Source organism: Streptomyces tendae (assembly GCF_014650435.1).
In the GTDB taxonomy this organism is placed as follows: Bacteria; Actinomycetota; Actinomycetes; order Streptomycetales; family Streptomycetaceae; genus Streptomyces; species Streptomyces tendae.
This window is the reverse complement of the sequence record NZ_BMUY01000020.1, coordinates 1-56,109: the sequence shown is the minus strand read 5'-3', so window position 1 is coordinate 56,109 and position 56,109 is coordinate 1. Positions and strand designations below refer to the sequence as shown.

The following is a 56,109-nucleotide window of genomic DNA, read 5'->3' as shown; positions in this document are numbered from 1 at the left end:
GGCGACGGTGACCGTGCCGTCCTCGTGGGCCGAGATGTCCCGGTCCAGGGTGAACCAGCCCGGCACGACGTGCGCCGCTCCCATGGAGTGGAGCACCGGGCGGAGCGCGTAGTCGATCGCCAGGACGTGGGCGGTGGAGCCCCCGGTGGCGAGCGGCAGCACCGTCTTGCCGGTGAGGGCGTACTGCGGGAGGAGGTCGAGAAGTGCCTTGAGGACACCGGAGTACGACGCCTTGTAGACCGGCGTGGCGACCACGACACCGTCGGCACGCGCGAACAGTTCGGCGGCCCCCGTGATCGCGGGGTGCCCGAAGTCCGCGCCGAGCAGGGCCTCGGCGGGGACGGTGCGGACGTCGAGCGGTATCACCTCGTGGCCCCGCGCCGTCAGACGGTCGTCGAGGTGGCGCAGCAGCCGGTTGGTGCGGGAGGAGGCGGAGGGACTGCCGGAGACGGACAGGACGGTGGCCATGGGTCCTCTTTTCGGTGCTTCGAGCGGAGCGGCGAGCGCGGCGGCAGGACCGGCGCGGCCCCCCTGCGGGAGTACGCCGACCGGGGCGAGGGAGGGCAGTTGAGGGCGGCGGGCCCCACCGGACCGCGGGTGCGGCCCGGTTCAGGCGGTGCGGGGGTTACGCGCAGGGCGGCGCCGGGCCGGCGCGGCCGGGACGCGGCAGGGCGGGGCGGGGCGGGCGGCGGACCGGCGGGATCAGGCCGCGGCGCGACAGGAGGCGCTGGAGACGCGCGCGAGGTCGACGTGGCGTCGCCGCGGGAGATCCGGTCGCGTGGTCATGTCGACGATCGTGGCAGCGCCGGTCGAGGACGGTCAAGGAGAACCGGAACCGGTCTCACGTCCCGGCCCCGGAATTCACACGGGCGTGACAATGCGGACCATCGGGATCCCGGCCCGCCCACCCCTACACATAAGGGCGAAATAAGAGCAGAATGCCCTTATGCGGCGCTACCGCACACCGCACCAGAAGCGGTCGGCCCTGCAAGTCAAAGGAGACGACTCATGGCCAACGTCTCGCACTCCCGAGGTGACATCACCAGCCACCCGGACGCCCCGGAAATGCAGGCGCGCTACGCGCGCGTGCTCGGTGGTCGCGACGTGGCACTCGTGGACGGGCCGGTGTTCCTGCTCGGCCTCTACTGTGCCGTGTCCCCGTGGATACTCCACTTCACCACCAGCCAGCCCTCACTCGTGGCCCACAACCTGATCGTGGGCATCGCCATCGGTCTGCTGGCCCTCGGATTCACCCGCGCCCCGGAGCGCATGTACGGCCTCAGCTGGGCCATGTGCGCGATCGGAGTCTGGATGATCATCTCGCCCTGGATCGTCGGCACGAGCCCGGACGCCGGTGTCATCTGGAACAACATCGTCATCGGCGCCCTGGCCCTTGTTCTGGGCATGGTCTGCGCCGGTACGGCGGCGCGGAGCGCACCACGCAGGCCCTAGACACACCGGAAGGAAACGGCACGGGCCGGCCTCGCACCCGCGGGCCGGCCCGTCGCCCGTGCCGCCGCCCGATCGGCGGACTGCACCCGCCCGCAGCGGGCAGACGCACTACAGCGGAGGTCCTGCAAAAGGGGTGGAGATGGAGATCGACGGCATTATCAGCGCCATCGTCATCGGTGTGGTGATCGGCGTGCTGGGCCGGCTGGTCGTTCCGGGCCGGCAGCGCATCGGCGTCCTGTGGACGATCCTCGTCGGCATCGTGGCCGCGCTCGTCGGATCGTGGATCGCGTCGGCGTTCGACGTGGCCGACACCGACGGGGTCGACTGGGTCGAGTGGCTCATCCAGATCGGCCTGGCCGCGGTCGGCGTGGCCGCGCTGGACCGGTCCCGGTCACGTCCGGGCCGTTGAGGGCCTGACCGTCACCGGCTGCGGAGCCACGCCTCGTACCAGGTGACGGTCGCGTCCACGGTGTCCGCGAGCGGCGTCGGAGTCACCTCGAAGAACCGCTCGAAGGCCCCGGAGTCCATGATCTGCGGCTCCGTGTGCTGGTAGAACATCTCCTCGTACTCGGCCATCATCTGCTCGTCGAAGGGGCCGAAGGGGCGGGGCCGCTCCAGCACGACGACGTTCAGCGGCCTGCCCACCCGCTTCTCGATCATCGCGTGGATCTCGCGCGTGCTGACGGCCGGCGCGGTCGGCAGGTGCCACACGCGGCCGTCGCCCTCGGGACGCTCGCCGAGGGTCGCGAGACCGGCCGCCACGTCCTCGATGCCCGTGTAGCTGTGCGGCAGGTCGATGTCGCCCATCGCCACGACGTCACCACCGGTGAGCGCGCCGGGGAAGGCCGCTGCACCCAGGGACGAGTTGAGGACGCCCGGTCCGACGAAGTCGGCACTGCGGCCGAGGACCACACGGGCCCGGCCGGACCGGTGGGCGGCGAGGTAGCGCTCGTCCAGCTCGGCGCGCATCCGCCCCTTGCGGCTGGTCGCGTTCCAGGGGCTGTCCTCGGTCATCACCGCTCCCCCGGTCTCGCCGTACGGGTAGAGCGTGTCGAGCACCACCAGCCGGGCGCCGCTCGCCTCGACGGCGGCCAGGACGGCCTCCTGGACCCGGGGCATCACGTCGACCTGGAGGTGATAGGCGACGTTGACGCAGTGGTACACGACGGCGGCGTCCCGTATGGCGGCGCGCGCGCCGTCGGCCGTGCTCACGTCGGCGGCGACGCGCTCGACGCCCTCGATCGCGGGACCGGCGGCACCGCGGTCCACCAGGCGGACGGGGTGTCCCCGACGCACCAGCTCACGGGCGAGCGCGGTGCCGGCGGGGCCGGATCCCAGGACGACGTGCGGGGTGGGCTGCTGCGGAGTGGCGGTGGACATGGTGCTCCTCTTGACTCGGGTCGCTATCAGCGCTCGCTTTCGTTAGAGACTATAACTCTCGCGATTACCGCTAGCAAGATGGTTCGAGCCGGGGAGCCTAGGGTGGGCGGAAAGGATCACGTCACGAGGAGGGCGGTGCGCCATGGTCGTCAAGGACAACGAACTGCCACACCTGCGCCGTTGTGTGGAGTTGGCGGCCGCGGCGCTGGAGGCCGGCGACGAGCCGTTCGGATCGGTGCTGGTGGGCGGGGACGGCAGGGTGCTGGCCGAGGACCACAACCGGGTGGCCTCCGGCGACCGGACCCGCCACCCGGAGTTCGAGCTCGCGCGCTGGTCCGCCGCCCGGCTGACCCCCGAGGAACGGGCCGCGGCCACGGTGTACACGTCGGGCGAGCACTGCCCCATGTGCTCCGCCGCCCACGCGTGGGTGGGCCTGGGGCGCATCGTGTACGTCGCCTCGTCGGAGCAACTGGGCTCCTGGCTGGCGGAGTTGGGCGTCCCGGCAGCGCCGGTGCGGCCGCTCCCGGTGCAGGAGGTGGCGCCCGGCGTGACCGTGGAGGGCCCGGTGCCGCAACTCACGGAGGAGATCCACGCGTTGCACCGGCGTTTCCACACGGGACGCGGCTGAGCCGGGGCGCCGGCCGGGGTGGCGGGCGGGTGCCCCGGCCGCGGTCAGCCCTCGGAGCCGGGACGGAAGCGCCGGTAGAGGGCCGCTCCGCCCAGCACGAGTGCGGCGCCACCGGCGAGCGCGGACACCGTGTGGTCCGCGCCTGTGTGGGCGAGAGACACCTCTTCCCGGGGAGCGGCGGTGTGCGGGGACGGTTCGGGCCCGGCGCGCTCCTCCTCGGGGGCGGACGGCTCCGGCTCCGCCGGGGGCCGTGCGGGCTCGGGGTGGTCGCCGGAGTCGTTGGTCGACTCGTTGCCGACGGCCGGGTTGCCGATGCCGACCACGTTGACGCTGTTGCCGCTGACGTTCACCGGCAGGTGCACCGGCAACTGCACCCCGTTGCCGGAGAGCACGCCGGGCGAATCCTTTCCGCTGCCCTCGGCGACCGCACCGCCGGACGTCTCCCCGGACGAGCCGCCGGACGCAGCGCCCGAGGCGCCCGAGTCCTGCTTCGACGCCCCTGTGTGCGAGGCCCCCGTGTGGGGCGCCCCCGCCCCACCGGTGTTGGCGCAGCTGTTGCCCGCGGCCGGGTTGAGGAGCCCCGCCACGTTCACGGCGTTGCCGCACACGTCGACCGGCACGTCCACCGGGAGCTGGACGGTGTTGCCGGAGATCAGCCCGGGCGAACCGGCCGCCGATCCGTCGCCGCCGGCACCGTCGGACGCGAACGCCGCGCACGCCGGCATCGTCACGGCCAGCGCGCCCGAGGCGGCGACGGCGAGCACACCGTTTCGGGTAACCCTTCTCATGAGTTCCCTGCCTTCCAGACATGGTCGCGGGCACTCGCCCGCACCGGTTAAAACGCGGGCGCACCATCCGAGTTATGGCTTATCGGCCTTTCACCCCATCGAGTGGACGGTTCATCGAACAAGCGGTGCGCCGTCCGGTGCGCCGTCCGGTGCGCCGTCGCCCGGAGGCGCCGGTCGGGAAGCCCGCTTATGGTGAGCGAGGGCGCCGACCCCCGGTCCGCGACGGTGCGCCCGGGAGGCATCGATGCAGGCCAAGCTGGAGACTCGGCCCTCGGTCCGGCGCCGCGCGGTCGGCGGAGCACTCGGACTGGCCCTGCTGGGAGCGGGACTGCCCGCGGCGAACGCCGCGACCACCACCGCCACGACCGCCACCACGCGGGACGCCGGACCCGGCATGTCCCGGTTCTACGACCAGAAGGTCAAGTGGTCGGCGTGCGAGGGCACGGACATGCCGAAGGACCTGCAGTGCGGCAAGGTCACCGTCCCCCTCGACTACGCGCGGCCCGAGGGGCGAACCCTCGACGTGGCCCTGGCCCGGTACCGGGCGACCGGTGACTCGCGGGGCTCGGTCCTGCTGAACTTCGGCGGCCCCGGAGGTTCCGGCGTCAATGAACTCGCCGTGGGCGGCAAGGAGTTCATGCACCTCACCAACGGCTACGACGTGGTGACCTTCGACCCCCGCGGCGTCGGCCGCTCCTCCCCGGTGTCCTGCGGACCGGCCACCCTGAAGATCATGGAGGCGACGGACGGGGACGGGGGGCTGACCGACCCGGACGACGTCCTGAAGCGGCTGCGGGACGCGGCGGCCGAGTGCGCCAAGTACTCAGGACCCGTGCTGCCCCACATAGGCACGGTCGACGCCGCCCGCGACATGGAGGTGATGCGCCGGGCACTCGGCGACGACCGGCTCAACTACCTGGGCTTCTCCTACGGGACCCGGCTCGGGGCGGTGTACGCGGCCCGGTTCCCCGACAAGGTCGGCCGGATGGTCCTGGACGGGGTGGACACGCTGACGGAACCGCTGACCGAGCAGGGGCTGGCCGGGGCACGGGGGCAGCAGACCGCGCTGGAGAACTTCCTCGACTGGTGCGTAGAGGACATCGCCTGCCCGCTCGGCCGGGACGCCCGCGACGCCCGTGACCAGGTCGAGCGCCTGGTCGCCTCGCTCCACTCCGACCCGGTGCCGTCGGCCTTCGGCGAGCCCTTCACCGGGCAGGACATGGTCGGCGCGATCGGTCAGGCGCTGTACAGCCGGGAGCTGTGGCCCTCGCTGGAGCGGGCGCTCGCGCAGTTGCTCGAGGACGGCGACACCCGCGGCCTGGAGGGCTTCTCGTCGGGCGGCGTCACCTTCCCGGTGCGCGGGGACAAGGGTGCGGGCGACAAGGGTGCGGGCCTCACCGACGAGGAGGACGTCCCCATGGACAACCTCCCGGCCGCCCTGATGGCGATCAACTGCGCGGACGACCCGGACCGCCCCTCCGCGGCCCAGGTCACCGCGTCCCTCGGCCGGCTGCGCGCACGCTACGAGGAGGCGTCGCCGGTCTTCGGCCGGTACCGGCTCACCCAGGTGCTGATGTGCTACGGCCGCCCCAAGGGCACGGACTACATCCGGGACGACGTGAAGGACCTGGACACGGCGAGGATGCTGCTGGTCGGCACCCGCGGCGACCCGGCCACGCCGTACCGCTGGACGACCGAGACGGCCGACCGGCTCGGCCCCTCCGCCGTGGTCCTGGACAACCGCGGCGAAGGGCACACCGGCTACGCGTCCTCCGAGTGCGTGCACCGCAAGGTCGACGACTTCCTGCTGTACGGCTCCCTGCCGCCCGACGGCAGCTCCTGCGGCCCCGAGTCCGCCGGCACCGGGTCCGACTGAGCAGCGTTCTGCTCCGAATGCCCGACATGCCCGGTTGGCCTATCGTGCTGACATGGAGCACGATCTGAGTCCCGCCACCCTCGCCGAACTGCGGCGCCCCCGCCCGTACCCGGCCGTGTCCGTCCTGACGCCGACGCACCGCCGCGAGCCGGACAACGCCCAGGACCGCGTCCGGCTGCGCAACGCGGTCGCCGCGGCCAAGAAGCAGCTGGAGGACGATCCGGCGGTCAGCCGCGACCGCCGCACGGAGGTGTCCCGCGAGCTCGACCGGGCGCTGGCCGAGATCGACCTGACGTACGCCGAGGACGGTCTGGCGATCTTCGCCGCTCCCGGGGAGCACCAGGTCTGGACCCTGAGCCGTTCCGTACCCGAGCGCGTGGTCCTCTCGGACACCTTCCTGACCCGCAACCTCGTCGCCGCCCAGGCCGCCGAGCGGCCGTTCTGGGTGCTGTCGGTCGCCGCCGACCGCGTCAAGCTGTGGAGCGGCGGCGCGGACCGGGTCGTGGAGGAACACCTCGGCGGCTTCCCGCTGGACCGGCCCGCGGAGGACTTCGACCCCGAGCGCCAGGAACGGATCGGTGACGCGCCGAGCACCTTCCGGGACGAGGGCACCCGCAGGTTCCTGCGCGACGCCGACACCGCGATGGGCAGGGTGCTGCGCGCGCACCCGCGACCGCTGTACATCACCGGCCCCGAGCCCGCGCTGTCCCTGTTCGAGGAGGCGGGCGCCCTCGCCGCGGACGCGGTGCTGGTCCCGCACGGCGGGCTCGCGCACGGCAGCGCCGAGGCGGTGTGGCAGGCGGTGCGGCCCGTGCTCGAGAACGAGGCACGCGGGTCGGTCGAGGCGGTGGCCAGGGAGCTGGACGCGGCCCGCGGCCGCAAGGACTTCGCGGCCGGGGTGGACGAGCTGTGGGAGAGCGCCCACACGGGCCGCGTCCGGCTGCTGGCCGTCGAGGAGAACTTCAAGGTGACGATGCGCGACGACGGCGAGCACCTGCTCCCGGCGGCCGACGGCGACCTCGACGCCCGCGAGGACATCGTGGACGAGATCGTCGAGCAGTGCCTGGAGACCGGCGCCGACGTCCGCTTCGTGCCGGACGGCGCGCTCCGGGACGCGGACGGCATCGCGGGGGTGCTCCGGTACTGACGCCCGCCGCCGCACCCGGAGACAGCGCTTCAGTCCCGTGACCCTTGACGCGCGTGAAAGCCTGTTCGCCGTACACGTACCCGCCGCACGCGGGTGCGCGGCGGACGGCGAAGGAGCGGGCGCAGCGTGAGTGAACTTCTGGGTGTGGCGGTCCTGGGTGCGGGACACATGGGCGCCGACCACATACGACGCCTCGACCGTGTGGTGAGCGGCGCCCGGGTCGCCGCGGTGGCGGATCCCGACGCCGAGCGGGCCAAGGAGGCCGTGGGCGGGATCGGCGGGGTCACGGTGCACACGGACGTCGAGGCCGCCCTGGACGCGCCGGGTGTCGAGGCCGTCCTGATCGCCTCGCCCGGCGAGGCGCACGAGGGGGCCCTGCTGGCCGCCTTCGCGCGGGGACTCCCGGTGCTGTGCGAGAAGCCCATGGTGCCGGACGCCGCGGGTGCGCTGCGGGTGGTGGAGGCGGAGGCACGACTCGGCCGGAGGCTGGCGCAGATCGGGTTCATGCGGCGGTACGACGCCGAGTACCAGCGGCTGAAGTCACTGCTGGACGGCGGACGCCTCGGCCGGCCCCTGATGCTGCACTGTGTGCACCGCAATGTCTCCTCTCCGCCGCACTTCACCTCGGCGATGCTGGTCAACAGCTCCGTCTCGCACGAGATCGACGCGGCCCGCTGGCTGCTCGGCCAGGAGCTGAGCGCGGTGACCGTGCTGCGGCCGCGGCCGTCGGCCGGTGCGCCCGAGGGCCTGCTGGATCCGCAGTTCGTGCTCTTCGAGACCGAGGGCGGCGCCGTGGTGGACGTGGAGGTCTTCGTCAACTGCGGCTTCGGCTACGAGGTGCGCTGCGAGGCCGTCTGCGAGGCGGGCAGCGCCCGGATCGGCGCGGCGCACACCATGGTGGTGACGGCCGCGGGCGACGCGCGGGAGGAGGTCCCGCAGGACTACCTCGTACGGTTCGCGGACGCCTACGACCGCGAGGTGCAGAGCTGGGTGGACGCCACCCGCAGGGGCGGCGTCACCGGGCCGGGCACCTGGGACGGGTACGCGGCCGCCGCGGTCGCCGAGGCCGGGGTACGGGCGCTGGAGACGGGCGCACGCACGCCCGTCGAACTGGCGCCCCGTCCGTCCCTCCACGACCCGGCGTAGAACAGGATTCCGACGAACACCAGAGCGACGACGCCCCGGCTCCCGATCCCAGCCAAGTCCCGTAGCCCGCCTACGACTTGCCACGATCCCCAGGTGCATCGAAAGCGTACCCGAGTCGCTCCGGGAAGACTGTGGCATATGCCAGAAGCACCACCGTATCGTGTGTTGCCGAATCCCTTACGGGGCATCGCGGGCTGTGCAACAGTCGTAACGGTCCTTCCGTCAGCCTCGGTTCCGTCTTGGTCGTACCGTCAGCACATCGGAGTGCGTCATGCCGTCCCATCTCTCCGCGGACCACCCGGCCGCCCAGCCACCGGGACCCGGCTCGGTCGAGGCGCTCATATCGCAGACCCGGCGGCTGCGTGGCGACGTGGACGCGGTACGGCGCGACAGCCAGGACGACGCGACGGACCCCCGGGGACGCTGGCAGCGCGCCCTGTACGACCTGGCGCTGCACCAACTCACCGACCTCGACGCGCACTTGGCGCAGCTACGGGACGGCCCCGCTCCCGCGCCCCGCGCCGGTTCGCTGCTCAGCCGGGTCGGCAGCGCGGAGTGGAACCTGCTGACGGACGAGGCGGAGTGGTCCGGGGAACTGTTCCGCATCCTGGGCCGTGACCCCACCTCCGTCCCGCTCAGCCTCGACGAACTCCCGTCCCTGGTACTCACCGAGGACCGCTCGAAGCTGACCGCGATGGTCACGGACTGCCTCGTCGACGCCCGGCCCATCGACGGCGAGTTCCGCGTGGTGCGCCCGGACGGAACCGTACGGACCGTGCACATGATGGGCGAGCCCGTCCTCGACGCCGACGGCAGTACCGCCTCGATGTGGGCGGTACTGCGGGACGTCAGCGAACTGCGGCGCAGTCAACGGGCGGTGAGCGAGACCAGGGACTCCCTGCGGCACCCCCCGCCGCCGCCCTGGCACGGTCTGCTGCGGTTCCCCGAGGAGGGGCGGCCCGGTCTGGATTTGGCCGCCGCACACCTGCCTTCGCCGTCCGTGACGGGACTGCGGCCGGGGCACGGCGGGTGGTACGACGCGTGTCCGCTCGGCACCGACGGCGAAACCCTGCTCACCGTCGGCGACTTCGGCCGCCCGGAGTGCGAGGGGCAGGGCCCGACGGTGCTGATCGGCGCCGTGCGCGGTCTGGCGCTGGCCGGCACCCGGCCCGAGCGGCTCCGGGAGAGACTCGCCGAACTGCTCCGGGACACCGCCCTGCCGCCGGTGCGCGGCGCCGTCCACTGCGGCTACCGGCCGGACACCCGTGCCCTGACGTGGGCGCACGACGCCTGCCCCGCTCCGCTGCTCTTCCGCGGCGGAACGGGGCACGAGTTGTCCGGGCAGGCCGAGACGACCCTGGAGGCGGGCGACCTGCTGCTCCTGCACACCGGGGCACTCGAACCGGCGGCCGTGGAGCACCTCCTCTCGCTGGCCCCCCGACTGACCGGGGCGCACTCCGCACAGGACGGCGTACGGATCGTCACGGGGGAACTCGGTGAGTTTCCGGGCCGTGCGGACGGCTGCCTGCTGCTCGCCCGGGTGACGCGGTGAGACCTGCGGGAGTCCGGCGCGCGACCCGGCTACGCGGGCGCGACGCCGCCGCCCGGCTCCTTCCCCCTGGGTGACTTGCCCTTGGGCAGGGCGAGCTTGATCTCCTCCCGCAGCTCCTGGATCTTCGGGTACCCGGCGTACTCGGCGGTGAGCCGGTACATCTGGCGCAGCCGGTCCCAGGTCCGCTGGGAGGAGTTGGAGCCCATCGACACCAGGGCCAGGCGCGCGTACCGGTCCGCCTGTTCGGGGTCGTCGGCGATGAAGCAGGCGGAGGCCATCGACAGGTAGTCGAAGATCTTCGACCGCTGCCGCCCGTCGATCCTGAGGGCCAGGGCCTTGTCCGCGTAGTGCTGGGCGTGCGCGGCGGCCCCCGGTTCGAACTCGGCGAGCGTCCGGTAGGCCAGGGCCTGCATGCCGTACAGGTCCTCCTCCTTGAACGTCTGCATCCAATCCGGGGGCGGCACGTCCGCCTTGTCGGAGACGAAGAGGTCCTCGGCCCGTCCCAGGGTGCGGCGCATCGCCTGGCCCTTGCCCATGGATGCCTGTGCCCAGGCCTCGATGGTGTAGAGCATGGCCTTGGTGCGCGGCAGCACCTGCTCGCCGGAGCCGGACTGGGCGAGCTTCATGAGGTCCAGGGCCTCGTCGGGCTTGCCCAGGTGCACCATCTGGCGGGCCGCCCGGGACAGGGCCTCGCCGGCCCGGGGCCGGTCACCGCCCTCGCGTGCGGCGTGTGCGGCGATGACGAAGTATTTCTGGGCCGTGGGTTCCAGGCCGACGTCGTGCGACATCCAGCCCGCGAGGACGGCGAGGTTGGCGGCGACGCCCCACAGACGCCGCTGGAGATGGGGTGGGTGGCGGTAGGCGAGCATGCCGCCCACCTCGTTGAGCTGGCCCACCACGGCCTTGCGCTGGAGCCCGCCGCCGCGGGCGGCGTCCCAGGCGCGGAACACCTCGACCGAGCGCTCCAGTTCCTCCACTTCCTGCGACCCGATGGGGGCGGCCTCGTAGCGGTCGAACCCGGCGGGGTCGGCGTGCAGGGGTGAGTGGGGGTCGGGGGCGTCGGCCACCAGGGCCGGGTCGGTGTGCAGCCAGTCGTGCATGGCGCTGCTGAGTGCGGAGCCCGCGGCGAGCGCGGCGCCCGCGCCCACCAAGCCGCGTCGGTTGAGCATGAGGTCCATTCCCGTGAATTCGGTGAGGACCGCCGCAGTCCGCTCGGGCGCCCACGGCACGCCGTCGGGATGCTCTTCGCTCCCGCCGTGTGGCCGTTTCCCCGCACGCCCGTGCCGGACCAGACCGAGGTCCTCGATGGTCACGACACGGCCGAGACGCTCGGTGAACAGAGCTGCCAGCACCCGCGGCACCGGATCGCGCGGGATCTCTCCCATGTCGATCCACCGCCGCACCCGCGAGGTGTCGGTCGCCAGCTGCGGGTGGCCCATGGCCGCCGCCTGCCGGTTGACCAGCCTCGCGAGTTCGCCCTTGGACCAGCCGGCCAGGCCGAACAGGTCCGACAGACGGGTGTTGGGTTCTCCGCTCACGTCAAGCCCCCAGGTTCTCGGCTGAGTTGACAGTAGCCCCGTGCGGGTTGCCGGGCGACTATTCGCCACCGTTCGCCAGGGTGCGCCAGATGGTGTGCCACGGGCGGCCGGGTGTCAGGTAGGAATGCGCCACCCCGACCCGGTCGCCGTGGGGGTACTCCCCAGGGTGGCCCCGGGCGGCCGGTCGGGCGGCGCGACGACTATCGGAAGAGGTACCACTCCGGCAGCGAACGGGCTGGACCGGGACGGCACTTCTTCAGGCAGGCACAGCAGGCACACGAAGGGATCTGTCTCGCCCATGTACGCAGCATCGTCCTCCGTGTCCGCCCCGCAGCGCTCGCTGCACCCCCGCCCGACGGCGGGTGGCGGCCCCTACCTCGCCCCCGCGCGTCCGGCGGCCCCGGTGCTCGGGGCCGGCAGGGCGCGGCTCGGCACGGGGCCCGGCACCCAGCAGCCGCTCAGCGGAAGAATCGACCTGTCCGGCCCCCAGGGGGCCCAACTGCGCACGGCGATCGCCGCCGTGCACCGGATCTGCCCCGAATTCTCCCCCGTGCAGGTGCTGCGGCGCAGCGGGCGGTCCGTGCTCCTGGTCGGCACGACCGGGCGCAGCACGGCGGTGGCCAAGTGCTTAGTGGACCACTCCCCCGCGTGGGCGGAACGCAGCAGGCACGAGATAGGGGCATACCGCTCGTTCGTCCGGCAGCGCCCCCCGGTGCGGGTGCCGAGACTGATCGCGGCGGACCCGGACAACGGCACGCTGGTCATCGAGCGGATGCCCGGACGGGTGGCGGCGCTGCAGCGGCACCCGCTGGAGGCACCGCCGCGGGCCGACATCAGGGCGGCCATCGGTGCGGTCTGCCGGCTCAACGCGTGGCGGCCGCCGGCCGGCACCTTCGACGCCCCCCTGGACTACGCGGCCCGCATCTCCCGCTACCACGAGCTGGGGCTGCTCACCGACCGGGACCTGGGCGACCTGCAGAAGCTGCTGCACGGCATCGCCCACGCGGGCGGCCGCCAGGGTATGGGCCAGTTCTGTCACGGTGACGCGCTGCTGTCCAACGTCCTCATGTCCCCGGCCGGTCCGGTGCTGGTGGACTGGGAGCACGCGGGCTGGTACCTGCCGGGCTACGACCTGGCGACGCTGTGGGCGGTCCTCGGGGACGCCCCGGTGGCCCGCCGCCAGATCAGCCAGATCGCCCAGTCCACGGGCACGGCGGCACGCGACGCGTTCCTGGTGAACCTGATGCTCGTGCTGACCAGGGAGATCCGTACGTACGAGACGGCCGTGCAGCGTTCGATGCACGACACGGTCGGGGCACCGTCGGCCCCGTCGGCTCCGGCCCACCCTGGTGCCGCGCCGACCGGCGAGGAGCAGCGGCTGCTGCTGCGCCGGCTGCACGACGACTGCCAGATGGCCCGGCGGGCCGTTCGGGCGGCGGTCGGCACGCGCTGAAGCCGGGGCCGGGACCAGGACGACAGTCCGCGGTGTGTCACCCCAGACGGGGGGCGCACCGCGGTTTTCGCGCATGGCGGCGATTTCCCACGTCTCTGCGCCACGCGGGTGTGTGCAGGGGCCATTGGTGTACGCCACTGACGCCGCGCAGGCCGGTGGGCCGCCGCCACGAAACTCGCCGAACCCCGTGCTGACGTGGGAAATCGCCGTCATGACGGCATGATTGACGGATCGTCGGACCGCCGGGTACCACTGACCCACGCCCGGCCCCGCACCCCGCCACGCCCCGTCATGCCCGACCGTCCCAGGAGGCCGTTTTGCGAGGATCCCCCGTCCTGCCCGCCCTGGCCACCGCGGCTCTGCTGCTGCCGCTGCTCGGCGCGGCACCGTCCGCCGCCGTGCCCCCGGACGCGCCACCCGCCCCGGACCGTCTCCAGCGGGCCTTCGCCACCGCGGCGGCCGAGTACCACGTGCCGCAGAGCGTCCTGCTCGGCGTCTCCTACCTCCAGTCCCGCTGGGACGCGCACGGCGGCGCGCCGAGCGTGACCGGCGGCTACGGTCCCCTGCATCTCACCGACGCCCGTACGGCCCTGGCCGGGGCGTCGCACCACGGCGAGGGCGCCGAGGACCCCCGCGGCGACGACGCGCGCGCCGCGCTGCACCCGACGGGAGGCGCCGCCGCGCCGCCCACCGCCCTGCCGGCCCGGCTGACCACCCTGCCGAGGGCCGCCGCGCTGACCGGGCTGAGCCCCGAGGCGCTGCGCACGGACCCGGCCGCGAACGTGTCCGGCGGTGCCGCGCTGCTCGCCGCCGCCCAGCGGGAGCTGGGTGAGCCGCTCAGTGCCGACCCGGCGGACTGGTACGCGGCCGTGGCCCGTTTCTCGGGCGCGGAGGACTCCGCGACGGCGGCGGCGTACGCGGACGACGTGTACGAGGTCATCCGTACGGGTGAGCGGCGCACCACGGACGCCGGTCAGCGGGTCTCCCTGGCCGCTCGCCCCGACGTGGCACCGCAGGTCTCTCAGCTGGACGACGCGGGCCTGCGTGCCGCGTCCGCCGCCGGGACCGAGTGCCCGCCGTCGGTGTCGTGCGAGTGGGTTCCCGCGCCGTACGAGGAGTTCGGCGACGGCGACTACGGCAACCACGACCTGGGCAGCCGCCCGGCCTCCCAGCGCATCCGCTACATCGTCGTGCACGACACCGAGGGCACCTGGAACGGGGTCCTCAACATGGTGCAGGACCCCACCTATGTGTCCTGGAACTACACGTTGCGCTCCACCGACGGCCACATCGCCCAGCATGTGAAGGCCAAGGACGTGGCCTGGCACGCGGGCAACTGGTACGTCAACGCGGGGTCGATCGGCCTGGAGCACGAGGGCTTCCTGGCGGAGCCGGACGCCTGGTACACGGAGGCGATGTACCGGTCGTCGGCGCGGCTGGTGAAGTACCTCGCGAAGAAGTACGACATCCCGCTGGACCGGCAGCACGTCCTCGGCCACGACAACGTCCCCGGCACCACCACGGCGACGATCCCGGGCATGCACACCGACCCGGGCCCGTACTGGGACTGGCGGCACTACTTCCAGCTGCTCGGCCGCCCCTTCGAGCCGACCGCCGGGAAGAAGTCCGCCCTGGTGACGATCCGCCCCGACTACGACGCCAACCGTCCCGCGTACACCGGCTGCGAGAAGGCGGGCGAGCCCTGCGCGACGCACGGCTCCAGCGAGGTGCGGCTGTACTCCGACCACGACGTGAACGCGCCGCTGATCAAGGACATCGGCCTCGGCACCACCCCGACGACCGGGGTGAACGACCTGTCCTCCCGGGTCTCCACGGGCCAGCAGTACGCGGTGGCCGACCGGTGGGGCGACTGGACCGCCATCTGGTACCTCGGGCAGAAGGCGTGGTTCCACAACCCGTCGAAGAGCCCGGCCGCGGTGCCCGCCTCCGGACGGGTGCTCAGCCCGAGGAAGGGCCTCGCGAGCGTCCCGGTGTACGGGCGCGCGTACCCGGAGAAGGCCGCCTACCCGGCGGACGTGCCCGCCCAGGCGGTGTCGCCGCTGCCGTACACCCTGCCCGCGGGGCAGAAGTACGTGGTCGGTGAGAAGGTGCCCGGCGAGTACTACTACGCGGTCACCTTCGACGAGGCATCGCACCGGGTGGTGACCGGCAAGGACCAGTACTACGAGATCCAGTACGGCCACCGGGTCGCGTACGTGCGGGCCGCCGACGTGACGGTCTCGGCCGCGCGGTAGGCCGGGCCGGGGAGCCGGGTCTCAGCCCTGCTGGAAAAGCTCCGCCGGGAGCGGCTTCAGCAGGGCGTACAGGTCGTCCGTGATGGGGCGGTCCCAGGCGGCGATGGTCACCAGGACGCCGTCGCTGCGGTCGAACTGCACGCAGGAGATCCGGCCCTCGGAGAGCTTGAGGCGGCGCACGATGAGCAGGTTGTCGCCCTGCATCACGGGGACGTCCTCGGCGCCGACGACCGTGATCTCCTCGTCGTTCTCCAGCGCGAGCAGCAGCTGGGCCACCTCGAAGGGGATCTCCCCCTCGGGTACCTCGCGGGCCGGGGAGCCCTCCGGGAGGTTGCCGATGATCATCGCGGGGCCGCGGCCGCCGAACAGGTCGTAGCGCAGGAAGACGCCCTGGCAGCTGCCGTCGGGCGCGGGCAGCAGGCCGGCGCCGAGGTTGCCGGGCCAGTCGCCCGGGTCCATGGCCAGTACGTCGAAGTCGGGCCCGGCGGGCGTGGCGCTGCGGCGGCGGAGGAACGACATGCCGCAATGGTACGTGGCCGGGGGCCGCGGGCGACGTGCGGCCGGGCCACCCGGCCGGGCTACCCGGCTCGCCGGTGGCGGTCCTGGTGGCGGGCCACCCTGGCCCGGTTGCCGCAGGAGGGCTTGCACCACTCCTGACGCGGGTGCTCCTTGAGGAAGTAGCGCACGCAGCGCGGCGCGTGGCAGGCCCGCAGCCGCTGCCGGTCGGGGCCCGCGAGGAAGCCGATCACGGCCTGCGCGAGGGTGGCGGCGAGGTCGGCCGGGGCGCCCTGCGCGGGCGCGGCGCGCACGACGGGATCGGCGGCGTCGGCCCAGGCCAGGACGGGGACCGTGGGGGCGAGGGCAGCGGCCTCGTTCAGCCGGCGCAGGGCGTGGGGCACGGGCAGCAGCCGGGTGGCGTCGGCGGGGCTCGGCTCGCCGGGGCGGACGGCGCGGGCGAAGAGGGCGCGGGCGGCGGCCCGTACCTCGCGTACGGCGTCCAGGGTGGGTGCGTCGGCCGCGAATGCCTCGGCGTCGGGCACGACGTCGGGGTGCGCCGCGACCCAGGCGGTGAGCCCGGCGGGGTCGGCCAGGTCGTCGGCGATCCCGCCGTGCCCGTCGTGCCGGACGGTCAGCGCGAGGGCGAGCGCGATCCGGGTGTCCCTGCTGGGCGAGTCCTGCATGCGGCCGATGATAGGCACGCCGGGACCGGCGGGGTGTCACTCCTGCGGTGGAGCGGGCGGCACCACCGCGATCGGGGCCGCCGCGTGCAGCAGCACGGCGTGGGTGACCGAGCCCATCATGCGGGCGGGCGCGAGCAGGCGCCGGCGGTGCCGGCCGACGACGACCAGGTCGGCGTCCTTGGAGGACGCGACCAGGTTCCCGGCGGCGTCACCGGGCAGGGCGTGGGTGTCGACCCGGACGTCGGGGTGGCGTCCGCGGTAGGGGGCGAGCAGGCCGTCGGCCAGGACCCGGGTCTCGCTCTCGACGGACACCTCGTCGATCACCAGGGGCATCATCTGCCCCGCGGCGGCCCAGGTCTGCACCGGCCACGGGTAGGCGGCGATCACCTGGAGACGGGCACCGCGCAGCTCGGCCTCGGTGAAGGCGAAGGACAGCGTGGCCTCGTCGGGACTGTCCACGTGCAGGCCCACCACCACCCGCGGACCGGGTTCGTCCGGCGCCTCGCCGTGGACCTCGCGTCCTGGGCGGGGCACCACGACCACGGGGCATTCGGCGTCGCGGGCGGCGGCCATGCCGTTGGAGCCGAGCAGCAGGCCGGCGAAGCCGCCCCGGCCCCGGGAGCCGAGTACCAGCAGCTGGGCGTCGGCGCCCAGCTCCGGCAGCAGGGCGCCCGGTACGCCTTCCATGCCCACGTACTCCGTGGGCACCGCGAAGGCCCGCCCCTGGAGGTGCGCGCGGGCCTGGTCGAGCGCCGGGTCCTCGGCGGTGTCCGGCGGGCCCGCCACCAGGACGTCGGTCTGGGCCCAGGCGGCGTACTGGCGCACGTGCACCACCCGCAGGGGTGCCTCGCGCCGGTGGGCGGTGTCGAGCGCCCAGTCCAGGGCGCGCAGGCCGTCGTCGGAACCGTCGACCGCCGCGATGACCGGCAGGGTGCTCATGGGTCCTCACCTCCGGAGTACGGACTTCCCCCCGGCAGCGGACCGAACACCCGGGTTCGGCCGGTCGGCGCACGCGGCGGTGGCTACGTGAGGTCGAACTCCCCTTCCCGCGCTCCCGACACGAACGCGCCCCATTCCGCCGGGGTGAAGATCAGCGAGTGGCTCTGCGGGCTGCCGCTGTTCCGCATGGCGATGAACCCCTCGACGAAGGCGATCTGGACATCCCCCAGGCCCCGGCTGCTGGACTGCCACTGCGCGTTGCTGAGATCCAGCTCGGGCTTGTCCCAGCCCATGAGCGGGCGCTGGTGGGTGGTGCTCTCGGCCACGTCCGTGCTCCTCCCGGTGTCGTCGTCCGCGGCCAGCCTAGCGATCTGGTCGGACCGCCGACAGGCCGTCGCGGTGTCAGGAACCGGCGAAGCGGTCCCGCAGCTCCCTCTTGAGGATCTTCCCGCTGGCGTTGCGCGGCAGGGCGTCCACGAACCGCACCCGCTTGGGTGCCTTGAACGCGGTGAGCTTCTCGCGGGCGTGCGCGATCAGCTCGTCCTCGGTGACCTCGCCCCGCCGGACGACGACGGCGGTGACGGCCTCGATCCACCGCTCGTCGGGCAGGCCGATCACGGCCGCCTCGGCGACGGCGTCGTGCGTGTAGAGGGCGTCCTCGACCTGGCGGGAGGCCACCAGGACGCCACCGGAGTTGATGACGTCCTTCACCCGGTCGACGATCGTGAAGTAGCCGTCGGCGTCCCGTACGGCGAGGTCGCCGGAGTGGAACCAGCCGTCGCGGAAGGCGGCCTCGGTCTCCTCAGGCTTGTCCCAGTAGCCCTCGCACAACTGCGGGGAGCGGTAGACGACTTCGCCGGGGGCGCCGTCGGGCACGTCCTTGCCGTCCTCGTCGACCACGCGCGCGTCGACGAACAGGACGGGGCGGCCGCAGGAGTCCATGCGGCCCTCGTGCTCGTCCGGGCCGAGGACGGTGGCGAGGGGGCCGATCTCGCTCTGCCCGAAGCAGTTGTAGAAGGCGAGGTGCGGGAGGCGGGCGCGCAGCCGCTCCAGGACGGGCACCGGCATGATCGACGCGCCGTAGTAGGCCTTGCGCAGGCCGTCGAGGTCGCGGGTGGCGAAGTCGGCACGGTTCGCGAGGCCGATCCACACGGTGGGCGGTGCGAAGAGGCTGTCCACGCGGCCCGCTTCGATCAGGTCGAAGAGGCGGTCGCCGTCCGGTGCGTCCAGGATGATGTTGGTCGCGCCGACCGCGAGGCAGGGCAGCAGGAAGACGTGGGTCTGCGCCGAGTGGTAGAGCGGGAGCGCGTGCACGGGGCGGTCGCCGGCCCGGAGGTCCAGGGCGGTGATGGCGCTCAGGTACTCGTGCACCAGCGCCCGGTGGGTCATCATCGCGCCCTTGGGCAGCGCGGTGGTGCCGGAGGTGTAGAGCAACTGCACCAGGTCCTCGGCACCCGGTTCGGGACCGTCGTGGGCGGGCGCCGACGCGAGGCGGGCGAGGAGCGAGCCGTCCGCGTCGCGCAGCGGCAGGGTGCGGGTCCCGCCGGGGAGCCGGGCGGCGAGGTCGGGGTCGGTGAGGACCAGCGCGCTGCCTGACTGGCCGACGAGGTAGGCGAGGTCGTCGCCGGTGAGGTTCTGGTTGACCGGGACGTGCACCAGGCCTGCGCGGGCACAGGCCAGGAACGCGATCAGGTAGGCGTCGGAGTTGTGGCCGTAGGCGCCCACCCGGTCGCCGGGGGCCAGCCCCTCGGCGAGCAGGACGCTCGCCGCCCGGGAGACCGCGGTGTCCAGTTCCTCGTACGTCCAGGAGCGGTCGCGGTACTCCACCGCGACGCGTGCCGGGGTGCGTCGGGCGCTGCGCCGCAGCACCCCGTCGACCGTGCTGCCGTGTCCGGGCGTCATGCCCCGATCCTCGGCCGGTCGCGGGGACGGGTCAAGCGGTGCGCCCGGCCCTTCGGCTCCTCGCATCCGCTCCGTACGCCCCATTGACACGACCCGTCACTGACAGGAAAGTTTCACTCCGCACGGCGATCCGGGAAAGATACTTTCAGCTTCGGCGGCGGGAGACTCTTCGATGGCCGGTCGGTCGACGAACGGATGGACACGGCGTCAACTGGGCGCCGGCGCCCTGGCCCTGGGGGGTGCGCTGGCCGTCGCCCCGTTCGCGGCCGGGCCGGCCGCGGCCGTCTCCGACGGGGCCCTGCGCCGCCCGACCCTGCGGCACGGCTCCGCCGAACGCGCCGGACTGCTCCCGGGTCATCTGCGTCGGCTCGTCACCGACGCCGAGGCGTTCCTGGGCCCGTCCCCCGAGCACCCCTGGTACGCGGGCGCCGTGCTGCTCGCCGGCCGGGGCGGCACGGTGGCGCTGCACGAACCGATCGGCATGGCGGTGCGCTACCGGGCCTATGACGAGGCGAGTGACACCGGCGTGGAGTTCCCGGCGGGCGAGCAGATCCCGATGGCCGCGGACACGGTGTTCGACCTCGCGTCGATCTCCAAGCTGTTCACCTCGATCCTCGCCGTGCAGCAGCTGGAGCGGGGCGCGCTGGCGCTCGAGGCGCCGGTCGCCTCGTACCTGCCGGACTTCGGCCGGGCGGGCAAGCAGGACGTGACGGTCCGCCACCTGCTCACGCACACCTCGGGCTTCAGGGCCTGGATCCCGCTGTACAGCGCGCCCACCTACGAGGAGAAGGTGCAGCTCGTCTACGACGAGGCTCCGGTGAACGCCCCCGGCACGGCGTACCTGTACTCGGACCTGAACATGATCTCGCTCCAGCTGGTGCTGGAGCAGGTCACGGGCCGCACCCTGGACGTGCTGCTGCGGGAGGAGATCACCGCGCCGCTCGGTCTCGGCCGCACCCGCTACAACCCGCCCGCCTCCTGGCGGCCGGGGATCGCCGCCACCGAGGACGCCCGCAAGCCCTGGTCCGGTCTGGACCGCGGGCTGGTGTGGGGCGAGGTGCACGACGAGAACGCCTTCAGTCTCGGCGGCGTCGCCGGTCACGCGGGGGTGTTCTCCTCGGCGTGGGACCTCGCGGTCCTCGGCCGTACGCTGCTCAACGGCGGCTCCTACGGCCGGGCGCGCATCCTGCGGCCGGAGTCCGTGGAGCTGATGTTCACCGACTTCAACACGGACTTCCCCGGCGACGAGCACGGCCTGGGCTTCGAGCTGTACCAGCACTGGTACATGGGCGCGATGGCGACTCCGCGCACGGCCGGGCACACCGGCTTCACGGGCACGTCCCTGGTGCTGGACCCGACCACCGACTCGTTCCTCGTCGTCCTCGGCAACTCCGTCCACCCGGTGCGCAGTTGGCGCTCCGGGTCGGCTCCGCGGGTGGCGGCGGGCACCAACCTGGCGCGGGCGATGCCGGTCCGCCCGGCCGAGGGGCGGACGGCGTGGTTCTCGGGGACGGCGAGTTCCGCCACGGCCACGCTCACGCTGCCGGCCCTGGACACGTCCGCCGGCCGGGCCCGGCTGCGCTGTGCGCTGTGGTGGGACACCGAGCCCGGGTCGGACGCCCTGGTCCTGGAGGCGTCCACCGACGGCGGCGCCGGGTGGCGGCCGGTCCCGTTCACCACCACGCGTCCCGGCGAGGCGCCCGGGGAGCATCCGGACGGCTCGGCCACCGGCTGGTCGGGGCGCGTCTGGCACCGGCTGAGCGCCGGCCTCCCGGCGGCGCGGGGGCTCACCCTGCGCTGGCGGTACACGACCGACCGGCTGTACGTGGGCCGCGGGGCGTACGTCGACGGCCTGCGCGTGGAGGCGGCCGGCGACGTCCTGTTCCGCGACGCACGCCCGGCGGACGCGGCACGCGTCGAGACAGTGGGCTGGACGGCGTCGGCAGACTGACCGGGCCGCTGCGTCAGGCCCCGGTGCCGTCCAGCACCGCCATCGCCGCGTTGTGCCCCGGCACCCCGCTCACCCCTCCCCCGCGCACGGCGCCCGCGCCGCACAGCAGGACGTTCGGCTGCCCGGTCTCCACGCCCCAGTGGCCGGTGCCGTCCTGGGCGTGGGGCCAGGACAGCTCGCGGTGGAAGATGTTCCCGCCGGGCAGGCGCAGGTCGCGTTCCAGGTCGAGCGGCGACCTGGCCTCGATGCAGGGCCGCCCGTCGGCGTCGGTCGCCAGGCAGTCGGCGAGGGGCTCGGCGAGGTGGGCGTCGAGCTGGGCGAGGGTCGACTTCAGGAGCTCCTCGCGTACGGCGTCGTTGTCGCGGGCGAAGAGGCGCGCGGGCGTGTGCAGGCCGAACAGGGTGAGGGTGTGCATGCCCCTGGCGGCCAGGCCGGGGGCGAGGATCGTGGGGTCGGTCAGTGAATGGCAGTAGATCTCGGAGGGTGGCGCGTCGGGCAGTTCCCCGGCGGCCGCCCGGGCGTACGCGGCGGCCAGTTGGCCGTACCCCTCGGCGATGTGGAAGGTTCCGGCGAAGGCCTCGCGCGGGTCGGCGTCGGGGTCGCGCAGCCGTGGGAGCCGGTTCAGCAGCATGTTCACCTTGAGCTGGGCGCCCTCGGCGGGCGGGGGCGGCGCCTGGCCCGTGAGCGCGGCCAGTTCCCGCGGGGAGGCGTTGACCAGGACGTGGCGGGCGGCGGCGACGCCCTCGCCGTCGGCCGTGCGGTAGGTGACCTCGGCCGTGCGGCCGTCGGCGTCGATCCGCACCGCCTCGTGACCGGTGGCGAGCACGGCACCGGCGCCGCGCGCCGCGTCGGCCAGTGCGTCGGTGAGGGCGCCCATGCCGCCGACCGGCACGTCCCAGGCGCCGGTCCCACCGCCGATCACGTGGTAGAGGAAGCAGCGGTTCTGGATCAGGGAGGGATCGTGGGCGTCGGCGAAGGTGCCGATCAGGGCGTCGGTGAGCGCCACGCCCCGGACCAGGTCGTCGGCGAAGTGCTCCTCGATCGCGACGCCGACCGGCTCCTCGAACAGGGCCCGCCAGGCCGCCTCGTCGTCGACCCGGCGGCGCAGCTCCTCTCGCGTGGGCAGCGGTTCGGTGAGGGTCGGGAAGACCCGCTGGGCCACCTGGCCGGTCATGGCGTAGAAGCGCTGCCAGGCGGCGTACTCCCGCTCCGAGCCGGTGAGCCGGGCGAAGGACTCGCGGGTGCGGCGCTCTCCCCCGCCGACGAGGAGCCCGGTGGGCCGCCCGCCGCGCTCGACGGGCGTGTACGAGGAGACGGTGCGCGCACGCACCCGGAAGTCCAGGCCGAGGTCCCGCACGATCTTCCTGGGCAGCAGGCTGACCAGGTACGAGTAGCGCGACAGCCGTGCGTCGACCCCGGCGAACGGCCGGGTGGACACGGCCGCTCCGCCGGTGTGGTCCAGCCGTTCGAGGACCAGCACGGAGCGGCCGGCCCGGGCCAGGTAAGCGGCGGCGACCAGGCCGTTGTGGCCGCCGCCGACGACGACGGCGTCAAAAGTGCGGGGCGTGCTGGGCGGGGTCGTCATGGCTCTTGGTAGCACGGCCCGATCGGGGGCGGCCAGCCCGCCGTCGCGCACCGTCCGCGGTCAGTGTGGCGCCCCGCGCAGTGCCGCGACCCTGCGGTACAGGTCCGCGGCCTCGGTGGCGCGGCCGAGCCGTTCCAGGCAGTGGGCCTCGTCGTCGCGGGCGACGAGGGTGTCGGGGTGGTCGGCGCCCAGGACCCGTTCGCGGGCGGCGGCGACCACGCGGTACTCGGTGAGGGAGGGGGACCAGCGTCCGAGCCAGCCCAGGGCGACGGCGACCTCGCGATGGCTGACCAGGGTGTCCGGGTGGTCCGGGCCCAGGACACGGTCGCGGACCGCGCACACCTCGCGGGCTTCGGCCAGGGCCTCCTCCCAGCGGCCCAGCCTGCCGAGGTTGACGCCCAGGCCGTGCCGGGCGCGCAGGGTCTCGGGATGCTCGGGTCCCTGGGCGCGGGCGCGGTCGCCGATCAGGTCCTCGTACACGGTCAGCGCTTCGGCGCAGCGGCCGAGGCGGCCGAGGGCGACGCCGGTCTCGTAGCGGGCGGCGAGCGTGTCGGGGTGACGGGGGCCGAGCGCTCTCGCCCGGGCACCGGCGACGTCCCGGTAGGTCGCCAGGGCCTCCTCCCAGCGGTCCAGCCGCCCGAGTTCGTAGGCCACCTCGTAGCGGGTGACGAGGGTGTCGGGGTGGTCGGGTCCGAGTACGCGGGCCCGGGCCGCGGCCACCTCGCGGGCCGTCCGGTGGGCGTCCTCGGTACGGCCGAGCCGCCCGAGGTTGAAGGCCAGGTTGTGGCGGCAGCGCAGGGTCTCGGGGTGGTCGGCGCCCATGGTGCGCTCGCGGGCGGTCAGGACCGACGTGTACACCTGGTGGGCGTCGGTGTGGCGGCCCAGCCGGCCCAGGGTGTAGGCCATCTCCTGACGGACGGCGAGGGTGTCGGGGTGATCGGCCCCCAGCATCCTGATCCTGGCCTCGGCGACACCCTTGTACGCGCGCAGCGCCTCGGCGGGGCGACCGGTGCGGCCGAGGGTGAAGGCGGCCTCGTAGCGGCTGGCGAGCGTGTCGGGGTGGTCGGGACCCAGCAGGTGCTCGCGTGCGGCGGCGACCGCGCGGTGCACCTCGCCGGCCTCCTCCCAGCGGCCGAGCCGGCCCAGGCCCAGCCCCGTTCGGTGGCGTGCGGCCAGCCCGACGACGGCCTCGGGCGCCGGGTCCGGCCGCTCGTCCGGCGGGGACCCGGCGGTGGGGGCGTCGGCGGGCCGGTCACCGGCGGGCCGTGGGATCCACGCGCCGGACAGGCCCGCCCCGGGGTCCGGGGGTGTGACGCGCAGGCCGGTGCCGGTCGCCTTGTGACCGGTGGTCATGCCCCGGGTCCAGGACGGCATCCCGGCGCGTCCCCCGACCGGCCGGGGCGTGCGCGACCGGGCTGACGACGGCACCGGCAGCGGCAGCGGATGCGGTGCCGATGTCGCCGCCGTGCGTCCCGCGGTGATCCGGCGGCCCAGTTCGCGGGCGTCGTCCGGGCGCTGCTCGGGCCGTTTGGCCAGCAGGTCCAGGATGATCCGGTCCAGGTAGCCGGGCAGTTCGGGGCGGCGGGTGCGGGGCGGTGCGGGCTCGGTGTCGCGGTGGCCGACGAGGATCGCCCAGGCGTCGTCGAGGTCGAACGGCGGGACGCCGGTGGCGATCTCGTAGAGCACACAGCCCAGGGAGTACAGGTCGCTGCGCAGGTCGACCTCGTCCCCGCCGATCTGCTCGGGCGACATGTAGTGCGGGGTGCCCATGGCGATGCCGGTGCCGGTCAGCCGGGCGGTGAAGCCCGCGTCGTGACCGAGCCGGGCGATGCCGAAGTCGCAGATCTTCACGGTGCCGTCGGCGGTCCGTACGATGTTCGCCGGCTTGAGGTCGCGGTGGACGATGCCCTGCTCATGGGTGTAGGCGAGCGCCGAGGCGACCTGTTCGGCGATGTCGAGGACATCGGCGACCGGCAGCGGGTGGCCCTTGTTGTCCTCCAGGAACCGGCTCAAATCGTGCCCCTCCAGCAGCTCCATGACCAGGAAGAGCACCCCGTCCCAGTCACCGAAGTCGTGGACGACGGTCACCCCGCGGTGCTGGAGCGCGGCGGCTACCCGGGCCTCGCGCCGGAATCTCTCCCGCAGGACGCGGGTGAAGGAGTGGTCGTGCGGTGTGCCCAGTGGCTTGAGGCACTTGACGGCTATGCGACGGCCCAGTGACTCGTCCCGCGCCCGCCACACCTCGCCCATGCCACCGCGCCCGATCCGCTCGAGCAGCCGGTACCGGCCCTGGATCAGCGTGTCGTCCCCCATGACTTCGCCCCGCCCCCGTGGTTCAGTCCGCCCCGCCCTCCCCTGGCCGGTCCAGTATGGCCGCTTGTCGTCCGATTTTGTATGGCGCCGGGCGCGCGGCCGGGCCGAGCCGTGCCATGGCGCGCAGGATGTGTTTGGGCGGCAGCTGCCAGCGCAGACGTGCCGGTACCCGGCGCAGCAGGACGCCCGTGGCGCGCAACCGGCGCGTGACGGTGGCGGGGGCGGGCGCCGGTCTGCCGTAGAGCTCGTGCGCGTACGGCGGCAGCGAGTCGTACGCGAGACGGGCGACCCACCGCCACAGCAGCTCGCGGGCCGGGATCAGGAGGGGGTGGACGGGCGGGCGGAGCAGGAAGTCGTCCACCTCGTGCGCCTCGGGGCCCGCTTCCAGTTCGGGCCGCACCCGCGTGAAATAGGCGTCCAGCTCGGCCCGGTTCACCGGGACGGAGTCGGGGTCGAGGCCGACGAGACGGGCGCTGTGCCGGTGTTCGGCGAGATAGCGGTCGGCGTGGGCGTCGGTGAGCGGGAACCCGGAACGGCGCAGGACGTGCAGGTAGGAGCCGATCTCTGCGCAGTGCACCCACAGCAGAAGGGCGGGCTCGTCGACGCCGTAGCGCTCTCCCGTCCGCGGGTCCGTGGCGCCCAGCATGCGGTGGATCTTCCGTACCCGGGCGCCGGCCCGCTCGGCGGCCTCGGTGGTGCCGTAGGTCGTGGTGCCGACGAAACCCGCGGTGCGCATCAGCCGGCCCCAGGCGTCGCGCCGGAAGTCGCTGTTCTGCATCACGCCGCGCACGGCGCGCGGGTGCAGGGCCTGCAGGTAGAGGGCGCGGACGCCGGCCACCCACATCATCGGATCGCCATGGGCCTGCCAGGTCACGGAGCTCGGACCGAAGAGCCCCGGATCGCCGTCCGTCGCCGCCATACGGGCAGGCTAGCGCGTCGCGCCGCGGGCTCCCAGGGCCTCAGCGCAGGGTGGCGAGGAACTCTCCGCAGGCGCGGGCGCAGTCGCGGCAGGCCTTGGCGCTCTCCTCGGCGCCCGGGTGGTCGTCGAAGACGTGCGCGCTCTCCAGGCACACCTGGCGGCACCACTCCAGCTGGGCGCGGATGGCGGCCTCGTCCACCTGGTTCTGCTCGGACAGCACCCGGCAGGTCGCGTCGCAGACCTCCGCGCACATGATGCCCCTGCGCCGTACGAGTTCCTGGTTCTCGGTCCCGTCCGGGTCCACGAGGCTCGCCCGCAGGGCGCAGGCCCGGGCGCACTCGGTGCACGCCTGTGCGCACGCGAAGCGGTCCTCGAGGAAGCGGAACAGTTCCTGCTGGGAAGTCGTCGTCGATGTCACACCGCGCGGGTTGCCGCCGGTCGCGGTGCCAAACCGCCGGGCCCGGTGTTTCCAAGGGTTCCGGACCGTCGCAAGGAGGGCGGGTGTGCGCACCGGGCGAGGGTGCCGTGGTGAACAGGTTGGTCGCGCGGGCCGGGGGGTACCCGCGCTCCATGACCAACGCATCGATGGACCTGGCCGCGGGCGGTTCCGGCGCACTCGCCGTCTGGCTGATCGTCGCGGCCGTGGTGGTGGTGGCCGTGCTGATCGGCGCGTTCGCCTTCGGCAGTCGGCAAAAGCGCCGGGAGCCGCCGCCCCCGCGTCCCGAGGAACAGCCCCGTATGCCCGACGGCGGTCCCGTCCACGAGGAGCGGGAGCGCAGGGAGCCCGACGAGATGCCGCGCAGCGACGAACGCACCCTGCCGCACGAGATGGGGCACCAGGGCAGCCGTACCGCCTCCGACCAGGAGCGGCCCCGCTGGGACGAGGGCAGCAGCGGCTCGTTCGGCAGCGGCGGCCCGGGCGGACGGCGCTGACGGACGCCGACCCGCGCAAGGACCGGGGTGGCAACCCGAAGGGTGACCGTGCCTGATCGGGGCGTAGTTTCCGGCTCCGGCGGTGGGGAACCCATGCGCCGTGCTGTTGCAGAGGAGAAGGGCCCGCGCCGGTGCGCGGGCCCGTCACGCGGGCGAACACACCGTCAACTGGGCCGACGGGCGGCTTCCCCTCTCCGAGGGCGGGCGGCTGCTGCGCAAGGCATTCCCCGAGCACTGGTCGTTCCTGCTGGGCGAGATCGCCCTGTACAGCTTCGTCGTGCTGCTGCTGACGGGGGTCTGGCTGACGCTGTTCTTCAAACCCTCGATGACGGAGGTCGTCTACGACGGCTCGTACGAACCCCTGCTGGGGGTGAGCATGTCGGAGGCCTACCGCTCGACGGTGGACATCAGTTTCGACGTCCGCGGCGGGCTGCTGATCCGGCAGGTCCACCACTGGGCGGCGCTGGTGTTCCTGTCCGCCATCGGGGTGCATCTGCTGCGGATTTTCTTCACCGGGGCGTTCCGCCGACCGCGTGAGGTCAACTGGCTCATCGGTGTCACGCTCTTCGTGCTGGCGCTCGCCGAGGGCTTCGCCGGGTATTCGCTCCCGGACGACCTGCTGTCCGGGACGGGGCTGCGCATCGCCCAGGGGATCATGCTGTCCATCCCGGTGGTGGGGACGTACGTCAGCATGTTCGTGTTCGGCGGTGAGTATCCCGGCGAGGACATCGTCCCGCGGCTGTACTCGGTGCACATCCTGCTGCTCCCCGCGCTGCTGGTCGCGCTGGTCACGCTCCATCTGATCCTGGTGTTCTACCTGAAGCACACCCAGTGGGCGGGCCGCGGACGCACCAACCGCAACGCGGTGGGCAAGCCGATGTTCCCGCAGTTCATGACGAACTCCACCGGTCTGTTCTTCATGGTCTTCGGCCTCCTGACCGTGCTGGCGGCGGTGGCCGAGATCAACCCGATCTGGACGTACGGCCCCTACCGCCCCGACATCGTCTCCACGGGCTCGCAGCCGGACTGGTACGTCGGGTTCCTGGAGGGCTCGCTGCGGCTGATGCCGCCGTTCGAGACGGCGGTGGCGGGCCACACCGTCATGTGGAACGTGCTGGTGCCGGCGGTGCTGCTGCCGGGCGCCCTGTTCGCCGTGCTGTACGCCTACCCGTTCTTCGAGCGGTGGGTGACGGGCGACCACGAGGAACACCACCTGTGCGACCGCCCCCGGGACAAGCCGGTACGCACCGGTCTCGGCGTCGCCGCGATCGTCTTCTACGGCGTGCTGCTGCTGGCCGGCGGCAACGACATCCTCGCCCACACCTTCCACGTCTCGCTGAACCTGCTCACGTGGATCTTCCGCGTGGCCCTGGTGCTGGCGCCGCCGCTGGCCTTCGTCGCGACCAAGCGCGTCTGCCTGGCACTGCAGGAGCACGACCGCGAACGGCTGGCCGAGGGCGAGGAGACGGGCGAGGTGCACCAGACCCTCGCGGGCGGCTACGCGGAGAGCCACGGGCCCCTCGACCCCGAGGAGCGTTACGTGCTGCGGGCGCGCAGGCAGCCCGAGCCGCTCGCGCCGTCCCCGAAGGAGGGCGACGCCGCGCACGTGGGCCGGCTGCGCGCGACGCTCAGCGAGTGGTACTACGGCGACCGGGTCGACGTCGAGGAGACGGAGCGGGAGTCGGCGCCGGAGGCGGCGGCGACCGCGGAAACGGCGGGACGGGATTCCTACTCGGACGAACCGGAGCGCTGAACGCCCCGGTCGGCGTACTGGAAGACCAGTCCGCAGACCCCCATGGCGAGCAGGCCGAAGCCGATCAGGGCCAGCCACAGGCCGAAGACGATGCCGAACGCGAGCACCACGGCGGCCAGCGCGACGGTGATCGGCCAGGCGCTGCGCGGCGGGAAGAAATCGAGCGGACCCGCGGTGTCGACGGCCTCGCCGTCACCGCGGTCCTGGGCCCGCAGCCCGCGCTTGCGGTACTGCACGCGCAGGAAGAACGCGACGAGCGAGGCCATCAGGAAGGCGAGGACGAGCGCGGCGGTACCGGCCGGCTCGCGCGACCACCAGCCGTAGAGCGCCGCCTCGGCGCCGAAGAAGACCGCCACACCGGTGAACAGACGGGATTCGGTCCTCACTGCACATGCCTCTGATCGTGTCGGGTGACGTCCGGGTGGTGCAGGTCGAACGCCGGGGACTCGGAGCGGATCCGGGGCAGCGACGTGAAGTTGTGGCGCGGCGGCGGGCTGCTGGTGGCCCATTCCAGGGAACGGCCGTAGCCCCAGGGGTCGTCCTGCTCGACCTTCTTGCCGTAGTGGTGGGTGCGCCACACGTTGTAGAGGAACGGCAGGGTGGACAGCCCGAGGAGGAAGGCGCCGATCGAGCTGATGGTGTTCAGCGTGGTGAAGCCGTCCGCGGCCAGGTAGTCGGCGTAGCGGCGCGGCATGCCCTGTTCGCCCAGCCAGTGCTGGACGAGGAAGGTGGTCTGGAAGCCGACGAAGAGCGTCCAGAAGTGGATCTTCCCGATGCGTTCGTCGAGCATCTTTCCGGTGAACTTCGGCCACCAGAAGTAGAAGCCGGCGAACATCGCGAAGACGACCGTGCCGAACAGGACGTAGTGCAGGTGGGCGACGATGAAGTACGAGTCCGTCAGATGGAAGTCGAGCGGCGGGGAGGCGATGAGGACGCCGCTCATGCCGCCGAGCAGGAACGTCACCAGGAAGCCGCACGCCCACAGCATGGGGGTCTCGAAGGAGAGCGAGCCGCGGATCATCGTGCCGATCCAGTTGAAGAACTTCACCCCGGTCGGCACCGCGATGAGGAACGACATGAGGGAGAAGAACGGGAGCAGCACGGCACCGGTGGCGAACATGTGGTGGGCCCACACCACCGCGGAGAGAAAGGTGATGGCGATGGTGGCGCCGACCAGGCTGACGTAGCCGAAGATCGGCTTGCGGCTGAAGACCGGGATGATCTCGGTGACGATGCCGAAGAACGGCAGCGCGACGATGTACACCTCGGGGTGGCCGAAGAACCAGAACAGGTGCTGCCACAGCAGCGCCCCGCCGTTGGCCGCGTCGAAGACGTGCGCGCCGAACTTGCGGTCGGCCTCGAGCATCAGCAGCGCGGCGGTGAGCACGGGGAAGGCGGGCAGCACCAGGATCGACGTGAACAGGATGTTCCAGGTGAAGATCGGCATCCGGAACATGGTCATGCCGGGGGCGCGCAGGCAGATGATGGTGCTGATGAAGTTGACGGCGCTGAGCGTGGTCGACACGCCGCTCACCACCAGGCCCATGGTCCACAGGTCGCCGCCCGGCCCCGGACTGAACGTCGCGCTGTTCAGCGGCGCGTAGGCGAACCAGCCGAACGAGGCGGCTCCCCCGGGCGTCAGGAAGCCCGCCACCACCATCAGGCCACCGAACAGGTACATCCAGTACGACAGCGCGTTGAGCCTGGGGAACGCCAGGTCGGGGGCGCCGATCTGCAAGGGCATGATGACGTTGGTGAACCCGGCGAACAGCGGGGTCGCGAACAGCAGCATCATGATGGTGCCGTGCACGGTGAACAGCTGGTTGTACTGCTCGTTGCTGAACAACTGCTGTCCGGGCCGGGCGAGTTCACTGCGCATCAGCATGGCCAGGACGCCGCCGAAGAGGAAGAAGCCGAACGCCGTCGCCAGGTAGAGATGGCCGATCACCTTGTGATCGGTCGTCGTGGCCCACCGCACCAGCGCCCGGCCCAGCGTGCGGTTCGTCCGCTGCCGGGCCGGGGCCCGGCGCGGCGACTCGGTCCTTCTGTCCACCGCCATGCGGCGGAGAGTACCCAGGCGCCTTGGCCTCAGACGTACGACCACGCCGAGGCCGGTGCCGGGGTCCGGCGGATGGGTCACCCGGGGGCGGGCGGGTGCGGACCGAACGGTGCCTGGTCCGCACCCGCGCGCGGGACGGGGTTACGAGGCGTCGAGCGGGGACGGGGTTACGAGGCGTCGAGCACGGTGCCGGTCAGCACCGGGCCCTGCGGCTCGCCCTCGTCGTCGGTGCTGCGCAACCCGATGTACTCCGTGGGCTCCGCGACCTCGTCGGCGACGGTGGGCACCGTCACCTCGGCCTCCGTCTCACCGGGCGGGACCGAGACCCAGAGCGCGAAGTAGTCCAGCCGGGACAGCGGGACCTCCCCGTCGGGGACCTCCCCGACCGTCTCCAGGAGCCAGTCCTGGTCGACGTCCTTGGTGGACAGTTCGGGACGCGTGTCGTCCGGGACCGGCACCAGCACCGTGCCGAGGTCCACGTCGGCGGGCTCCGACAGGGAGACCCGCCAGCGCAGCGGCTGCCCCTCGGTGACCTCGTCCGCGACGGGCGTCACCCGGACCTTCGGCATCGGGTCGTCCTCCTCGACCGACACACCACCGGCGTAGGAGCCGACGACCGAGCCGTGTACCGCCTTGACCAGCAGATTGTGGTGGACGTTGCCGCCGTAGCGCTGATTGCCCGTCACCTTCACGGCGACGTCGGTGAAGGGCCGGCCGGAACGCACGGTGACCAGGCGCTCCTCGGCTCCCCAGCCCGACGGGTCCATCACGTACATCCGGACCGTGCCACTGCCCTTGCCGGAGACGCGCACCGGCACGTGGTAGGTGCGCACGCCCGAGTCGCCCTCCTCGACGGTGGTGCGGCCCACGTCGACGCGGGCCAGCGGGGCCGGTCGCACGGTGGGCGTACCCGGCTGCCACGCGTGGGCGTCCATCAGCCACGCCTTGCCGGTCCGGGAGCGCGGTGTCAGTTCCAGGGTGGTGACGCGGCGCAGGTCGACTCCGGCGCGGGTGGCGGCGGTGAGCGGTACGCGCAGTTCCTGCGCCCAGTAGGACGCGGTGCGTTCGCTGCCCGGGAGGCCGTCGGCGCGGACGGCGCCGAGGCTGGCGCGCCGGCCGGCGGCGTCGGTGACGGACACGTCGAGCCGGGTACCGGTGCTGCCCGGCGGCACGACGACGCGCAGCGCGAGGCTCTTCGCGCCCTTCAGGGAGACGGGGGCGCCGGGGCGGATCCGGGTCGCGGTGCCGGGGGCCGACCAGTCCAGTGCGATCGCGCCGCGGCCGCTCTCGCGTTCCGGGAGCCAGTACGCGAAGTGCGGTGAGGAGCCGCGCGCGTCCTCGCCGAGGCAGGCGGCGGCCGGGTCGGGGTCGACCGCGGAGCACAGCCGGCCGCCGCCGGTCACCCGCACGCCGGCGTCCGGCAGGAACCCGGCGCCGCGGCCCGCGCCGACCGCGTGGGTCAGCACCCGGGCCGGGTCGGCCGAGGGGGCGCGGCGGCCCGTGCCGTCGATCAGCTCGCGCGCCCGGTCGTCACCGGCGACGAAGAGCCTGGCGGCGGTGGCGATGTAGGTCGCGCCGGCCCGGTGCTGCTGCTCGGCGGTGAGCCGGGTGGGGCTGTCCGTGGAACAGACCGGGTCGGGGTTCTCGGGGTCCTCCCAGAAGTCGTCGGAGGCGGGGGCCTCGGCCTGTCCGGGGGTCCACTCGCTGTTGAAGTAGTTGTGGTTGACGCCCGTGATGTGGACCGCGCTGTGCAGCGCGCGGCCCCGGCTCACCCCGCGGGTGCCGTCGACGTAGAGCTGCCCCTGGAGGTCGGAGACGTCGCCGTCGCAGCCCGGCAGGACGGTCAGGGACGGCACGTCGGGCACCGGGTTCTGGCCGAAGGCGGTGGGGCCGATGAGTACGGTGCCACGGATGTTCCAGCGGGCCCGCCCCGGTGTGCCGTCCTGGTCGGCGGGCGGCGGGTAGAGGCTGTCCATGGCCGCCCGGTCGACGCCCTCGCCGCCGCGGGAGTGGCCGACGAGCAGGACACGGGACAGGTCGGCCTTCGGACCGCGGCGCACGGTGTCCGGAGCGGCTGAGGCTCCTGCGGCCCAGTCGGCCCAGCGGGCCAGGTGCGAGCGCACCAGTGACGAGCGTGCCTGGGCGCCACCGTCCTCCAGGTCACCGTCCTGGCCGTTGATGCCGTTGGCGGAGATCGAGACGGTCACATAGCCCTGGGAGGCCAGCAGTTTCTGGTCCTGGAGGTAGCCGCGGTGGCTGGGGATGGGCCGGGCGTCGTCGGCGCAGGGCCAGTCGATGGTGACGGCGTCCTCGCCCTGCCCGGGGACGTAGCAGGTGGCGTGCCTGCCGTGCAGGAAGAGCGCGAGGGGGCGTTTGCCGGTCGTGCCCTTCGGCGCGACGACCAGGCCGCGCATCTCGACCGGCGCGGACAGGCCGGGCAGCCGGACCGGGCCGAGGGTGTACTCGCCGGTGGTCGTCGCGTACCGGCCGGGCCGGCCCGGGTCGACGCTTCCGGCGGGGAGCGGGGGCGGGAGTTTCGCCGGGGGTGCTTCGGCGGGGCGGCGCTGCCGGGCGGCGGCGCCCGGTTCCTGGTCCAGCCGGCGGCCTGCGGCGCGGACCTGGAGGTCGGTCAGTCCGTGCGGTGCGGCCGGTCCGGTCTCTTCCAGCGGTAAGCGGAAGGTCCTGCCGTCGCGGTCCGGTTCGGGTACGCCGAGCAGGCGGCCGCCGGAGTGGAACTCCACGCGGGCGTCACCGGGCCGGACGAGCCGCGGGGAGCGCCACTCCAGGGATCTCGCCGTACCGGTGCCGGTGATCCGCCAGCCGGGCGGCAGGTCGGCGGTGTCGTTCGGTGCCGCCCGCACGGAGGTGGCGCCGCCGGGCGGTTGTGGTGCGGCCTGGGCCGCGGCGGGCGCGACGCCCACCAGGGTCAGGGCCGCGGTCGCGGCGGCCCATATCGTTCGAGCACGTATCAAGGATCCGCTCCTCAGTACCTCGGTGGTGCCTCGGTCCGGGGGAACGTCCGTGCGGGCGCCCCCGGTTGGAGGAGGGGAGGGAGATCCTCGGGGTTGCCTGTGAGCCGTCAGCCGCCGCTGCCGCCGGTCCCTCCGCCGGTCCCGCCGGTGTCGGGGGGCGCCGCGGTGTCGGCGGTCCCGGGAGCCCTGCGCTCCGTGGCGAAGCGGCAGTCGTCGCTGGAGCGGCCGGCCAGCCGGCCGCCGGGCTGCTCCACGGTCACCTGCGCCCTGCCCAGGGCGGGGTCCTGCCGCAGCCGGGCTACGGCCACCGTGCAGGCCAGCTGGTCGACGGCCGTGTCGCTGAGGATCCCGGCGCTCCGTGGCAGCTGGACGGTGACCCCCGTGCCGTCGGTGCGGATGGTGGGGGCCTCGGCCGCGGGAGGCAGCTCGGTCGTCAGCCCTCTCCCGCGCTCCCGTTCGTCCGGTCCCTTGAACAGCATCAGCACGGTGCCGCCGAGGTCGGTCGAGCCCGGCGCCGTGCGGACCACCGCGATCAGGGCCCCGTCCTCGACGAAGTAGAGCGGGACCTTGACGAGGGGCACCGCCTCGGGCACGGACTCCGACGGCGCGGACGTGACGCCCGGATGCAGGACGCCCGTCGCGGGTTCGCCCGCCTCGACCACTCCGGTCTCGGGGATGCCGCACGCGGAGAGCGGGAGCAGCGCCGCGAGCAGCAGGGGGAAGGCGCGCGCCGACGGTTTCATGTGCGGTCCTCCTTCACCGGGGACGGCGTCCCGTCCTCCGCGGCGTCCGCCCGCAGCGGCAGGACGACCGTGAAGACGGCGCCGCCCTCCGGGTGGTTGGCCGCCCGGACGGTGCCGCCGTGCAGGCGTACGTTCTCCGTGGTGATGGCCAGGCCGAGGCCGCTGCCCTCGCTTCGGGCGCGGGCGTCGGCCGACTTGTAGAAGCGGTCGAAGACATGGGGCAGGACGCTCTCGGGGATGCCGTCCCCGCCGTCGCGGACGGTGACGACGGCCTGCCTTCCGGTGCGGGGGTCGTCCTGGGCGTGGAGGTCCAGGCGGACCGGCGGCGCGCCGTGTCTCAGGGCGTTGGCGACGAGGTTCGCCACGATCACGTCGAGGCGGCGCGGGTCGACGCGGCCGCGCAGCTCCCCCGGTTCCGGCAGGCCGGTCTCCACGGTGTCCTGCCAGCCGCGGGAGGCGAGCGTGCGCCGCAGTGACTCGGCGAGGTCGATCTCGTCCAGGTGCAGGGCGGCCGCGCCGGCGTCGAACCGCGAGATCTCCATCAGGTCGTCCACCAGCTCGGCCAGTTTCGCGGTCTCCGTGCTGATCAGGCGTACGGCCGTCGCGGTGTCCTCGTCCAGTCCGGCGGCGTCCTCGTCCAGCACGTCGGTGACCGCCGACATCGCCGCCAGCGGGGTCCGCAGTTCGTGGGAGACGTCGGCGGCGAAGCGACGGGCGCCCGCCTCCATGCGCCGCAGTTCCGCCACCGAGCCCTCCAGTGCCGCGGCGGTCTCGTTGAAGGTGCGGGAGAGGTCGGCCAGTTCGTCGGAGCCGTGCACGGCGAGCCGGGTGTCAAGGTGCCCCTCGGCGATGCTCCGGGTCGCCCGGCGCAGCGCCCGCACCGGACGCAGCACGCCGCGAGCGGCCAGCAGGGCGATCAGGACGGCCAGCGCCAGGGCCGGTACGGTGGCCCGTTCGATGGCGGTGACCAGCGCGTCGACGTACCCCTGCTCCTCGCGCTGCGGCACCGTGAGGTAGACCTCGAGTCCGGAGGCGGGCCGCTCGGTGCTGTACTGGCCGGCGAAGGTGACGGGCATGCCGACGACCAGCGAGGAGTGGCCGTCGTGCGACACCCGCTGGAACACGGTGGCCAGGCGGGAGCGCACGGACTCGCGCATCGCCGGGGACAGTTCCGCGAACGCGTCCCCGGGCACGGACGTGGCGCTCGCCTCCCGGTAGGCGACCAGTACCCGCCACGGCTGGGACCGCCCGCCCCTGGACACGTCGGCGGCGAAGGACTCCAGGTCGGCGGCGTCGGGCGGGAACCGGTAGTTGGGCACCAGGGTGTTGACGCGGTGCCGGAACTCCTCGATCACCGTGTCCTGGCTCTGCTGCAGGACCCCGGTCCGTGCCTCGCGGAAGGTCAGCGCGCCGGTGGTCACGGTGGCCACGACCGCGACGAGGGTGAAGGTCACCACCAGCCGCAGGCGCAGCCCCATCAGCGCCCGCAGTATCCGGGGAACTCTCACCGGGGCCCGAAACGGTAGCCGAAACCGCGCACGGTGTGGACGTAGCGCGGACTGCCCGGCGGCTCGCCGATCTTGGACCGCAGTCGCTTGACGCAGGCGTCCACGAGCCGTGCGTCCCCGTGGTAGTTGTGCTCCCACACGGCCTCCAGGAGCTGCTGGCGGCTGAACACCTGCCCGGCCGAGGCGGACAGGGTGAGCAGCAGCCGCAGCTCGGAGGGGCCGAGGGCGACGGGCCGTCCCTGGTGGGTGACGGTCAGTCCGGCGCGGTCGATGACCAGGTCGCCGTGGTGTTCGGTGCGGGCGGTGCCCTGGTCGTCCGCCGTGCCGCCCACGCGGCGTAGCACGGCGCGTATGCGTGCGTCCAGCACGCGGGCGCGGACCGGTTTGACGACGTAGTCGTCGGCGCCCGACTCCAGTCCGACGACTATGTCGGTGTCGTCGCCGCGTGCGGTGGCCATGATGATCGGCACCTGGTCGTGGGCGCGTATGCGGCGGCACACCTCCAGGCCGGACATGCCCGGCAGCATCAGGTCGAGGACCACGGCGTCGGGCCTGAACGACCGGAGCTGCTCCAGCCCGTCCTCGCCGGTCGCCGCGGCGGCGACCTCGTGCCCCTGCCGGCGCAGGGCCAGTCGCACACCGTCCCGGACGGCGCGGTCGTCTTCGATGATCAGGACCCGTGGCATGGACCTCAGTATGGGGGTGGGCGGGTGGCGGACCACGGCCGGGTGACGGCTGTTACACAGCGGTCCAAAAGCCGTCCACGGACGATCACACGGCCCCGGCAGGCTTTGTGATCATGAACGAGCGCCGCCGACCGACTTCCCGACCGTCCTCCGCCGCCGCGGGCCGCCGACGCCGCGACGGCCGCTCCCGTCGCCGACGCGGCGGCCGGCGCCGCCTGCTGTGGCCGGGGCTCGCGGCCGGGGCCGTCCTGGTGCTCGCCGGCGCTCTGGCCCTCAGGGGCGCGACGGAGTCCTCCGGCGGCTCCACCGACACGGCCGGTGCGTCCTCGTCGGCCCCGGGGGCCGGGTCATCCGCGGCCGCCGGGACGGAGGTGGGGTCCACGGCCGCGCCGACGAAGGAGCAGGAAACCCAGGAGGAGAAGGAGAAGGGCAAGGAGGCGGGGAAGGACGAGAGGGAGAAGGACGGGAAGGGAGCCGGGGAGAAGCCGGACCCCGACTCGATTCCGTCGTCCGGACCCGGGACGTTCGCCACCGCGGGCGGCGGCGGTGACCTGGTCGGCGGCAGCGGGCGGACGCTGACGTACGTGGTGCAGGTCGAGGACGGTATCGGGATCCCGGCGCGAGACGTCGCGGCCGAGGTGGAACGCGTCCTGGCCGACGAGCGCGGCTGGACGGCCGACGGGAAGGTCGGGTTCCGGCGGGTGTCCGGGGGCGCGTCGGACTTCCGGGTACGGCTCGCGACCGCGGGGACGGTGGACGACATCTGCGGTCGGTACGGCCTGGACACCGGCGGCGAGGTCAACTGCAACGTCGGCCAGGACGTCATGGTCAACCTCAAACGGTGGCTGCTGGCCACGCAGTACTACGCGGACGACGTGACGTCGTACCGGGCGCTGATCATCAACCACGAAGTGGGGCACTTCCTCGGCCACGGCCATGAGGGCTGCCCCGGTGCCGGGCGCCCGGCACCGGTGATGATGCAGCAGATCAAGGGACTGCACGGCTGCCGCACCAACGTCTGGCCCTACGACGCCGACGGGCGTGCCATCACGGGCCCGGCCGTCGGCTGACGGTGTCGCGGTCGGGCTTCGCGCAGTCCGGGTTCCGGCAGGTGCCGGGGCCCCAGACCGGGACGTTGATCCCCAGTGTCTTGTGCCGGTGGATCTCGGCGGGGACACGGTGGCCGCAGGTCGGGCAGATCTCCTCGTACTTCGCGTCGACCTGTCGTGGCCTTCTCGTCTTCTGCGTGTGACTGCTCATGATGCCCACACCCACGCTCGTGAGACCGATCAAACGGCTCTTTGCCTTTACTTTACCTTACGTGGGGATGGCCCGCGAAGCGCGTCCGCGTCCTCCCCGTCCTTCCCCTGCGCCGCGTCGGCGGGCCGGCGCAGGCTCAGTGTCACCGAGACCGCCAGCACCACGACGATGACCGCCAGACTCACCGGGGAGGGGATCTCCGGCACGGCGGGGCTGACCAACTTGTGCGTCGCCTGGAGGATCAGCTTGACGCCGATGAAGCCGAGGATGACCGCGAGGCCCGTACTCAGGTAGTGGAAGCGCTCCAGCAGCCCCGACAACATGAAGTAGAGGGCGCGCAGACCGAGGATGGCGAAGGCGTTGCTGGTGTAGACGATGAAGGTGTCGTCGCTGACGGCGAGCACGGCCGGCACACTGTCCACGGCGAAGATCAGGTCCGCCGCCTCGATCGCTGCGACGACGGCGAGCAACGGCGTCGCCACGTGCTTGCCCGCTTCCTTCACGAAGAACTTCTGGCCCGCGTAGGTGTCCCGCACGGGGACGACCCTGCGCAGCAGCCGCACGGCGAGGCTCCTGCCCGGGTCGAAGCTCTCCTCCTCTCCCTTGAGGATCTTGTAGACGCTGTAGAAGAGGATGGCCGCGAAGGCGAACAGCACGGCGGTGAAGCGGTTGACCACGGCCACGCCGGCGGCGAGGAAGACGCCGCGGAACACGAGGGCGCCGATGACGCCGAAGAACAGCACGCGGTGCTGATAGGCGCGGGGCACCTGGAAGTAGCCGAAGATCAGGGCGAAGACGAAGAGGTTGTCGACCGAGAGGCTCTTCTCCAGCAGCCACGCGGTGGTGTACTCGGTGCCCGCCGTGCCGCCGAGGACGAGGAAGACGACCGCCCCGAAGGCGAGGGCCAGGCCCACCCACAGACCGCTCCAGGCGGCCGCTTCCCGGAAGCCGATGACGTGGGCGCTGCGGTGTGCCAGCAGGTCCACGGCGAGCGAGAGGACGACGGTGGCGGCGAAGACCACCCAGAGCCAGAAGGGCACGTCGAACATGGGGCCTCGCAATGAGCTGGGGTGTCAGCGGTCCTCGGCCACGGGTGCCGACCGCATCGCCTCGGTGGGCACGCCGTTGGCCCTGGCCGCGTCGGCGAGGGCCTGTGCCGCGGCCTCGGCTGCCTGTGCCGTGTCGCTGGCCGCCTGGGCGGCTCCGTCGTCCGAGGGGTTCTCCCGGGTGGCCGGCGACTGCGGCAGCGCCTCGGTGAAGGCGCGGGAGACTCCCTGGAGGGCGGAGGTGACTTCGCTGGGGATGACCCAGAACGTGCTGCCCGAGCCCTGCGCCAGCTGGGGCAGCACCTGGAGGTACTGGTAGGCGAGGAGCTTGGGGTCGGGGTCGTTGCGGTGCACGGCCTGGAAGACCTCGTCGATGGCCCGGGACTGCCCCTCCGCCTTCAGGATCTCGGCGGTGCGGTTGCCCTCGGCGCGCAGGACGGCGGCCTGCTTGTCGCCCTCGGCGGTGAGGATCTGCGACTGGCGCTGGCCCTCGGCGCCGAGGATCGCGGCCCGCTTATCCCGCTCGGCCCGCATCTGCTTCTGCATGGCGTCCTTGATGGACTGCGGCGGGTCGATCGCCTTGATCTCCACCCGGTTCACCCGCAGCCCCCATTTGCCGGTGGCCTCGTCGAGCACCCCGCGCAGTTGGCTGTTGATGGTGTCGCGCGAGGTGAGGGTCTTCTCAAGATCCATGGATCCCACCACGTTGCGCAAGGTGGTGACGGTGAGCTGCTCGACCGCCTGGAGGAAGTTCGCGATCTCGTAGAAGGCCGCGCGCGGGTCCGTGACCTGGAAGTACAGCACGGTGTCGATCTCGACGACCAGGTTGTCCTCGGTGATGACCGGTTGGGGCTTGAAGGAGACGACCTGCTCGCGCAGGTCGATCACCGGATAGACCCGGTCGATGTACGGAATGACCACGCTGAGCCCGGGCTTCAGCGTGCGGTGGTAGCGGCCGAGCCGTTCGACGTTTCGGGCGCGGGCCTGCGGCACGATGCGCACCGCCCGCACCACGGTGAAAACGGCGAGAAGCGCGACGATCACACCGGCGATGAGGAACGCCGAGGCTTCCATGGTCACTCCCGGGGATAGACGAATGCGGTGGTGCCGCTGATCTCCAGGACGTCGACGGTCGCGCCCGGGGGAATCACCAGCGTCTCGTCGTAGGAACGGGCGGTCCATTCCTCGCCGCCGATACGGACCCTGCCTTCCCTCCCGGTCACCTCGGAGAGGACGTACGCGGCCTGCCCGACCAGGGCTTCCACCCCGAACCGCTGGGTCTGCGGCTGGACGAGGTGGCGCAGCGCGACGGGACGGAGGAAGAGGAGGGTGATCGCGGAGACGACCGTGAACACGAGGAATTGAAAAGGCGTGGAAAGGCCGGCTGCCGCGGATCCGGCCGTGATGAGAGCGGCCGCTCCCAGCATTCCGAGCGCGGCGGTCAGGGTGAAGATCTCCGCCACGATCAGGACCGCCGAAATGATCAGCCAGATCAGCCACGGATCCATCACGGCCCCCTTCCCGCTTTTGAATTATTTTACCGGCTTTCCGGAAAAGCGGCCCCGTTCGTCAGCGGGGGGCGCCGGGGCGCGGAGGGGGCCGGCGCGCGCCCGCGGTCGGTGCGCGCCGGCCGTCGCGCTCACGCGGCCGCGCAGGCTCCGAGGTCTTCCCAGACGCCCCACTCGCCGGTGGTGCCGGGCTCCTCGCCGGTCACCCACCACTTGGCGCGCCAGGTGTGGCCGCCGTGGGAGACGGTGTCGCCGCCGCTGTAGACGCTCCCGGCGCTCCAGGCCGCCACGGCGCAGTCGCCCGGCTCGCCGTCGCCGCCACCGTCGCCGCCACCGCTGCCGCCGATGTTGACGTCGATGCAGGAGTAGAAGGCGTTTCCGGTGTCCGCGACGTTCCAGACGGCCAGTACCTTCTGACGGCCGGTGAAGCCGCCGAAGTTCACCTGGTGGCTCACGTCCGGGGCGGGCTGGGCACCGTGGCCGTCGAATTCGCCGATCTTCTGGTTGCCGATGAAGTACTGCCAGTTGGCGGTGGCGTGCCGTGCCGTGTGGTGCCAGGTGAAGGTGTGCGTGGTGGCCACCGGCGTGACCCGCCAGCCCTTGCTGTCGTCGTCGAGTTCGGCGAACTGGCTGTTGCCGCCGCTGCAGCTCTTCAGCCCCTTCGGACCCTCGACGCTCTGCGGCTCGTACTTGATCTGACCGCAGTCGACGATCCCCGCGGCGCACTGGTCCTGCCGGCTCCCGGGCGAGGTGACCCACCCGTGGGCGTTGGCGGTGCTCGCCGGAAGGCTGACGGCGAGCAGCGGAGCGACCAGCGCCCCGACCGCGAGGGCCACCCGTCTCTTGGTGCGCATGTCGTGCCCCTTTCGGATACAGGTCTAGACCTGACGAGTTCAGGTCTAGACCATAGCGGCGAAGCCGGTACGGTCAAGGGCTCGCGCAACATCAACCGGCAAGAGACGGTGCGGATTTGACGGGGCGTCCCTCGTGCGCAACTCGTTGCGCTATTGGTCTAGACAAGGGTCGTCGCGATGGTTAAGGGTCGAAGTGGGTCGTGCGTCTCCCCCTCCCTCGGGACGCCCTCGGACCCAGCCCCCGTGCTGCGCACCATCCCCACCGGCCGCCCGGTCCCGACCCGCGGCCGCTGCGCAAGAGAGGAGCACCACCGTTGGAAGCGTTGGAGAAACACAGGGAGCACGTGATCGCGCTCTTCCGCATCGTCGTAGGTCTGCTGTTCGCCTGCCACGGAGCCGCCACCCTGTTCGACGTCCTGGGCGGCCCGCACGGAGCCGCACCCGACGTCGCCGAGTGGCCCGGCTGGTGGGCCGCCGTGGTGCAACTCGTCGGCGGCACACTGGTCCTGTGCGGCCTCGTCACCCGCACCGCGGCCGTGCTGTGCTCCGGGTCCATGGCGTACGCCTACTTCGTGGAGCACCAGCCCGACGGGCTCTTCCCCATCGAGAACGGCGGGGAGTCGGCGGCCATGTTCTGCTGGTCCTTCCTCCTGGTCGCCGCGGTCGGTCCGGGCCGCTGGAGCCTGGCCTCCCGCCTGCGCCCCCGCGGGGGAACGGGCGGTCGACCGGTCACCGGGCCGATGTCCACGGACACGCCGACGTCCGTCTGAGGCGAGCGGGCCTGCCCAACCGGCGCGGAGCGGTGGTCACCCCCGGGGACCGCCGCACCGCCGCCTATTCCTCGCCGGCGAACATCCTGATCAGGCCGTGCGGTGTGTCGTCGCCGAACATCAGCTCGTGCAGCCGGGACGCGTCGACGGCCTCCGCGGCACCGCGCGGGAACAGGTCCCGCTCGTACGCGGCGAGCGCGGCCTCCGCGTCGCCCGGGTGCTCGGCAAGCGCCCTGCCGAGTTCGGCGCCGTCGTACATGGCCAGGTTGGCTCCTTCGCCGGACGGCGGCATGAGGTGGGCCGCGTCACCGAGCAGGGTCACTCCGGGCACCCGCTCCCAGCGGTGCTCGGCGGGGAGGGTGTGCAGCGGACGCAGGACCGGCGCGGTGTCGGCGTCGGTGATCATCGCCGTCAACTCCGGTGCCCATCCGGTGAACTCCCGCGCCACCCGCGCGGCGCCCGCCGCCTCGGCGAGGTCCATGCCGTCGAACCACTCCAGCGGTTTGCGCAGGGCCACGTACGCGTGCAGGGTCCCGCCGCTCTCCCGGTGGGCCTGGATCGCCTTCCCCGGCGCGAGGGCGAGCATCGCACCGTCGCCGACCGCCTTCGCGGTCGCCGGGTGCCGGACGTCGGCGTCGAACAGCCAGGTCTCGACGAACGACATGCCGACGTACTCGGGTATGGCGCCGGACAGCAGCGGGCGCACCCGGGACCAGGCGCCGTCCGCGCCGACCAGCAGGCTCGTGACGACGGAGCCGCCGTCCGCGAACGCGACCTCGTGGCCGCCGCCGCCCAGGGAGCGGACGGTGCGGACCTTGTGGCCCCAGCGGACGGTGCCGGCCGGGAGTGAGTCGAGGAGTATCCGCCGCAGTTCGCCGCGCATCACCTCGGGGCGGCCGCCCGTGCCGTCGTCGCCCTCCTCGAACAGGACCGTCCCGTCCGGCGCGAGGGCCCGCGTCGCCTGACGGCCCTCCAGGACGAGACCGCGGAACTCCTCGGACAGGCCCGCGGCCCGCAGGGCCGGCTGGCCGTTGTGGTCGTGGATGTCGAGCATCCCGCCCTGGGCGCGGGCCGCCGCCGAGGCTTCGGCCTCGTAGACCGTGGCCGGAATTCCGTGGACGTGCAGGACGCGGGCGAGCGTGAGGCCGCCGAGTCCGGCGCCGACGATCGTGACATGCGTGGTCATGGCCATACCTCCTGATCCGGGCCCCCGCCGACCGGGGGACCGACAAGACCGACTGACGCTGGAACGGCGTTCCAGCACTTCCAGAGTGGAACGCCGTTCCAGTCGCTGTCAAGCTGGAACGTCGTTCCAGGCGGTCTAGGATGAGGGACATGGCACCCAGGTCGCGCCGTCCGGAACGGCGGCAGGAACCCCTCTCGCGGGAGCGCATCGTCACAGCGGCCGTCGAACTCCTCGACACCGTGGGAGAGCGCGGCCTCACCTTCCGCGCGCTGGCCGAGCGCCTTGCGACCGGCCCCGGGGCGATCTACTGGCACATCACGGGCAAGGCCGAACTGCTCGGCGCCGCCACGGACGCGGTCGTCGCCGCCGCGGTGACCGCCGAACCCACCGGCACCGCCGACTCGCCCCAGGACGCCGTCCGTGCCGTCGCGCTCGGCCTGTTCGACGCGACCGAGGCACACCCGTGGCTGGCCACGCAGCTCGCGACGCAGTTGTCCCGCACCCCCTGGGGGACGGTGGCGCCGCGGATCTTCGAGAGCCTCGGCCGCCAGGTCCAGGCGATGGGTGTGCCCGAGGCCCACTGGTTCACGGCGACCTCGGCACTGATGCACTACATCCTCGGCGCCGCCGGCCAGAACGCCGTGAACTCCGCGAGCGCCCCGAGCGCGGGCCCCTCGGGGCACCACGTGGACCGGGACGAGTTCCTGGGCACCGTCTCGACGGCGTGGCAGGGGCTGGACCCGGACGAGTACCCGTTCACCCGGGCCGTGGCGGACCAGGTGCGCGGCCACGACGACCGCGAGCAGTTCCTCGCCGGGATCAGCCTGGTCCTGGCCGGCATCGCGGCACTTCACCGGCCCGCCCGGTAGGTCGGGGCCCAGCCGCTCGCCGACGGGGCGGCCTTCGGCGTGTGCGCCGTCTCACGTATCCCGCAGTCGCCCAAGTTGCGTGGGTCACTGCGGAAATGCCCTTTTCGCCTCCATGCTCGATGTGAGAGGCGCCGTGCGAAGTCGCGCACAGCGTCGCCGACTTGGTCGCGTCGCAGTCAAGTGAGCCATGCCACAGCACGCGTGGCGCCGCCCCTCCGCCCACCTCCCTCCCTCCTCCTCTCTCCTTCTCGATCCTTCTCCCTCCCTCTCCTTCCTCCCTCCCCCACCGCTCCCTTCCTCAGCTGCGCCCCCGCTCACTGCAGACCCCGTAGAAAGGTGCCGATCGTGGCCGCTTACCTGTGCGCTCCCGCCGTGATACACGGCGAGCACTCCGTGAAGACCAGCGAAATCGTGGCCGAAGTGCGCGACCGGCACCCGGACGCGGCGTGGGCGCCGCGGATCGACGGCATCGCCGCCAGTACCGGCATCGAGTCCCGCGGCTGGATGCTTCCGCTGGAGGCCGCGGTCGCGCCCGGCAACGGCGGCGCCCTGGAGGCCGCCGGTCTGGAGGCCGCCCGGGAGGCGCTGGCCCGCGAAGGGTTCGGCGGACAGGACGCGGACCGTGTGATCGCCGCCCTCGGGTCGGTGCCCGCGTCGCAGACCGTCCAGGAACGCACCGCCCCGGCCTGGGAGGCCGTCCAGTCCTACGGGGAACGCGCGGCGCGCGGGGCCCTGCAGAGCGCCGGGCTGGACGCCGCGGACGTCGACTGCCTGATCACCAGCAACTCCACCACCCCGGCACTGCCCGGCCTGGACGTGGCCCTGGCCAACCGGCTGCCGCTGCGCGGCGATGCCATGCTCCTGCCCGCCACCCAGTGGGCCTGCGTGGCCGGGACCCGTTCCCTGGCGCTGGCGGCGGACCTCGTGGCGGCGGACCCCGACCGGGTGGTCCTGGTCGTGATCTCCGAGGCGCTGAGTACGACCTACCAGCCCGCCGACGACACCCTGGAGTCCCTGATCGTCCGGCTGCTGTTCGCGGACACCGCGGTCGCCGCGGTGGTCACGGGCCGCCCGAGGCGCGAGTCGGTGCTCCGGCTGGACGCCGCCTGGCACCACACCCTGCCGGGCACACGGGACCTGCACCGGCTGGAGACGCGGGCGGACGGCACCCACTTCGTGATGGACCGGCGCGGCCCGCGGGCGGTGCAGGAGACGGTCACCGCGATGTGGGAGTGGCTCCGCGTCCGCTACGAGGACGACCCCGCCTCCTGGCACCCCGACGTCCTGCTCGCGCACCCCGGCGGGACCCGGGTGCTGGAGTACATGGAGCAGACGATGCCCGACGAGTGGCCGTCGGGACTCCTGGAGTACAGCCGGGACAGCTACCTCAGCGGCAACCGCGGGGGCGCCGCCGTGTTCGACATCCTGCGCCGTGCGCACGACGCCGGGCAGAAGGCGGGCAGCCGTGCCGTCCTCTACGCGGCCGCGCCCGGCCTCACGGCCACCGCCCTGGAAGGTGAGTGGCTCTAGCCGCCCGGCCGATCACCCTCCGTCGTCACCGCGCGGTCGGCTGGTGTGGGCGAAGCGTCCGCCGGTGTTATTGAATGGGGTGTGCGGTCGGGATCTCGGGGGTCCTTCCGCACGGGTTCGGGTACGGCCCCGGCACTGTGCCGGGGTTGGCGAGCGAGCTGAGGGAGCCGCATGGACTCCACACCCTCCCCTTCGTCCTCGTCGCCGTTCGACCTGGTCAGCAGCGCTCTCGGCCGGTACATCCCGCGTGGCCCGGCGGCGACTGCCGGTCCCGCCGAGTCGCGGGGCGATCCCGCGGCGGGTCAACCGGAGCACGAGCATCCGGCAGGGGGCCCGCCGGAGCAGATCCTCGGTGCGGTCAATCTGGACCGGGAGCTGAGAGTCACCCACCGCAATCTGGAAGCCCCCGTGTTCGCCGGGCTGGACGCGGCGCCCGGAAGCCCGTTCGTCGATCTTCTGCCCCGGGGTGACGTTCCGACGGTCACCCGGCGGCTGCGACAGGTCCTCGAGACCGGCGAGGCGCACGTGGCCCGGGTCCAGCGCCTGCGGCGCCGCGACGGGTCGGAACTGGTCGTCTCGATGAGCATCCTGCCCGCGGCCGCGTCGCAGGAGGGGCTGACCGTCTCCGTCATCGCCATGGCCAGGAGGCTGCACCTGTACGCCGCCGAGACGGCGATCGGCACGTCGCTGGACATCGGCGAGACGGCGCAGTCGCTGGCGGAGTCCCTGCTGGCGTGGGGGGACGTGGCCGCCGTCGATCTGGACTTCGCCGTGTGGACGGGCGAAGGGGTCACCGAGCGGGCGCAGGGCCGCATCCGGCTGCGGCGGGCGGCCCTGGTACCGGACCGGGCGTGGCCCGAGGGCTATGTGACCCTCGGCGAGGACCTTCCCGGCGACGCGAGTCGTCTGCTGTCGCAGGCGATACGGCGCTCCGACGCCCCGCAGTCCATCGTCCTGCCCGACCGGGAGGCGATCGAGCGGGTGCTCGGCAGCCCGCGGCTGGTACGTGCCCTGGTGCCCGGGGACCGGTCGGCGGGAGTGGCGTGCGTGCCGCTGGTCCTGGAGGGCGATCCACCCGTCGTCCTGGGCGTGGCGGAGGTGTGGCGGCGCGCTGACCGCCCCTTCGCCGACAGCGAGCTGCTCGACCTCCAGGAACTGGTCGCCAGGACCTCGCACCACGTGGACCTGGCCCGCCAGCACCAGCGCGAGCACACGCAGGTGCTGGCCCTGCAGCGCCGGCTGCTGCCGCGCTCCGCCGGCGGAACCGTCCAGACCGCGAGCGTCTACCAGCCGACCACCCCCGACAGCGCGGGTGTCGGCGGTGACTGGGTGAACAGCTTTCCGCTGCCGGACGGCCGTACCGCGCTGGTCGTCGGCGATGTCGTCGGGCACGGGCTGGGGGCGGCGGCGACCATGGGCCAGCTGAGCATGGAGGCCCGCGCGCTGCTGTCCGCGGGCCTGGCGCCCGACGAGGTGCTGGAGCACCTGGACGAGACGGTGACCCTGCTGGACGACGCGGAGTCCGGGCTGGCGGCCGGCTACAGCGCCCTCGGCTCCACCTGCTGCATCGCCGTCTACGACCCCGTCAGCCACCGGGTGGCGCTGTCCAGCGCGGGCCATCTGCCGCCGATCCTGGTGTCGCCGGACGGACGCGCCGGTCCTCTACCGGTCCGCCCGCACCCAGGTCTGGGCGCCGAGTTCGCGCTGCGGGAGCCGTTCGGCGTGCACACCTTCGTCGCGCCCCCGGGCTCCCTGCTCGCCCTTTACACCGACGGCCTGGTCGAGGATCCGGCCGTGCCGATCGACGAGGGCATCGGCAGGCTGGCGGACGCGGTGTCCGCGGTGCACCCCTGGGACACGCTGCAGCAGGCCGCGCGGCGGGTGGTCTCCGAGGTGATGCCGACGCGCCAGCGCGACGACGTGACCCTGCTGCTGGCCCGCATGATCGGCTACCGCAAGGGGGACACCGCGACCTGGAGGCTACCCGCCCGCGACGACGCGGCCGCGCGGGCCCGCGCGCTGGTCGCCGCGCTGCTGCGGCAGTGGCGCACCAGGGACAGCACCCGGGACAGTGTGCTGCTCCTGGTCAGCGAGCTGGTCACCAACGCGGTCCGGTTCGCCGGCGGCCCCATCACGGTACGGCTGATCAGGGCCGGTCCCGGCCTGCTGTGCGAGGTCGGCGACACCGGCAACGGCAGACCGCGGCTGGGCCGGGGCGGGCTCCTCGACGACGGGGGCCGCGGCCTGCACGTGGTGCACCGGCTCACCAGCCGGTGGGGGGTGCGGTGGACGGACACCGGCAAGGTGGTCTGGGCCGAGGTCGTGCGCTGACGCGACCCCGGGACGGTACTGGCGCGGCTTGCCCGACGTGCGGGGAACTGGATCGCTGGGGCGGGCGTCCTTCCCCAGCACAAGATCCAGCGCGCCCCCGAGGAGTTTCCAGATGACCATGACCGGCACGGCCGCCCGTTACCTCTATCTCGCGCGGCACGGCGAGGCCGCACCGGACGAGGGCGGGCTCACCGACGCCGGTCGACGGCAGGCGACCCTGCTCGGCCGGCGCCTGAGCGACGTACCGCTGACCGCCGTGCACCACGGTCCCCTGCCGCGGGCCGCTCAGACCGCGCGCCTGGTCGCGGACGAACTGGAGGGTGTCACTCCGCACGTGTCGGAGATCGCCGGTGACTACGTGCCGTACATACCGGAACGGGACGAGCTCCCGGCCGAGGCCGCGGACTTCTACCTGGACTTCCTCGCCGGCGCCACGGACGAGGAACGCGAGCACGGCCCGGCGCTCGCCCGTGCGGCGCTGCGCCGCTTCGCCGGGGTGGTGACGGACGGCGACCAGGACCGGCACGAGCTGGTCGTCACCCACAACTTCCTCATCGCCTGGCTCGTCCGCGACGCCCTGCACGCACCGAAGTGGCGGTGGCTCGGCCTCAACCACTGCAACGCGGCGCTCACCGTCATCCGCTACGCGCCCGGCCGGGCGGCCTCCGTCCTCCTGTCCAACGACATGCGGCACCTGCCCGCCGAGCTGCGCTGGACGGGCTTTCCCCCCGAACTGCACGTCTGAGGGCCACACGCTCCCCACCCCGGGAGGTACTGGAACTGCGCGAGGTGCCGGAGCCGCATGCCGGCGCCGGAGAGGTGCGCGTCCGCGTGGCCGCCGTGGGGCTCAGCCCCATGCTGTCCTCGGTACCCGGCATGGCCCGGCGGTTCGGCATCACCCTGCCGTCCGGGTTCGCCGCGGACTTCGCGGGCACCGTGGACGAGGTCGGTGCAGGGAAACTCACCGTGCCGATCGCCGCGACCTTCCCCGTCGAGGAGATCCGGGAGGCCGTGCAGCTGCAAGCAGGGCGCCGTGTCCACGGAAAGATCGTGGTCACCCTCTGACGCGGACAACGCGGGACAACGACCGGTGGCAGCCGCGACCGCGACCGGCCCACGAACACCCGCTCTCCGGCTCAGGTGTGCAGATGGCTGCGTTCGCCGTTGTGGTCCAGGATGACCAGGACCTCGGCGGGGCCACGGTCGCTGCGGATCGCGTGGGGGGTCATGGTGGAGAACGAGGCGGCCTGTCCCGTCTCGACGCGGATGACGCGCTCGCCCAGGTACAGGACGACGGTGCCGGACAGCACGGTGAACCAGTCCCTGCCGGGATGGACGCCCAGGTCGTCGGGGGTGACGCCGCCAGCCTGATCGGTGATGCGCATCTTGGCGACGGTCAGCCCCTGGGGGCCGTTGTCCCGGGTGAGGAGCCAGGTGGTCAGGCCGCGGGTCTCGTCGCGGTCCGGCCGGATGACGACGTCGGAGTCGTCGGGTGACTCGACGAGCTCGTCGAGGGACTTGCCCAGCGCCCCGCTGATGGCGGTGAGCTGGTCGAGGCTGATGCGGCGGTGTCCGGTCTCGATACGGCTGAGCTGCGACGGGCTGATGCCCGCACGCTCGGCCAGGTTGTCCAGCGACCAGCCTCGCGCCTTGCGCAGGGACCGGATCCGCATCCTGACAGTGGCGTCCAGAGTCGATTCTTGCTCCACCGGCAAGAGCCTATGACATCCCCGCAGTGATCACCGTACCGTCGAGGCATGACCACACACCATGACATTCACGGGCATGTCGGACACGAGCGGGCGGCGGGGCCCGACATCGCGTTGGCGAAACTGCTGGAGCTGGACGGCGAAGTCCTGGCTTCCTACTACGCGGAGCTGACCGGCCTGCTCGCCGAACTCTCCGACCCCGCTCCGGCCCGGATCCTGGATCTGGGGAGCGGTCCCGGTACGGGCAGCTTCGCTCTGGCCCGCCGGTTCCCCGCGGCGCACGTGACGGCGGTGGACATCTCCGCGCAGATGCTGCACCGCCTGCGCAAGCAGGCTTTTGCGTACGGGTTCGCCGACCGGGTCGGCACGGTCGAGGCGAACATCGACGAGCCCTGGACCGAAAGAGGCGAGGGCGGGCCGTACGACCTGATCTGGGCCGCGGCCTTCCTGCACCACGTGGCGGACCCCGCCCGCACCTTCGCCCGCGCCTTCGAGCAGCTGCGCCCGGGCGGGCTCATCGCCGTCACCGAGATGGACTTCTTCCCCCGCTACCTGCGCGAGGACCCCGGTGTCGGCCGGCCCGGTCTGGAGGCCCGTCTGCACGCCGCCACGAACACCCAGCCGCCCCACGAATGGACCGAGCAGCTCAGGGCGGCCGGGTTCACCCTCGAGGAGCGGCGCCCCTTCGAGATCCGGCTCGACCGCACCGAGGCGGGTCCGTCCCTGAACGCCTACGCCCAGGGCGCGCTGGCCAAGCTGCGCTCCCACGCCACGGACGTCCTCGAAGCGGACCTGGCCGCCCTGGACGCCCTGCTGGACGACACGCGGCCGCACGGCGTCGCGCACCGTGACGATCTGCGCGTGCGCACCACCCGCACCACCTGGATCGCCCGCCGCCCGTGAGCCGCGGGGCGAGCCGCGCCGAAGCCCGGCCCAACCAGATGGCCGACGAAGCGCCAGAGGCCGGCGACACGGGTACCGAGTCGGCGACACGGGTACCGAGATGATCAATCCGCGGCCGTCAGGGAGCACCGTGCTTGTGCGCGGACCCGGCCGTCGCGCTCCCCTCGTCCGCCTCGTATGGTTCGCGGACCGTGCCGGAGGCCGTGACGACCTTCGAGCCGCGCCCGTCCCGGTCGAGGTATCCGCCGGTGACGGCCAGGCCGAGTCCGACGACGGCCAGGGCGGCGCCGACCAGGGCGGGCGAGGACCAGCCCCAGCCCGCCGCGATGACGAGGCCGCCCAGCCAGGCGCCGCCGGCGTTGGCCAGGTTGAACGCCGAGTGGTTCGAGGCCGCCGCCATCGTCGGCGCCTCGTGCGCCTTCGTCATCAGCAGCATCTGCACGGGAGTGGTGATCAGTGAGCTCAGGGCGCCGACGATCGTGATGACGACGAGCGCGGGCACCACCTGACCGATCGTGAAGTACAGCGCCACCAAAGACGCGGCCAGCAGGGCGAATCCCGCGTAGAGCGTCGGCCGCAGCGCCCGGTCGGTGAGCGGCCCCGCCACCAGGGTGCCCACCGTCATCCCCACCCCGAACAGTGCGAGCACCAGGGTGGTGGAAGCGTCCGATATGCCCGTCAGATGCGTCAGCATCGGCACGAGGTAGCTGTAAACGGCGAAGTAGCCGCCGAATCCGACGACCGCGGTGACCAGGCCGAGCATCACCTGCTTGTTCTTCATCGCGCGCAACTCGTGCATGACGCCGGACTGTGCGCCACGGGGCTGGTGCGGGATCAGCAGCACCAGGGCGACGAGGGCCACGACGCCGATGGCGGACACCGCGGCGAACGCGTAACGCCAGCCGAGTTGCTGGCCGAGGGCGGTCCCGACGGGGACACCGACGATGTTGGCGACCGTGAGGCCGAGGAACATGGTCGAGACGGCGCGGGCCGCCCGGTCGGGCGCGACCAGCTTGGCGGCGACGACGGCGCCCACGCCGAAGAGCGCGCCGTGGGGAAGCCCGGCCAGGACACGCGCGGCGAACAGCAGGGCGAAGTTCGGGGCGAGCGCGGAGGCGGTGTTCCCGACGACGAACACGCCGGAGAGGATCAGCAGCAGCCGCTTGTGCGGCACTCGGGCGCCCATCCCGGTGAGCAGCGGCGCGCCGACGACGACGCCGAGCGCGTAGGCGGAGACGAGGTTGCCCGCGTGCGGCACGGACACCCCGACGCCGTCGGCGATCTGGGGCAGGAGCCCCATCGTGACGAACTCGGTCGTGCCGATGCCGAACGCGACGACGGCCAGGGCCAGCAGAGCCAAGGGCATGGCGAAGGAAAGCCTTCCGAGGGGGAACGGGTTGTGTGAGGGTGCGCCACCGCTCCTGTCCTCGTCGACCGGGTGCGGTGGCCGCGGGAACCAGCATGTCAGGCGCTGTGATCGCACAGGGCGCGCGGTACCCGTACGGGACGAGGCCCCCGTGGTCCCTCTCTTCCCCCGAGCCGGCTCAGGAAGCCCGGCCGGCCTTCAGCACGTCGTCCATGGACCCTTCGCGCCAGCGCTCCAGCAGGTCGTGGAAGGCGACCGCGCCATGCGGGTAGGCGTGGGGTCCGTTCGGCCGGCCGCGCCCCTCACCGTTGTAGTAGCCGGGGGTGCATTCGGCGTGGAACCACTCGTGGTCGGGTGCGTCCTCGGCCATGACGGCGAGCCAGGCGTCCTCGGCCTCGCGGGAGGGTTCGATGACGGCGTCCCTGGCTTCGGCGGCGGCGACGAGTGCCGCCGCGTGCACGGCGTGTTCGTCGAGTACGTGCGTGAAGTTGACGCTGCTGGCGCTCTGCCCGGCTCCCAACTGGATCAGGTTCGGGAATCCGTTGCGGGTGAAGCCGTGCAGGGAACGCGGTCCCCGCTGCCGCAACGCCTGCAGCAGTTCGACGCCGTCCCGGCCGTGGACGGGCAGTTTCCCGGAGTGGACGCCGGAGACTCCGACGGAGAACCCGGTGGCGAAGATCAGGCAGTCGAGTTCGTACTCGGTGCCGTCGACCACGACACCGCGCTCGGTCATTCGCTCGATGCCGTGGGTGTCCGCGGTGTCGACCAGGGTGACGTTGTCGCGGTTGAACGCCTGGAGGTAGGTGTCGGAGAAGGTGGGGCGCTTGCAGGCGTACCGGTACCAGGGTTTGAGCTTCTCCGCCGTGTCCGCGTCGGCGACGATCCGCTCGACGCGGGCACGGATCTCGTTCATCTTCGCGGCGTCCGCGACCTCGTAGGCCGATTCGAATGCCCGGCGGTCCTCCGGACGGCGAAAGCTCGGCAGGAGCTTCTCCAGGAGACCGGCCGACGCGGTCCACCGGTCCGCCACCAGATCCTCTTCGACGGGCTCGCCGGACACGATGCGCAGGAAGTTGTCACGCCGCTCGCGCGCCCAGCCCTCGCGGTCGGCACCGACGTCCCGCGCGGTGGTGCGGCGGTTGGCCCGCACGTCCACGCTGGAGGGGGTGCGCTGGAAGACGTAGAGGTGTCCCGCGTCCTCGGCCAGCTTCGGGACGACCTGGACCCCGGTGGCGCCGGTGCCGACGACGCCCACACGCTTGCCCGCGAGGCCGGTGAGGCCGCCGTCCGGGGTGCCGCCGGTGTAGGCGTAGTCCCAGCGCGAGGTGTGGAAGGTGTGCCCCTTGAACCGCTCGATGCCGGGGATGCCGGGAAGCTTGAGCTCGGTGAGGGTTCCGGTCGCCGTGATGACGTAGGTGGCGCGGAACTCGTCGCCCCGGTCGGTCCTGACGATCCACGCCTGTGACGTCTCGCCCCAGGTCAGGGAGGTGACCGAGGTCGAGAACAGGGCGTCCGCGAAGAGGTCGAACTTCTCCGCGATGCGCACCGCGTGGCGGCGGATCTCCTCTCCGGGGGAGTACTTCCACTCCGGGACGTAGCCGGTCTCGTCGAGCAGTGGCAGGTAGACGTGCGACTCGATGTCGCAGTGGATGCCCGGGTACCGGTTCCAGTACCAGGTTCCTCCGAAGCCGCCGCCCTTCTCCAGGACGCGGACTCGCCCGACGCCCTGCTGACGCAACCGAGCGCCCGCCAGGATGCCGCCGAACCCCCCGCCGACGACCGCGACGTCCACCCGGTCCCGCAGAGGCTCGCGCTCCCCGGTCGCCGACGCGTACGGATCGTCGGCGTAGTAGCCGAACTCGGCGTGGGGGGCGAGGTACTGCCGGGCGCCGTCGGGGCGCACGCGCCGTTCCCTCTCCTCCCGGTAGCGCCGCCTCAACTCGGCCGGCTCCTCGGGAGAAGGTGCTTCCGGGTTCGTCATGTGGGGGGCCTCAGTTCTTCCGGTTCGCTGCCAGGAAGCCCGCCGCGTCCGCCAAAGCCTCACGCCGCAGGCGGACTTGAGCAGGCATGCACTACCGTAACAACTACCGGACAACGCTGTCCGGTTGCGATGGAGACAGCTTCCGCAAACTTTCGGACAGGAAGAGTGACCCCCATGCAACGACTCCCGCTCCGATCCCTCGCCGCGCTCGCCGCGACGGGCCTCCTGGCCCTCACCGGCTGCGGTACGGACCCACGCGGGGACGACCCGCAGGACACGGCCGCCCCCGGGACGGACCGGACCATCCGCGCCCAGAAACTGATGCGGCTGACCGAGGTGCACCCCGAGACGGGCATGACCCTGCTCGAGGGCCCGACCTTCGACGCGGAGGGCAAACTGCTCGTCGTCGACGTGACCGCACCGGCCGGCGAGCCGAAGGTGCTGCGGGTCGACGTGCGGAAGAAGTCGTCGGGCCAGGTTCACACCGACGACCGCGGCACCTACACCTCGGCCCAGTTCAGCCCCTACGACGGGCGGATCCATCTCACCGACTTCTCCCACGGCGAGATCATCAGCCTGGCTCCCGACGGCAGCGACCCACGGACCTTCTTCTCCGGCGAGGTCGACGGAGCGGCGATGAACCCCGACGACCTCGCCTTCGACCAGGACGGCAACCTGTACGTCAGCGACTCGCGCGGCATGTCCGAGGGCCGGGCCGAGGGACGCGTGGTGCGGATCGACCGCGAGGGGAAGAACGCCACCGTCCTGGCGGACGGGTTGGCGGCGCCCAACGGGATCTCGTTCGACTCGGAGTACCGCGGGCTATGGGTCAGTGAGCTCACCCAGAACCGCGTCTCCTACCTGCTGCTCGACGGCAAGGGGCAGGTCACGTCCCGGCACACGGCCATCAGGGTGGACGGCGGAATCGCCCAGACCGACTCGATCGCCGTGGACGCGGACGGCAACCTCTACCAGGCCCTGCACGGCCGGCCCGCCATGGTCGTGTACGACCGGCACGGTGAGCGCCTGGCGACCGTCGAGGTCCCCGGCCGCGCCGCCGAGGGACTGCGGTCGGCGACCAACGTGGCCATCACGCCCGGGGGGACCAAGGCGTACATGACCGTCAGCGGGCCCGCCGGAGGGTATCTGTACACCTTCGACGCACTGGCGCGGGGTGTCCGTCAGTCCAACGGCGGCTGACCGCACTCTTCGTCACCGAAAGGGCGCACCGGTCCCACCTCGACGCCGAGCAGTCGCCACGCCGCCATGGCCCGGCGTTCCCGCTGCTCACGGGTGGGGCCGGTGACCGCCCCCGAGACCATGGCGACAGCGATCATGAGATCGTCCTTCGCCGTGGCCAGACGATGGCCGTCCGGCAGGTGCGCCCGCAGGGCCCGCTCGACCCGCCCGGACAGGGCCGCGGCGTACTCGGGGATGCCGGAACGGCCTGCCGCGGCGTCGATGTGCAGCACACTGATGAAGGCCGCCGACTGGGTCTGGTGCCAGGTCAGTACACCGAGGACGGTGGCGATGTCCGCGTCCGGGGCCGCCGCCGCCTGCTCGATCTGGCCGACGTTCTCGTCCAGGACCGCGGTGGCGACGGCCGCCCGGTCGGGAAAGTGCCGGTACAGAACGCCCTGTCCCACTCCGGCTCGCCGTGCGATCGCGGACAAGGGCGCGTCGAGACCGTACTCGGCGTAGATCTCGCGCGCGGCGCCGACGAGAGCAGCCCGGTTGCGGGCGGCGACCCGGCGCCCGTCATTCGCGGGCCGTCGCTCGGCGGGGGTCGATTGCCGGGTCACCCCCAGAGCGTATCGCCCGCCACGCCCCCGGCCACCACCGCTGATCCTGAGCACGACCGGGCCGTGAGGTGGCCGGATGGAAGGTCACGCGGTGAGGGCGCCACCGACGAAGGTGCGTTCCGGCGGTGACGCGACGAGTTCGACCATGGTGCCGGCGCGGAGATCGTCACCGACGACGCGCGTGATCGCGTCGGTGAGCGCGGCGCCGAGGCGTGCGGTCATCCGGTCGGCGTCGGGGCGGTCGAAAAGACCGGCGCGGACGCCCAGGACCACCGAGGCGGCAGTGTCCACGGCCTTGCCGCCCACCGCGTAACGGCCGACGGGGACCCCGGCCA

Annotated in this window: 51 protein-coding genes and 1 pseudogene (1 of these 52 only partly in view); 21 read left to right on the top strand and 31 right to left on the bottom strand. The window is 72.8% G+C overall.

The genetic code is table 11. The features are described from left to right. Both ssuE and IE258_RS42130 read right to left on the bottom strand, forming a co-directional pair. Positions 1-468, bottom strand: partial view of an NADPH-dependent FMN reductase gene (gene ssuE / locus IE258_RS36485; protein ID WP_189750122.1) — the 5' portion only. Its footprint begins 108 nt before the window's first position; 468 of the gene's 576 nt are visible here — the first part of the coding sequence; it begins with the start codon at positions 466-468; its stop codon lies off the left edge, out of view. A gap of 234 nt (positions 469-702) precedes the next feature. Further along, on the bottom strand, positions 703-786 hold the full coding sequence (locus tag IE258_RS42130; protein WP_373309975.1) for a putative leader peptide: 84 nt from the start codon (positions 784-786) through the stop codon (positions 703-705). A gap of 222 nt (positions 787-1,008) precedes the next feature. Here IE258_RS42130 and IE258_RS36480 point away from each other — a divergent pair, with 222 nt between their 5' ends. Beyond that, the gene (locus tag IE258_RS36480) at positions 1,009-1,452 is read left to right on the top strand and encodes an SPW repeat protein (protein WP_052837273.1); all 444 of its coding nucleotides are present in this window, start codon (positions 1,009-1,011) and stop codon (positions 1,450-1,452) included. 139 nt (positions 1,453-1,591) lie between these two features. Then, a complete protein-coding gene (locus IE258_RS36475) occupies positions 1,592-1,861 on the top strand; it encodes a GlsB/YeaQ/YmgE family stress response membrane protein (RefSeq protein WP_030182495.1) in 270 nt (89 codons plus the stop codon). A gap of 11 nt (positions 1,862-1,872) precedes the next feature. Here the strand turns inward: IE258_RS36475 and IE258_RS36470 are convergent, their stop codons facing one another. Continuing rightward, entirely contained in the window at positions 1,873-2,832 is a 960-nt protein-coding gene (locus IE258_RS36470) for an SDR family oxidoreductase (protein WP_189750121.1), read from the bottom strand. A 142-nt stretch (positions 2,833-2,974) separates the two neighbouring features. Here IE258_RS36470 and IE258_RS36465 point away from each other — a divergent pair, with 142 nt between their 5' ends. Further along, positions 2,975-3,460 carry a nucleoside deaminase gene (locus IE258_RS36465; protein WP_189750120.1) on the top strand — a complete coding sequence of 162 codons (486 nt, stop codon included), beginning with the start codon at positions 2,975-2,977 and terminating at the stop codon, positions 3,458-3,460. A 44-nt stretch (positions 3,461-3,504) separates the two neighbouring features. On the opposite strand, the gene IE258_RS36460 is transcribed toward IE258_RS36465, so the two are convergent. Then, a complete protein-coding gene (locus tag IE258_RS36460) occupies positions 3,505-4,248 on the bottom strand; it encodes a chaplin (RefSeq protein ID WP_189750119.1) in 744 nt (247 codons plus the stop codon). Between the two features lie 244 nt (positions 4,249-4,492). On the opposite strand from IE258_RS36460, the gene IE258_RS36455 reads away from it, so the two are divergent. From IE258_RS36455 to IE258_RS36440, 4 genes are all read left to right on the top strand, one after another. Next, complete coding sequence (locus IE258_RS36455; protein WP_189750118.1) at positions 4,493-6,124, top strand: alpha/beta hydrolase; 1,632 nt, start codon at positions 4,493-4,495, stop codon at positions 6,122-6,124. Positions 6,125-6,176: 52 nt separating this feature from the next. Beyond that, positions 6,177-7,271 carry a baeRF3 domain-containing protein gene (locus IE258_RS36450; protein ID WP_159326372.1) on the top strand — a complete coding sequence of 365 codons (1,095 nt, stop codon included), beginning with the start codon at positions 6,177-6,179 and terminating at the stop codon, positions 7,269-7,271. A gap of 126 nt (positions 7,272-7,397) precedes the next feature. After that, a complete protein-coding gene (locus tag IE258_RS36445) occupies positions 7,398-8,417 on the top strand; it encodes a Gfo/Idh/MocA family protein (protein ID WP_189750117.1) in 1,020 nt (339 codons plus the stop codon). Positions 8,418-8,688: 271 nt separating this feature from the next. Next, positions 8,689-9,969 (top strand): PAS domain-containing protein, encoded by a 1,281-nt coding sequence (locus tag IE258_RS36440; RefSeq protein WP_189750116.1) that lies wholly within the window; start codon positions 8,689-8,691, stop codon positions 9,967-9,969. Between the two features lie 29 nt (positions 9,970-9,998). Here the strand turns inward: IE258_RS36440 and IE258_RS36435 are convergent, their stop codons facing one another. Then, positions 9,999-11,507, bottom strand: a complete 1,509-nt coding sequence (locus IE258_RS36435; protein WP_189750115.1) for a DNA-binding protein NsdB — start codon at positions 11,505-11,507, stop codon at positions 9,999-10,001. Positions 11,508-11,805: 298 nt separating this feature from the next. Here IE258_RS36435 and IE258_RS36430 point away from each other — a divergent pair, with 298 nt between their 5' ends. After that, positions 11,806-12,960, top strand: coding sequence for an aminoglycoside phosphotransferase family protein (locus tag IE258_RS36430; protein WP_189750114.1), 1,155 nt, complete (start codon positions 11,806-11,808; stop codon positions 12,958-12,960). Positions 12,961-13,277: 317 nt separating this feature from the next. Next, positions 13,278-15,215 carry an N-acetylmuramoyl-L-alanine amidase gene (locus tag IE258_RS36425; RefSeq protein ID WP_229892654.1) on the top strand — a complete coding sequence of 646 codons (1,938 nt, stop codon included), beginning with the start codon at positions 13,278-13,280 and terminating at the stop codon, positions 15,213-15,215. A 21-nt stretch (positions 15,216-15,236) separates the two neighbouring features. Here the strand turns inward: IE258_RS36425 and IE258_RS36420 are convergent, their stop codons facing one another. From IE258_RS36420 to IE258_RS36400, 5 genes are all read right to left on the bottom strand, one after another. Next, on the bottom strand, positions 15,237-15,734 hold the full coding sequence (locus tag IE258_RS36420) for a hypothetical protein (protein ID WP_059297308.1): 498 nt from the start codon (positions 15,732-15,734) through the stop codon (positions 15,237-15,239). Between the two features lie 59 nt (positions 15,735-15,793). Next, complete coding sequence (locus IE258_RS36415; protein ID WP_189750113.1) at positions 15,794-16,396, bottom strand: CGNR zinc finger domain-containing protein; 603 nt, start codon at positions 16,394-16,396, stop codon at positions 15,794-15,796. A 36-nt stretch (positions 16,397-16,432) separates the two neighbouring features. Then, positions 16,433-17,335, bottom strand: a complete 903-nt coding sequence (locus tag IE258_RS36410; RefSeq protein WP_189750112.1) for a universal stress protein — start codon at positions 17,333-17,335, stop codon at positions 16,433-16,435. Between the two features lie 83 nt (positions 17,336-17,418). After that, positions 17,419-17,661 carry a DUF397 domain-containing protein gene (locus tag IE258_RS36405; RefSeq protein ID WP_189750111.1) on the bottom strand — a complete coding sequence of 81 codons (243 nt, stop codon included), beginning with the start codon at positions 17,659-17,661 and terminating at the stop codon, positions 17,419-17,421. A 76-nt stretch (positions 17,662-17,737) separates the two neighbouring features. Further along, positions 17,738-19,237: an acyl-CoA synthetase gene (locus tag IE258_RS36400; protein WP_189750110.1), complete on the bottom strand. Its 1,500-nt coding sequence runs from the start codon at positions 19,235-19,237 to the stop codon at positions 17,738-17,740. A gap of 172 nt (positions 19,238-19,409) precedes the next feature. Between IE258_RS36400 and IE258_RS36395 the strand changes: the two genes are divergently transcribed. Further along, positions 19,410-21,188: a serine hydrolase domain-containing protein gene (locus IE258_RS36395; RefSeq protein WP_189750109.1), complete on the top strand. Its 1,779-nt coding sequence runs from the start codon at positions 19,410-19,412 to the stop codon at positions 21,186-21,188. 13 nt (positions 21,189-21,201) lie between these two features. On the opposite strand, the gene IE258_RS36390 is transcribed toward IE258_RS36395, so the two are convergent. From IE258_RS36390 to IE258_RS36375, 4 genes are read right to left on the bottom strand one after another with little or no spacing between them, the layout of a single operon-like run. Further along, the gene (locus IE258_RS36390) at positions 21,202-22,773 is read right to left on the bottom strand and encodes a phytoene desaturase family protein (protein ID WP_189750108.1); all 1,572 of its coding nucleotides are present in this window, start codon (positions 22,771-22,773) and stop codon (positions 21,202-21,204) included. 60 nt (positions 22,774-22,833) lie between these two features. Beyond that, positions 22,834-25,086, bottom strand: coding sequence for a serine/threonine-protein kinase (locus IE258_RS36385; protein WP_189750107.1), 2,253 nt, complete (start codon positions 25,084-25,086; stop codon positions 22,834-22,836). A gap of 22 nt (positions 25,087-25,108) precedes the next feature. Then, positions 25,109-26,005: an oxygenase MpaB family protein gene (locus tag IE258_RS36380; RefSeq protein WP_189750106.1), complete on the bottom strand. Its 897-nt coding sequence runs from the start codon at positions 26,003-26,005 to the stop codon at positions 25,109-25,111. 40 nt (positions 26,006-26,045) lie between these two features. Continuing rightward, positions 26,046-26,423, bottom strand: a complete 378-nt coding sequence (locus IE258_RS36375; protein WP_159326361.1) for a four-helix bundle copper-binding protein — start codon at positions 26,421-26,423, stop codon at positions 26,046-26,048. 152 nt (positions 26,424-26,575) lie between these two features. Between IE258_RS36375 and IE258_RS36370 the strand changes: the two genes are divergently transcribed. Together IE258_RS36370 and qcrB are read left to right on the top strand one after the other, a co-directional pair. Beyond that, complete coding sequence (locus tag IE258_RS36370; protein WP_159326360.1) at positions 26,576-26,938, top strand: DUF6479 family protein; 363 nt, start codon at positions 26,576-26,578, stop codon at positions 26,936-26,938. Between the two features lie 100 nt (positions 26,939-27,038). Continuing rightward, complete coding sequence (qcrB, locus tag IE258_RS36365; protein WP_189750105.1) at positions 27,039-28,691, top strand: cytochrome bc1 complex cytochrome b subunit; 1,653 nt, start codon at positions 27,039-27,041, stop codon at positions 28,689-28,691. On the opposite strand, the gene IE258_RS36360 is transcribed toward qcrB, so the two are convergent. The 6 genes from IE258_RS36360 to IE258_RS36335 form a co-directional block, all read right to left on the bottom strand. After that, positions 28,667-29,077: a cytochrome c oxidase subunit 4 gene (locus IE258_RS36360; protein WP_127895368.1), complete on the bottom strand. Its 411-nt coding sequence runs from the start codon at positions 29,075-29,077 to the stop codon at positions 28,667-28,669. The two genes, qcrB and IE258_RS36360, sit on opposite strands and share 25 nt — an antisense overlap. Beyond that, positions 29,074-30,750 carry an aa3-type cytochrome oxidase subunit I gene (gene ctaD, locus IE258_RS36355; RefSeq protein WP_444545809.1) on the bottom strand — a complete coding sequence of 559 codons (1,677 nt, stop codon included), beginning with the start codon at positions 30,748-30,750 and terminating at the stop codon, positions 29,074-29,076. Before ctaD ends, IE258_RS36360 begins: the two co-directional genes overlap by 4 nt. Positions 30,751-30,917: 167 nt before the next feature. Next, the gene (locus tag IE258_RS36350) at positions 30,918-33,722 is read right to left on the bottom strand and encodes an alpha/beta hydrolase (protein ID WP_189750104.1); all 2,805 of its coding nucleotides are present in this window, start codon (positions 33,720-33,722) and stop codon (positions 30,918-30,920) included. Between the two features lie 107 nt (positions 33,723-33,829). Further along, positions 33,830-34,465 (bottom strand): hypothetical protein, encoded by a 636-nt coding sequence (locus IE258_RS36345; RefSeq protein ID WP_189750103.1) that lies wholly within the window; start codon positions 34,463-34,465, stop codon positions 33,830-33,832. Beyond that, complete coding sequence (locus IE258_RS36340; RefSeq protein WP_189750178.1) at positions 34,462-35,943, bottom strand: ATP-binding protein; 1,482 nt, start codon at positions 35,941-35,943, stop codon at positions 34,462-34,464. The genes IE258_RS36345 and IE258_RS36340 overlap by 4 nt, the downstream gene beginning before the upstream one ends. 26 nt (positions 35,944-35,969) lie before the next feature. Next, positions 35,970-36,659 (bottom strand): response regulator, encoded by a 690-nt coding sequence (locus tag IE258_RS36335; protein WP_159326354.1) that lies wholly within the window; start codon positions 36,657-36,659, stop codon positions 35,970-35,972. Positions 36,660-36,772: 113 nt separating this feature from the next. On the opposite strand from IE258_RS36335, the gene IE258_RS36330 reads away from it, so the two are divergent. Continuing rightward, entirely contained in the window at positions 36,773-37,729 is a 957-nt protein-coding gene (locus IE258_RS36330; RefSeq protein ID WP_189750102.1) for a DUF3152 domain-containing protein, read from the top strand. Here the strand turns inward: IE258_RS36330 and IE258_RS36325 are convergent. From IE258_RS36325 to IE258_RS36305, 5 genes are all read right to left on the bottom strand, one after another. Further along, a complete protein-coding gene (locus tag IE258_RS36325; RefSeq protein ID WP_189750182.1) occupies positions 37,707-37,919 on the bottom strand; it encodes a hypothetical protein in 213 nt (70 codons plus the stop codon). The two genes, IE258_RS36330 and IE258_RS36325, sit on opposite strands and share 23 nt — an antisense overlap. A gap of 47 nt (positions 37,920-37,966) precedes the next feature. Further along, positions 37,967-38,968, bottom strand: coding sequence for a TerC family protein (locus IE258_RS36320; protein WP_189750101.1), 1,002 nt, complete (start codon positions 38,966-38,968; stop codon positions 37,967-37,969). A 24-nt stretch (positions 38,969-38,992) separates the two neighbouring features. Then, entirely contained in the window at positions 38,993-40,039 is a 1,047-nt protein-coding gene (locus IE258_RS36315; RefSeq protein WP_189750100.1) for an SPFH domain-containing protein, read from the bottom strand. Between the two features lie 2 nt (positions 40,040-40,041). Next, a complete protein-coding gene (locus tag IE258_RS36310) occupies positions 40,042-40,473 on the bottom strand; it encodes an NfeD family protein (RefSeq protein WP_189750099.1) in 432 nt (143 codons plus the stop codon). Positions 40,474-40,604: 131 nt separating this feature from the next. Beyond that, positions 40,605-41,327 (bottom strand): lytic polysaccharide monooxygenase, encoded by a 723-nt coding sequence (locus IE258_RS36305; protein ID WP_159326348.1) that lies wholly within the window; start codon positions 41,325-41,327, stop codon positions 40,605-40,607. A 314-nt stretch (positions 41,328-41,641) separates the two neighbouring features. On the opposite strand from IE258_RS36305, the gene IE258_RS36300 reads away from it, so the two are divergent. Then, positions 41,642-42,097 (top strand): DoxX family protein, encoded by a 456-nt coding sequence (locus IE258_RS36300; protein ID WP_189750098.1) that lies wholly within the window; start codon positions 41,642-41,644, stop codon positions 42,095-42,097. A 64-nt stretch (positions 42,098-42,161) separates the two neighbouring features. On the opposite strand, the gene IE258_RS36295 is transcribed toward IE258_RS36300, so the two are convergent. After that, positions 42,162-43,283 carry an FAD-dependent oxidoreductase gene (locus tag IE258_RS36295; RefSeq protein WP_189750097.1) on the bottom strand — a complete coding sequence of 374 codons (1,122 nt, stop codon included), beginning with the start codon at positions 43,281-43,283 and terminating at the stop codon, positions 42,162-42,164. 149 nt (positions 43,284-43,432) lie between these two features. On the opposite strand from IE258_RS36295, the gene IE258_RS36290 reads away from it, so the two are divergent. The 5 genes from IE258_RS36290 (at position 43,433) to IE258_RS36270 (ending at position 49,078) form a co-directional block, all read left to right on the top strand. Beyond that, positions 43,433-44,152: a TetR/AcrR family transcriptional regulator gene (locus IE258_RS36290; protein ID WP_189750096.1), complete on the top strand. Its 720-nt coding sequence runs from the start codon at positions 43,433-43,435 to the stop codon at positions 44,150-44,152. A 345-nt stretch (positions 44,153-44,497) separates the two neighbouring features. Further along, on the top strand, positions 44,498-45,682 hold the full coding sequence (locus IE258_RS36285; RefSeq protein WP_159326344.1) for a beta-ketoacyl-[acyl-carrier-protein] synthase family protein: 1,185 nt from the start codon (positions 44,498-44,500) through the stop codon (positions 45,680-45,682). Positions 45,683-45,853: 171 nt separating this feature from the next. Beyond that, on the top strand, positions 45,854-48,013 hold the full coding sequence (locus IE258_RS36280; protein ID WP_189750095.1) for a SpoIIE family protein phosphatase: 2,160 nt from the start codon (positions 45,854-45,856) through the stop codon (positions 48,011-48,013). A 118-nt stretch (positions 48,014-48,131) separates the two neighbouring features. After that, complete coding sequence (locus IE258_RS36275) at positions 48,132-48,758, top strand: histidine phosphatase family protein (RefSeq protein ID WP_189750177.1); 627 nt, start codon at positions 48,132-48,134, stop codon at positions 48,756-48,758. Positions 48,759-48,802: 44 nt separating this feature from the next. After that, complete coding sequence (locus tag IE258_RS36270) at positions 48,803-49,078, top strand: zinc-binding dehydrogenase (RefSeq protein ID WP_229892653.1); 276 nt, start codon at positions 48,803-48,805, stop codon at positions 49,076-49,078. Between the two features lie 71 nt (positions 49,079-49,149). Here IE258_RS36270 and IE258_RS36265 read toward each other — a convergent pair whose 3' ends face one another. Continuing rightward, positions 49,150-49,686 (bottom strand): helix-turn-helix domain-containing protein, encoded by a 537-nt coding sequence (locus IE258_RS36265; RefSeq protein WP_189750175.1) that lies wholly within the window; start codon positions 49,684-49,686, stop codon positions 49,150-49,152. A gap of 84 nt (positions 49,687-49,770) precedes the next feature. Here IE258_RS36265 and IE258_RS36260 point away from each other — a divergent pair, with 84 nt between their 5' ends. Further along, complete coding sequence (locus IE258_RS36260) at positions 49,771-50,625, top strand: class I SAM-dependent methyltransferase (RefSeq protein WP_189750094.1); 855 nt, start codon at positions 49,771-49,773, stop codon at positions 50,623-50,625. 118 nt (positions 50,626-50,743) lie between these two features. Here IE258_RS36260 and IE258_RS36255 read toward each other — a convergent pair whose 3' ends face one another. Both IE258_RS36255 and IE258_RS36250 read right to left on the bottom strand, forming a co-directional pair. Continuing rightward, the gene (locus tag IE258_RS36255; RefSeq protein ID WP_189750093.1) at positions 50,744-51,991 is read right to left on the bottom strand and encodes an MFS transporter; all 1,248 of its coding nucleotides are present in this window, start codon (positions 51,989-51,991) and stop codon (positions 50,744-50,746) included. A 178-nt stretch (positions 51,992-52,169) separates the two neighbouring features. Further along, positions 52,170-53,972 (bottom strand): flavin-containing monooxygenase, encoded by a 1,803-nt coding sequence (locus IE258_RS36250; protein ID WP_189750092.1) that lies wholly within the window; start codon positions 53,970-53,972, stop codon positions 52,170-52,172. 174 nt (positions 53,973-54,146) lie between these two features. Between IE258_RS36250 and IE258_RS36245 the strand changes: the two genes are divergently transcribed. Then, positions 54,147-55,172: an SMP-30/gluconolactonase/LRE family protein gene (locus IE258_RS36245; RefSeq protein WP_189750091.1), complete on the top strand. Its 1,026-nt coding sequence runs from the start codon at positions 54,147-54,149 to the stop codon at positions 55,170-55,172. On the opposite strand, the gene IE258_RS36240 is transcribed toward IE258_RS36245, so the two are convergent. Continuing rightward, entirely contained in the window at positions 55,154-55,774 is a 621-nt protein-coding gene (locus IE258_RS36240) for a TetR/AcrR family transcriptional regulator (protein ID WP_189750090.1), read from the bottom strand. The genes IE258_RS36245 and IE258_RS36240 overlap by 19 nt on opposite strands. A gap of 84 nt (positions 55,775-55,858) precedes the next feature. Then, positions 55,859-56,109: pseudogene (locus IE258_RS36235) on the bottom strand (tautomerase family protein); the annotation flags it as partial.

Excerpts from the sequence above, each read along its gene's own strand:
- IE258_RS42130 (WP_373309975.1), bottom strand. The coding sequence starts at position 786 with ATGACCACGCGACCGGATCTCCCGCGGCGACGCCACGTCGACCTCGCG.
- IE258_RS36480 (WP_052837273.1), top strand. The coding sequence starts at position 1,009 with ATGGCCAACGTCTCGCACTCCCGAGGTGACATCACCAGCCACCCGGAC.
- IE258_RS36475 (WP_030182495.1), top strand. The coding sequence starts at position 1,592 with ATGGAGATCGACGGCATTATCAGCGCCATCGTCATCGGTGTGGTGATC.
- IE258_RS36470 (WP_189750121.1), bottom strand. The coding sequence starts at position 2,832 with ATGTCCACCGCCACTCCGCAGCAGCCCACCCCGCACGTCGTCCTGGGA.
- IE258_RS36465 (WP_189750120.1), top strand. The coding sequence starts at position 2,975 with ATGGTCGTCAAGGACAACGAACTGCCACACCTGCGCCGTTGTGTGGAG.
- IE258_RS36460 (WP_189750119.1), bottom strand. The coding sequence starts at position 4,248 with ATGAGAAGGGTTACCCGAAACGGTGTGCTCGCCGTCGCCGCCTCGGGC.
- IE258_RS36455 (WP_189750118.1), top strand. The coding sequence starts at position 4,493 with ATGCAGGCCAAGCTGGAGACTCGGCCCTCGGTCCGGCGCCGCGCGGTC.
- IE258_RS36450 (WP_159326372.1), top strand. The coding sequence starts at position 6,177 with ATGGAGCACGATCTGAGTCCCGCCACCCTCGCCGAACTGCGGCGCCCC.
- IE258_RS36440 (WP_189750116.1), top strand. The coding sequence starts at position 8,689 with ATGCCGTCCCATCTCTCCGCGGACCACCCGGCCGCCCAGCCACCGGGA.
- IE258_RS36430 (WP_189750114.1), top strand. The coding sequence starts at position 11,806 with ATGTACGCAGCATCGTCCTCCGTGTCCGCCCCGCAGCGCTCGCTGCAC.
- IE258_RS36420 (WP_059297308.1), bottom strand. The coding sequence starts at position 15,734 with ATGTCGTTCCTCCGCCGCCGCAGCGCCACGCCCGCCGGGCCCGACTTC.
- IE258_RS36415 (WP_189750113.1), bottom strand. The coding sequence starts at position 16,396 with ATGCAGGACTCGCCCAGCAGGGACACCCGGATCGCGCTCGCCCTCGCG.
- IE258_RS36410 (WP_189750112.1), bottom strand. The coding sequence starts at position 17,335 with ATGAGCACCCTGCCGGTCATCGCGGCGGTCGACGGTTCCGACGACGGC.
- IE258_RS36400 (WP_189750110.1), bottom strand. The coding sequence starts at position 19,237 with ATGACGCCCGGACACGGCAGCACGGTCGACGGGGTGCTGCGGCGCAGC.
- IE258_RS36395 (WP_189750109.1), top strand. The coding sequence starts at position 19,410 with ATGGCCGGTCGGTCGACGAACGGATGGACACGGCGTCAACTGGGCGCC.
- IE258_RS36390 (WP_189750108.1), bottom strand. The coding sequence starts at position 22,773 with ATGACGACCCCGCCCAGCACGCCCCGCACTTTTGACGCCGTCGTCGTC.
- IE258_RS36385 (WP_189750107.1), bottom strand. The coding sequence starts at position 25,086 with ATGGGGGACGACACGCTGATCCAGGGCCGGTACCGGCTGCTCGAGCGG.
- IE258_RS36380 (WP_189750106.1), bottom strand. The coding sequence starts at position 26,005 with ATGGCGGCGACGGACGGCGATCCGGGGCTCTTCGGTCCGAGCTCCGTG.
- IE258_RS36370 (WP_159326360.1), top strand. The coding sequence starts at position 26,576 with ATGACCAACGCATCGATGGACCTGGCCGCGGGCGGTTCCGGCGCACTC.
- ctaD (WP_444545809.1), bottom strand. The coding sequence starts at position 30,750 with ATGGCGGTGGACAGAAGGACCGAGTCGCCGCGCCGGGCCCCGGCCCGG.
- IE258_RS36345 (WP_189750103.1), bottom strand. The coding sequence starts at position 34,465 with ATGAAACCGTCGGCGCGCGCCTTCCCCCTGCTGCTCGCGGCGCTGCTC.
- IE258_RS36340 (WP_189750178.1), bottom strand. The coding sequence starts at position 35,943 with ATGGGGCTGCGCCTGCGGCTGGTGGTGACCTTCACCCTCGTCGCGGTC.
- IE258_RS36335 (WP_159326354.1), bottom strand. The coding sequence starts at position 36,659 with ATGCCACGGGTCCTGATCATCGAAGACGACCGCGCCGTCCGGGACGGT.
- IE258_RS36330 (WP_189750102.1), top strand. The coding sequence starts at position 36,773 with ATGAACGAGCGCCGCCGACCGACTTCCCGACCGTCCTCCGCCGCCGCG.
- IE258_RS36325 (WP_189750182.1), bottom strand. The coding sequence starts at position 37,919 with ATGAGCAGTCACACGCAGAAGACGAGAAGGCCACGACAGGTCGACGCG.
- IE258_RS36320 (WP_189750101.1), bottom strand. The coding sequence starts at position 38,968 with ATGTTCGACGTGCCCTTCTGGCTCTGGGTGGTCTTCGCCGCCACCGTC.
- IE258_RS36315 (WP_189750100.1), bottom strand. The coding sequence starts at position 40,039 with ATGGAAGCCTCGGCGTTCCTCATCGCCGGTGTGATCGTCGCGCTTCTC.
- IE258_RS36310 (WP_189750099.1), bottom strand. The coding sequence starts at position 40,473 with ATGGATCCGTGGCTGATCTGGCTGATCATTTCGGCGGTCCTGATCGTG.
- IE258_RS36305 (WP_159326348.1), bottom strand. The coding sequence starts at position 41,327 with ATGCGCACCAAGAGACGGGTGGCCCTCGCGGTCGGGGCGCTGGTCGCT.
- IE258_RS36295 (WP_189750097.1), bottom strand. The coding sequence starts at position 43,283 with ATGACCACGCATGTCACGATCGTCGGCGCCGGACTCGGCGGCCTCACG.
- IE258_RS36290 (WP_189750096.1), top strand. The coding sequence starts at position 43,433 with ATGGCACCCAGGTCGCGCCGTCCGGAACGGCGGCAGGAACCCCTCTCG.
- IE258_RS36280 (WP_189750095.1), top strand. The coding sequence starts at position 45,854 with ATGGACTCCACACCCTCCCCTTCGTCCTCGTCGCCGTTCGACCTGGTC.
- IE258_RS36275 (WP_189750177.1), top strand. The coding sequence starts at position 48,132 with ATGACCGGCACGGCCGCCCGTTACCTCTATCTCGCGCGGCACGGCGAG.
- IE258_RS36265 (WP_189750175.1), bottom strand. The coding sequence starts at position 49,686 with ATGCGGATCCGGTCCCTGCGCAAGGCGCGAGGCTGGTCGCTGGACAAC.
- IE258_RS36260 (WP_189750094.1), top strand. The coding sequence starts at position 49,771 with ATGACCACACACCATGACATTCACGGGCATGTCGGACACGAGCGGGCG.
- IE258_RS36255 (WP_189750093.1), bottom strand. The coding sequence starts at position 51,991 with ATGCCCTTGGCTCTGCTGGCCCTGGCCGTCGTCGCGTTCGGCATCGGC.
- IE258_RS36250 (WP_189750092.1), bottom strand. The coding sequence starts at position 53,972 with ATGACGAACCCGGAAGCACCTTCTCCCGAGGAGCCGGCCGAGTTGAGG.
- IE258_RS36245 (WP_189750091.1), top strand. The coding sequence starts at position 54,147 with ATGCAACGACTCCCGCTCCGATCCCTCGCCGCGCTCGCCGCGACGGGC.